Source organism: Longilinea arvoryzae, from assembly GCF_001050235.1.
Lineage (GTDB): Bacteria > Chloroflexota > Anaerolineae > Anaerolineales > Anaerolineaceae > Longilinea > Longilinea arvoryzae.
The window spans coordinates 57,370-115,040 of the sequence record NZ_DF967973.1; the positions used below are offsets into that span (position 1 = coordinate 57,370).

Annotated in this window: 41 protein-coding genes (1 of these 41 running past the window's edge); 24 read left to right on the plus strand and 17 right to left on the minus strand. The window is 60.3% G+C overall.

Annotated elements, in window-relative coordinates; all coding sequences use genetic code 11:
• Positions 1-710, plus strand: the 3' portion of a protein-coding gene (locus tag LARV_RS18810) for a Gfo/Idh/MocA family protein (protein ID WP_075075355.1). The gene continues 307 nt to the left of window position 1, outside the view; the window shows 710 of its 1,017 coding nt (coding positions 308-1,017); the start codon falls outside the window, past its left edge; it ends in the stop codon at positions 708-710.
• A gap of 222 nt (positions 711-932) precedes the next feature.
• Here the strand turns inward: LARV_RS18810 and LARV_RS18815 are convergent, their stop codons facing one another.
• A complete protein-coding gene (locus LARV_RS18815) occupies positions 933-2,549 on the minus strand; it encodes an FG-GAP-like repeat-containing protein (protein WP_075075356.1) in 1,617 nt (538 codons plus the stop codon).
• A 351-nt stretch (positions 2,550-2,900) separates the two neighbouring features.
• Here LARV_RS18815 and LARV_RS18820 point away from each other — a divergent pair, with 351 nt between their 5' ends.
• Positions 2,901-3,713: a TIGR02391 family protein gene (locus LARV_RS18820; protein ID WP_075075357.1), complete on the plus strand. Its 813-nt coding sequence runs from the start codon at positions 2,901-2,903 to the stop codon at positions 3,711-3,713.
• Positions 3,714-3,735: 22 nt separating this feature from the next.
• Here LARV_RS18820 and lhgO read toward each other — a convergent pair whose 3' ends face one another.
• The gene (gene lhgO / locus LARV_RS18825) at positions 3,736-4,947 is read right to left on the minus strand and encodes an L-2-hydroxyglutarate oxidase (RefSeq protein WP_075075358.1); all 1,212 of its coding nucleotides are present in this window, start codon (positions 4,945-4,947) and stop codon (positions 3,736-3,738) included.
• A 75-nt stretch (positions 4,948-5,022) separates the two neighbouring features.
• Here lhgO and LARV_RS18830 point away from each other — a divergent pair, with 75 nt between their 5' ends.
• Complete coding sequence (locus tag LARV_RS18830; RefSeq protein ID WP_075075359.1) at positions 5,023-5,298, plus strand: hypothetical protein; 276 nt, start codon at positions 5,023-5,025, stop codon at positions 5,296-5,298.
• On the plus strand, positions 5,279-5,677 hold the full coding sequence (locus tag LARV_RS18835) for a retropepsin-like aspartic protease (protein ID WP_075075360.1): 399 nt from the start codon (positions 5,279-5,281) through the stop codon (positions 5,675-5,677). Before LARV_RS18830 ends, LARV_RS18835 begins: the two co-directional genes overlap by 20 nt.
• A 128-nt stretch (positions 5,678-5,805) precedes the next feature.
• Here LARV_RS18835 and LARV_RS18840 read toward each other — a convergent pair whose 3' ends face one another.
• The 3 genes from LARV_RS18840 to LARV_RS18850 form a co-directional block, all read right to left on the minus strand.
• Positions 5,806-6,510 (minus strand): lysophospholipid acyltransferase family protein, encoded by a 705-nt coding sequence (locus LARV_RS18840; RefSeq protein WP_075075361.1) that lies wholly within the window; start codon positions 6,508-6,510, stop codon positions 5,806-5,808.
• A gap of 180 nt (positions 6,511-6,690) precedes the next feature.
• Positions 6,691-8,004, minus strand: coding sequence for a Ni/Fe hydrogenase subunit alpha (locus tag LARV_RS18845; RefSeq protein ID WP_075075362.1), 1,314 nt, complete (start codon positions 8,002-8,004; stop codon positions 6,691-6,693).
• Between the two features lie 66 nt (positions 8,005-8,070).
• Entirely contained in the window at positions 8,071-8,943 is an 873-nt protein-coding gene (locus tag LARV_RS18850; protein ID WP_172797941.1) for an NADH-quinone oxidoreductase subunit B family protein, read from the minus strand.
• A 201-nt stretch (positions 8,944-9,144) separates the two neighbouring features.
• Between LARV_RS18850 and LARV_RS18855 the strand changes: the two genes are divergently transcribed.
• Positions 9,145-10,230 carry a ketopantoate reductase family protein gene (locus LARV_RS18855; RefSeq protein WP_075075364.1) on the plus strand — a complete coding sequence of 362 codons (1,086 nt, stop codon included), beginning with the start codon at positions 9,145-9,147 and terminating at the stop codon, positions 10,228-10,230.
• 58 nt (positions 10,231-10,288) lie between these two features.
• Here LARV_RS18855 and LARV_RS18860 read toward each other — a convergent pair whose 3' ends face one another.
• The 4 genes from LARV_RS18860 to LARV_RS18875 all read right to left on the minus strand — a co-directional run bounded on the left by LARV_RS18860 (position 10,289) and on the right by LARV_RS18875 (position 17,367).
• A complete protein-coding gene (locus tag LARV_RS18860; RefSeq protein ID WP_075075365.1) occupies positions 10,289-12,004 on the minus strand; it encodes an LIC_10190 family membrane protein in 1,716 nt (571 codons plus the stop codon).
• A gap of 102 nt (positions 12,005-12,106) precedes the next feature.
• Positions 12,107-14,101, minus strand: coding sequence for a cation:proton antiporter domain-containing protein (locus LARV_RS18865; protein WP_075075366.1), 1,995 nt, complete (start codon positions 14,099-14,101; stop codon positions 12,107-12,109).
• 237 nt (positions 14,102-14,338) lie between these two features.
• Positions 14,339-16,474: a sulfatase-like hydrolase/transferase gene (locus LARV_RS18870; RefSeq protein WP_075075367.1), complete on the minus strand. Its 2,136-nt coding sequence runs from the start codon at positions 16,472-16,474 to the stop codon at positions 14,339-14,341.
• 242 nt (positions 16,475-16,716) lie between these two features.
• A complete protein-coding gene (locus LARV_RS18875; protein WP_075075368.1) occupies positions 16,717-17,367 on the minus strand; it encodes a cytidylate kinase-like family protein in 651 nt (216 codons plus the stop codon).
• A 256-nt stretch (positions 17,368-17,623) separates the two neighbouring features.
• Between LARV_RS18875 and LARV_RS18880 the strand changes: the two genes are divergently transcribed.
• From LARV_RS18880 to LARV_RS18905, 6 genes are all read left to right on the plus strand, one after another.
• Positions 17,624-20,632, plus strand: coding sequence for a response regulator (locus LARV_RS18880; protein ID WP_083522772.1), 3,009 nt, complete (start codon positions 17,624-17,626; stop codon positions 20,630-20,632).
• Positions 20,633-20,755: 123 nt separating this feature from the next.
• The gene (locus LARV_RS18885) at positions 20,756-21,970 is read left to right on the plus strand and encodes a response regulator (protein WP_075075370.1); all 1,215 of its coding nucleotides are present in this window, start codon (positions 20,756-20,758) and stop codon (positions 21,968-21,970) included.
• A gap of 30 nt (positions 21,971-22,000) precedes the next feature.
• On the plus strand, positions 22,001-23,974 hold the full coding sequence (locus tag LARV_RS18890; RefSeq protein ID WP_075075371.1) for a lysozyme family protein: 1,974 nt from the start codon (positions 22,001-22,003) through the stop codon (positions 23,972-23,974).
• A 17-nt stretch (positions 23,975-23,991) separates the two neighbouring features.
• Complete coding sequence (locus tag LARV_RS18895; protein WP_075075372.1) at positions 23,992-25,815, plus strand: hypothetical protein; 1,824 nt, start codon at positions 23,992-23,994, stop codon at positions 25,813-25,815.
• Positions 25,816-26,069: 254 nt separating this feature from the next.
• Positions 26,070-27,449, plus strand: coding sequence for a S8 family peptidase (locus LARV_RS18900; RefSeq protein WP_075075373.1), 1,380 nt, complete (start codon positions 26,070-26,072; stop codon positions 27,447-27,449).
• Between the two features lie 192 nt (positions 27,450-27,641).
• Entirely contained in the window at positions 27,642-29,699 is a 2,058-nt protein-coding gene (locus LARV_RS18905) for a chloride channel protein (protein WP_075075374.1), read from the plus strand.
• 322 nt (positions 29,700-30,021) lie between these two features.
• Here the strand turns inward: LARV_RS18905 and LARV_RS18910 are convergent, their stop codons facing one another.
• Positions 30,022-31,251 (minus strand): winged helix-turn-helix domain-containing protein, encoded by a 1,230-nt coding sequence (locus tag LARV_RS18910; protein WP_075075375.1) that lies wholly within the window; start codon positions 31,249-31,251, stop codon positions 30,022-30,024.
• 569 nt (positions 31,252-31,820) lie between these two features.
• Here LARV_RS18910 and LARV_RS18915 point away from each other — a divergent pair.
• From LARV_RS18915 to LARV_RS18940, 6 genes are all read left to right on the plus strand, one after another.
• Entirely contained in the window at positions 31,821-32,738 is a 918-nt protein-coding gene (locus LARV_RS18915; protein ID WP_075075376.1) for a pirin family protein, read from the plus strand.
• 117 nt (positions 32,739-32,855) lie between these two features.
• Positions 32,856-33,821: an NAD(P)-dependent alcohol dehydrogenase gene (locus LARV_RS18920; protein ID WP_075075377.1), complete on the plus strand. Its 966-nt coding sequence runs from the start codon at positions 32,856-32,858 to the stop codon at positions 33,819-33,821.
• Between the two features lie 174 nt (positions 33,822-33,995).
• Positions 33,996-36,890, plus strand: coding sequence for an ATP-binding protein (locus LARV_RS18925; protein WP_075075378.1), 2,895 nt, complete (start codon positions 33,996-33,998; stop codon positions 36,888-36,890).
• A 61-nt stretch (positions 36,891-36,951) separates the two neighbouring features.
• On the plus strand, positions 36,952-37,314 hold the full coding sequence (locus LARV_RS18930) for a YccF domain-containing protein (protein ID WP_075075379.1): 363 nt from the start codon (positions 36,952-36,954) through the stop codon (positions 37,312-37,314).
• A 411-nt stretch (positions 37,315-37,725) separates the two neighbouring features.
• Positions 37,726-38,955 (plus strand): TolB family protein, encoded by a 1,230-nt coding sequence (locus LARV_RS18935; RefSeq protein WP_075075380.1) that lies wholly within the window; start codon positions 37,726-37,728, stop codon positions 38,953-38,955.
• Between the two features lie 108 nt (positions 38,956-39,063).
• Positions 39,064-39,546: a GNAT family N-acetyltransferase gene (locus LARV_RS18940; RefSeq protein WP_075075381.1), complete on the plus strand. Its 483-nt coding sequence runs from the start codon at positions 39,064-39,066 to the stop codon at positions 39,544-39,546.
• A gap of 109 nt (positions 39,547-39,655) precedes the next feature.
• On the opposite strand, the gene LARV_RS18945 is transcribed toward LARV_RS18940, so the two are convergent.
• Positions 39,656-41,047, minus strand: coding sequence for a uracil-xanthine permease family protein (locus LARV_RS18945; RefSeq protein WP_075075382.1), 1,392 nt, complete (start codon positions 41,045-41,047; stop codon positions 39,656-39,658).
• A 335-nt stretch (positions 41,048-41,382) separates the two neighbouring features.
• Here LARV_RS18945 and LARV_RS18950 point away from each other — a divergent pair, with 335 nt between their 5' ends.
• The gene (locus LARV_RS18950; protein ID WP_075075383.1) at positions 41,383-41,754 is read left to right on the plus strand and encodes a PadR family transcriptional regulator; all 372 of its coding nucleotides are present in this window, start codon (positions 41,383-41,385) and stop codon (positions 41,752-41,754) included.
• Entirely contained in the window at positions 41,751-42,821 is a 1,071-nt protein-coding gene (locus LARV_RS18955; protein ID WP_075075384.1) for a hypothetical protein, read from the plus strand. Before LARV_RS18950 ends, LARV_RS18955 begins: the two co-directional genes overlap by 4 nt.
• A gap of 71 nt (positions 42,822-42,892) precedes the next feature.
• Here LARV_RS18955 and LARV_RS18960 read toward each other — a convergent pair whose 3' ends face one another.
• Positions 42,893-43,840: a hypothetical protein gene (locus LARV_RS18960; RefSeq protein WP_075075385.1), complete on the minus strand. Its 948-nt coding sequence runs from the start codon at positions 43,838-43,840 to the stop codon at positions 42,893-42,895.
• 123 nt (positions 43,841-43,963) lie between these two features.
• Complete coding sequence (locus LARV_RS18965; protein ID WP_075075386.1) at positions 43,964-44,512, minus strand: YcxB family protein; 549 nt, start codon at positions 44,510-44,512, stop codon at positions 43,964-43,966.
• A gap of 398 nt (positions 44,513-44,910) precedes the next feature.
• Between LARV_RS18965 and LARV_RS18970 the strand changes: the two genes are divergently transcribed.
• The gene (locus LARV_RS18970) at positions 44,911-45,771 is read left to right on the plus strand and encodes a hypothetical protein (RefSeq protein ID WP_075075387.1); all 861 of its coding nucleotides are present in this window, start codon (positions 44,911-44,913) and stop codon (positions 45,769-45,771) included.
• A gap of 499 nt (positions 45,772-46,270) precedes the next feature.
• Here the strand turns inward: LARV_RS18970 and LARV_RS18975 are convergent, their stop codons facing one another.
• Both LARV_RS18975 and LARV_RS18980 read right to left on the minus strand, forming a co-directional pair.
• A complete protein-coding gene (locus tag LARV_RS18975) occupies positions 46,271-46,891 on the minus strand; it encodes a histidine phosphatase family protein (RefSeq protein WP_075075388.1) in 621 nt (206 codons plus the stop codon).
• A gap of 112 nt (positions 46,892-47,003) precedes the next feature.
• Positions 47,004-48,050 carry a DUF6709 family protein gene (locus LARV_RS18980; protein WP_075075389.1) on the minus strand — a complete coding sequence of 349 codons (1,047 nt, stop codon included), beginning with the start codon at positions 48,048-48,050 and terminating at the stop codon, positions 47,004-47,006.
• Positions 48,051-48,442: 392 nt separating this feature from the next.
• On the opposite strand from LARV_RS18980, the gene LARV_RS18985 reads away from it, so the two are divergent.
• Both LARV_RS18985 and LARV_RS18990 read left to right on the plus strand, forming a co-directional pair.
• Positions 48,443-49,513, plus strand: a complete 1,071-nt coding sequence (locus LARV_RS18985) for an ABC transporter substrate-binding protein (RefSeq protein WP_075075390.1) — start codon at positions 48,443-48,445, stop codon at positions 49,511-49,513.
• A gap of 199 nt (positions 49,514-49,712) precedes the next feature.
• On the plus strand, positions 49,713-50,171 hold the full coding sequence (locus LARV_RS18990; RefSeq protein WP_075075391.1) for a c-type cytochrome: 459 nt from the start codon (positions 49,713-49,715) through the stop codon (positions 50,169-50,171).
• A 90-nt stretch (positions 50,172-50,261) separates the two neighbouring features.
• On the opposite strand, the gene LARV_RS18995 is transcribed toward LARV_RS18990, so the two are convergent.
• Positions 50,262-51,521: an MFS transporter gene (locus LARV_RS18995; RefSeq protein ID WP_083522773.1), complete on the minus strand. Its 1,260-nt coding sequence runs from the start codon at positions 51,519-51,521 to the stop codon at positions 50,262-50,264.
• A gap of 245 nt (positions 51,522-51,766) precedes the next feature.
• Here LARV_RS18995 and LARV_RS19000 point away from each other — a divergent pair, with 245 nt between their 5' ends.
• Positions 51,767-52,606 carry a hypothetical protein gene (locus LARV_RS19000; protein WP_075075393.1) on the plus strand — a complete coding sequence of 280 codons (840 nt, stop codon included), beginning with the start codon at positions 51,767-51,769 and terminating at the stop codon, positions 52,604-52,606.
• 52 nt (positions 52,607-52,658) lie between these two features.
• Here LARV_RS19000 and LARV_RS19005 read toward each other — a convergent pair whose 3' ends face one another.
• A complete protein-coding gene (locus tag LARV_RS19005) occupies positions 52,659-55,976 on the minus strand; it encodes an HD domain-containing phosphohydrolase (protein WP_075075394.1) in 3,318 nt (1,105 codons plus the stop codon).
• Positions 55,977-56,390: 414 nt separating this feature from the next.
• On the opposite strand from LARV_RS19005, the gene LARV_RS19010 reads away from it, so the two are divergent.
• Positions 56,391-57,404, plus strand: coding sequence for a tyrosine-type recombinase/integrase (locus LARV_RS19010; RefSeq protein ID WP_075075395.1), 1,014 nt, complete (start codon positions 56,391-56,393; stop codon positions 57,402-57,404).
• Positions 57,405-57,671 lie beyond the last annotated feature (267 nt).

Consider the following 57,671-nt stretch of genomic DNA (forward strand, 5'->3'; position numbering starts at 1 on the left):
AGGCGCACGCCATCGAGGAAGCCGCCTTGTTCAGCAATGGTTTCCTGATGGTCGGGCAGGTCTACCGCTTCGATGAGCAGGTCCTTTGGCTGCGCCAGCAGGTGTTGAGCGGGCGGCTCGGCAAGGTAATTCGCTCGCGCGCGCTGGGATTGCGCAGCGGCGGACCGCCGGGTGGGGTATGGTACACCGCAAAGCGCCACTCCGGTGGGGGCGTGCTGGCCGAGGCCGGATTGGATGCGCTGGACACATTGCGTTTCATTCTGGGCAGTCCCGATCCGGGTCTCATTTACGCGCACCTGGATTTCGGGGATGGCGGCGGCGAGGTCGAAGAATCGGCCGAGGTGATGATTCAATGGGAAGACGGCAGCAGCTCCACGCTGGAAGCCGCCTGGCGCCAGTCATACGTCGAAGCGCCTCTGGGTTTCACCCAGGTCTACGGCAGCGAGGGATACGGCCAGATCTTCCCGGCCTTTATTCAGACGCGGGCCGAAAATGGCACGGTTCGCGAAGACGCGGGTTTGGGGATGGGCGATCCGCAGCCTTCCCAGGAGCACTACAACCGCCAGATGGCCTATTTCGTAAGGTGCATCCTGCAGAACCGTCCACCCCAACCGGGCGGCTGCGACGGCGTGCTCAACCAGCAGATTCTCGAAGCAGCTTACCTCTCTGCGCGTACGAAACAGGTGGGCAAGGTGCGGGTGAAGACGTGATAAAAACCTTGCAAACTCCTCAGGGTGAGGAAGAATTGCTGAACGTCGGATCTGCGGGGTGGGTAAAGGCCGGTGGCGGCCCCTCCGATCCGACCTACGAAATGCGGACTCGGGGTATGGGAACGTCGGATCTGCGGGGCGGGTAAAGGCCGGTGGCGGCCCGGGTTGGCGACCCCTCCGATCCGACCTACGTAACATTTTTTGCAGCCGGATTGAAAAAATTCATCTCACGGCGTCGCGCCGATAACTGCCCCGGCCGGTGCCCCACAGGATTCTGGCGGCAGACGTGCCGGGCAGGTCGTAAACCACCACGCCCGATGTGGCGGTATTGATGACCACCTCCAGGTCGGCGTCGGCATCGACGTTGGCCAGCGTCGGCGCGGCCAGGCCGCCGTTCCAGGTGGCGCTGCTGGAGCGCGGAGCGGGCAGGTTGGTTTGGAACAGGCTGTTCCCATTCGAATCGAGGATATGCAGTCTGCCGTACTGGTTGGAGCCGATTTGCGTCCAGGAGGTGAAGATTACCTCGGCCGTGCCGTCGTTGTACAGGTCGGCCACGACCGGTTCGGAGGCAAAACGGTAGATGCCTTCGGAGGCGTTGTAGACGGAATACGGCCAATCGCCGTGCTCGGTCTTATCGAGCCAGAAGGCGTGCAGCCGGCCGTCGTAGGACGCGAAGAGAATCTCCTGCCTGCCGTCGCCGTCCAGATCGGCGATGACCGGGTTGGGCTGAGCCGTCTCGATCACGTTGTAATCTTCGCTGATGGGCGCGCCGGTGTCGACGGGGATGGTCGTCCAATCGTAGCCGCCGGTGTTGAAGCGCGAGCGGTCGGCGTTGAAGATGTAGAGCGCAATATACCGGCTGGGCGTGGATTCGAGGGAGCAGTCGTACATGTTGCCGGTCACGACGACTTCGCGGGTGCCGTTGCTGTCCAGGTCGGCGATGGCGGCCGGCCCATCGGCGAAATTGGAGCGATAGGATTCGGCGCGTGTCCCATCGCAGGCGCCCCAGCCGCGTTTTTCCGGGAGGATACTTTCCCAGACGCCGACCTGCCCCCAGTATTTACCAGGATCGATGGTCGCGTTGGCGGGCAGCGCCGAGCCGTTCGGTTCGAAGGCGTTGATGTAATGCATATCCGAAGGCACGATCAGCTCGAGACGCGAATCGCCGCTGATATCCCCGGCGGCCGCGTTGGCGTTGTAGACCCCCCAGGCATAGCCGTAGGTATCATTCGGCAACTGTGGCCAGCCGGCGCGGGTATTGCCGTTTGCGTCCAGCACCCAGGTATTGATGGCGCTGCCGTAGGCGCGGGTCACGATGACCTCCAGCGCACTGCCGTTGCCGTCCAGATCGGTGACCAGCAGGCCGCGGAACTCGCCCGTGCCGCCGGAGGGTTCTTTTTGCCATTTCACGCTGCCATTCGGGCGGTAAGCCGTTACCCTTCCACCGGCCTGGGCGACCACGATCTCGGATTGACCGTCCCGATCCAGGTCGGCGACGACCACGCCCGGCCAGGTGCGTTGGGACGTATCGCCGACCCGCCAGTCCAGCGCCCCGTTTTGACCTTCGAGCGCCCATACCGAATAGGCCGAGGCCAGGATCTCATTGATTCCATCGGCGTCGATATCCAGCACCGCGGGCGAAGAATACCAACCCGTTTCGCACCACGAGGCGTAGCAGCCGCCATAACTCCACTTCAGCACGGCGGCAGGGGCGGCTCCACCCCCACTCACCAACGGGAGGTAAACGGTGGTGGTTCCATCGGCAGCGCTGACTGAAATGGATCCGATGGCGAGGCTGAGGACCAGGATAAAGAAACCGATCGTGAGCTTTTTGCGCATGCTATTCTCCGCTGGTGGAAGTCCGTAAATGATTAACCACCTGCCCCGAAACCCATGAGGTTGGCCGGGGTAATGGATGAGACGGGTGTTTTCGGCCAAAAGGATGGTTATGGTTGTGTATCAATGATCTAAATGTTACCAAGTGATTCTAGCACCGGTTTGAAAAATCACCCGGGTTCGGAGGGGGTAAATCTCAGGGATGAGTGTTGTTTCTGCAGGGCGGAAAAATGCCGATGATGGCCTGGGGTAACCACCCTTCCGATCCAGAGTAACCTTCCTCATCACTCATTACTCATCGCCCATCCCTCATCCGTTGTATAATTAATTTACCATTTCCTCCAGGGGGAGCGCATGCCGATCTTACCATCTTTCAGCGCTGCACAACTCGAATCGATTTGCAACGTGCTGGCCGATCCCAACGATGGATTAACCGGCGCGGAAATTGGCGCGCTGCTGCGAGAAAAAAACATCACCGATCCCTACCCGGCGGTGCTCAAGCGCCACCGTTTATTCGAAGCCCTGCGTGAACAGCAGGAGCTGGACGGCTGCGGCAATAACATCGCCGCTTTCATCCTGGCCGCGCTGCAGCCGGCGCGCTACACGGATAAAGAGGAGCTGTTCAAACGCCGCCTGGAGCGCCTGAATGCTGTTCTGGGGCTGGACGGTTACCAGATCAGCCCGGACGGCCTGCTAAAGGTGGTAGCGCCCTCGCACCAGTCGACCGAAGCACAGGATCGCGCCCGCCGCCTGCGTAGCGAACTGGTGCGGCGGGGGGTGCATCCCAACGTGCTGCGCTGCTGCCTGCCCGAACTGCTGACCGAAAGCTGCTATCCGGCCGTCTACGAGGCGACTCGCGGGCTGGAAGAGCAGATTCGCGAAAAGACCGGCCTTAACCTGGAAGGCGTCGAATTGGTGGAGCAGGCCCTGGGACTGCGTATTGGACCGCTGCTGGCCTTCAACACTCTGCAAAGCGAGGCCGAGCACGCCGAACATCTGGCCATCAGCGCCTTGATCAAGAATCTGATCAGCGTTTTCAAGAGCACCTCCGCCGTCGAGATTCACAGCGCCTGGGCGCTGGGCGAAGCCGAAGCCATCGATTTACTGACCCTGGCCTCGATGCTGCACCGGCGCGTCGATCACGCGGTGCTGACAAGACAGGTGTAATCACCGATCCGTAAATAGAAAGTCAATCCATCATCGACTTTTCTGCCATCTCCGCAATCTGCCTCCCAATACTGATAGAAGCCGTGGCGGCCGGGGAGGGGGCGTTGAGCACGTGGATCATGTGATCGGCTTCTCGAATGACGAAATCGTCGATCAGGGCGCCGTCCGGGCCGAGAGCCTGCGCGCGCACGCCCGCGCCGCTGCGCCGCACATCCGCAACCTGAATTTCGGGCACCAGGCGCTGCAACGCGGCTACAAAGGCGCGTTTACTCCATGAACGGTAGATCTCTCCGAATCCCATACGCCAGTAGCGAAGGCCCATCCGCCAGAACCCGGAATAGGTGAGGTACTGCGCCACATCCCGAAGCGATAAATCGGTCCAGGCATAGCCTTCGCGTTTGAAGGCGATGACCGCGTTCGGCCCGGCTTCCACGCCGCCCCCCGCCATACGCGTGAAATGCGCTCCCAGGAATGGGTAGCGCGTATCCGGCACCGGATAGATCAGGTTCTTGACGAGATATTCCCGGTCGGGTTTGATTTCGTAGTATTCGCCGCGAAATGGCATGATTTGCAGTCCGGGTTCGACGCCGCACAGCCGCGCCACGCGGTCGGATTGCAATCCGGCGCAATTGATCAGGCCGCGGCAGGCAACCTCGCCGCATGGGGCGACCAAAATGAACTCATTTCCCAGCCTGTGGAAGGCCATAACCCGCGCGCCGGTGCGAATTTCGCCGCCGCCGGCCTGTACGATCTGGCCGAAGCGATCGGTCACCGCGCGGTAATCGACGATTCCGGTTTGCGGCACGAACAGTCCGGCGATGCCGGCCGCGTGAGGTTCGTGCTCGCGGATTTGTTCCGGCGCCAGGCGGCGGATTCCCTCCAGACCGTTGGCCAGCCCACGCCGTTCGAGCTCCTCCAGCGCGGGCAGTTCTTCAGGCCGGGTCGCGACAACCACCTTGCCGGTGTTCTCGGCGCGAATGTCCTGTTCGGCGCAGAACCGGTACATCGCCTGGCGGCCTTCGACGCAGTTGCGCGCTTTAAGCGAACCGGGCCGGTAATAAAGCCCGGAGTGAATCACCCCGCTGTTGTGACCGGTCTGGTGGGCGGCCAGATGATCCTCAGCTTCCAGCACGACCAGCTTCAACCCGGGATGAGATTGGATCAGGGCCATGGCGGTGGCGACGCCGACGATTCCGCCGCCGATAATGGTCACGTCGTAAGCGTTCGAGGTCATCGCTGGCGCTCCTGAGCGAAAAGATAACTTATTGTATAATGATGAAGAGTAAAGTCAATGATTCGAAGAGTTTCCATGGATTGGTCAGAAATTCAAGCCACATACCCGGATACCTGGCTGATTCTCGAGGCGCTCGAAGCGCACAGCGAGGGCGGCCTGCGCATACTGGATAAAGTCACGGTCATCACCACCTGCGAGGACGGTGAAAACGCGGCCCGGGCTTACCGCAAACTGCACAAAGAATTCCCGGAGCGCGAATTTTACTTCATTCATACCAGCCGCGAGACATTGAAGATCGAAGAACGCCTGTGGGTCGGTATCCGGAGCATCCATGCAGATCCAGATTGCTGACGGTTTGCCATTGGTCGAGTTGCGCCTTGGACATGCCGGGCGGGCGGTGCGGATCCAGCGCGTGCTGATCGACACCGGTTCGGGCAGCACGGTCATCTCGTCGCTGCGAGCGCGTGAAATCGGCGTCATCCCCGAACCGCAGGATCCCATCCGCACCCTGCGCGGGGTGGGCGGCATGGAGGTGGTTTTCGTCAAGCGCGTCGATTACATTCTGGTCGACCGGCGCAGGTTCAAGAATTTCGAGATCGAGCTTTCGCCGCTGGACTACGGTCTGGAAATCAACGGCATCCTGGGCCTGGATTTTCTGACCGCCACGCGGGCGATCGTGGACCTAAAACACCTCGAATTGCGCTTCGGCCGCGCGACAAAGGAGATATAGCGGTTAGCCATTAGCCATTAGCCGTTAGCTGTTAGCCGTTAGCAATTCGCGGTTAGCTCCAAAAGCTATATGCCAATTACTAAACGCTAAAAGCTAAGAGCTAAGAGCCAAAAGCTAAGAGCTAAGAGCTAAGAGCTAAGAGCCAACCCCTGATACCCCTCGCGCACCTCTTCTTCGATGTCCTGAATCCAACTCTCCTTCCCACCCGGGAGGGCAAAAGCAGCCGGAGTCAACTCCAGCGGGGGGTGGAACCAGATCAGGCGGTGGTCGGCGTGCACGCTGAAGGGGATGATCCGCAGCGGCAAGCCGGTTTTGAGATAATACAGTTCCACCAGCCACAACACGCCTTTGGAGAAACGATGGATGTGGGTCGCCGGATCTTCTTCCCACTCGGGCTTTTCGGGGAAGACCAGCAGGCACTGCCCTGCCAGCAGGTGTTCCAGGCTGGTTTGCAGCGTCACCTGCATCTGGCGCAGGCTTTCGGACGAATACACCGGAATACAGCCAACACTGTGCAGCAGCGGCACTGTCAAGCGCGCCAACCTTCCGGCAACCCGGGCGCTGGCCGGCGGCTTGAGGCGCAGATCTTTTTCGACAAAATCCGTTTGCAGGTAGGCCGGAGCGCGGTGTGGATCGAGCATCGCCGAATGGATCCAGGGATACATACGCCGGCCCGCAGCGCTGACACAGGCGATCGGCCCCAGCGAGCCGGAGTGGTTGCCAATAAAAATGGCCGGCCCGCGCCGGGGCAAATTTTCGCCACCCAGCGTCTGGCCGCGCCAGAGTAAGATTCTCAATAACCCGCAAATCGTACCAAATAACCGGTCGTTCATGGCCGCCTCCCAATGCGGAACCGATTGGATTCAAGCAGCCTCTTTCATTAATTATAACCCGCCCGCTTCGATCGGGTTACACCCTTATCCGTAGGGAAACAGGATCAGGAAGAAAATCAACAGGATATACAGGATTTACAGGATATTGGATGGCCGGAAACGCCGGGATCGGGCTAACCGCTACTGCGTGGCACAGGCGATGCACGGATCGAAGGCCCGCACCACCCGCCCGACGGCTTGTTCGAGTTCCAGGTTGATCGACGCGGAATCGATATAGCGCTCGCCGGCGACCTGGACGGCGCGTTCGATGGCGCGCATGTTGTGCACGGTGGGGATGATGAAGCGCGCATCCGCGATGCGGCCGTTCTCAATCACGTAACGGTGGATCAACGGACCGCGCGGCGCTTCCACCAGTCCGTAACCGATCCCATCCCTGGGCGTGTAATCGACGGCCGGATCCTTCGAATTCAGATCCTGCGAGAGCATTTCAATGGCGCGTTCCATGGCGTACACCAACTCGATGCCCCGGCACAGGTCGAACAGCAGGATGGCGTGGGCGGGTTTGCCGAAGGATTCGCTGAACCGGCGCAGGTATCGATCCGCGCGCGGCGTGCCCATCGACGCGCTCAGATTGATGCGCGCCAGGCTGTTGGCTCGCATCACCTGACCCTGGTAGCTGGTGCGACCGGCGTAGGAATAATCGGTCTCCTCGAATTCGAGAAAGCTGGCGTATCCAGACGCCAGGAAGGAGGCCATTTCGGCCCCGTCCGGTCCCATGACGCGCAGGTAGGAACTGTTGAAGCGCGGCCGGGTGGCCCCGGTGGAGGAGAGATAAAAAGTCGGCTGGTCGTCGCCCCAGGTGCCGATGCGTTCGCGCAGCGCCATCGACATCTCCCAGTATTCGTCGAAGAGCTCGCAGGCCGCCGGCAGCATCTCTTCGAGCTCCCGGATCATCCCGTCGGCGGTTTCGCGGCCGATTCCGGTGGTCATGCCGCCGATACGGGCCTTGATGGGGTGGATGAATTGTCCGCCGGCCAGGGTAATCAGATCGGTGCCGGCCTTGCGCACTTTCAGGGCTCTGCGGGCGATCGAAAACTGGCGGGCCTTGCTGGCCTCGGTCTCGTCCATCTGGAACAGGCTGTCCACATTGACCCGATCCGGCATGGTGAAGATGAAAAGCGAAGTGGCCTGGTTCTGGATGAGCTGTCCCAGCAGCAGCACTTCGCGCAGATCCTCCGCCAGCGGCGGCGGAACGACGCCGAAGGCGTCTTCGAGCGCCTTCACGGAGGCGACGTGATGGGCGGTGGAACACACCCCGCAAATGCGCGGCACGATGACCGGCATTTGCTCGGCGGGAATGCCCTGCACGAACTGGCGAAATCCGCGCAGTTCGATGGCCTGAAAACGGGCTGCCAGCACCTTGCCGGCTTCGGTCTCGATCACCACCCGGGCGTGTCCCTCGATGCGGCTGAGCGGAAAAACCAGGCTCGTCATGAATATCCTCCGTCGATTGCAGACCCTGTCCTCTACAGGACCCTGTCCTCTAGAGGACCCTGTCCTTTACAGGACCTTGTCCTTGCTGCGCGGCGGGCGGTCGCCGCCCGCGTAGTCCGAAAACTGGAACAGGAACATGGATAGCTGCGGCGAACGCAGGGCTTCATTGAGTTCGTCGGCCGGGATATCCGTCATGTGCTCGAAGACGCGCTGGATGTTCTCCAGCCAGACGGCGGAGCCTTTTTCGATGAGCAGATTGGAGGGTCCGCGGCAGCCCACGCAGGGATGGCCGGGGCGGGTGCAGATGGCGCGGCAGCCGCCGCGGGTGGAGGTGCCCACGCACAGGAAGCCCTGGTTGATCAGGCACACATCCGGCAGCACCGATCCATGCCGGAAGCCGGTCAGGTGTTTGGGACGCATATTCGCAAGTTTTTGGCGGCGGCATTCGGCGCACACGATGGCCGCGGCCTTGAAGCCCCGCGAGTCGGTGAGGGCCGCGGTGAAGAGTTCCGGGGTGGGCGGGCAGCCCGGCAGGTACAACTCCACGTCGACGAACGCGTCCACCGGGTGGGTTTTGGCCAGCAGACGCGGCAGGTTGATGCGGTCGTAGCGCGACAGGAACAGCTCGCGCACATCGTCGCGGTCGCCCAGGTTGGATACGCCGCCCGAGATAGCGCAGGTGCCGACGGCGATGACTTTTTTCACCTTGCGCGCGGCCTGGCGCAGGTTGTAGGCATCTTCGGCGTTGCTCACCCCGCCCGAGACCAGCAATACCTGGACATCGTCCGGGATGTGGTGGGTCGAGACGACCAGCGGCATGTAGACCAGTTGGAATTTGTCGACCCAATCGCTGGTGTTGAGCAAGGAGACTTCGCAACCGGCGCAGCCGGAGAGCTGAAGGACGGCAAACTTCGGTAAATCAGGAGTTCCATTTTCCACGGGCAGCTCCTTATTCGAATCGCGGGCCTGATAATTCATTTTACAACCGTTGCCAAGTCCCGAAAAAGAGAGGTCGACCCCGAAAAATACGACTATCCATTTGGCGGTTGAAAGCGAAGGTTGGGTGGCATAAGATATGGGATGATCGATGGCAAATCATTCATCGAGAATCTTTAGGATTATTATTTCAGGAGGTTACCCATGAAAATCCTGGTATTCGGGGCGGGGGTGTTGGGCAGCGTCTATGCCGCCAGACTGCAGCGGAGCGGGCAGGACGTGACCATTCTGGCTCGCGGCGAGCGCCTGGACCAGATTCGTGAAAACGGCATTCTGCTGCGCGAGCAGGGTCAGGATGAGGTTGCTGTCACTCCGGTGCGTGTGATCGATCATCTCGAGCCGGATGAACTCTACGATTGGATCCTGGTGATCCTCCGGCGCAACCAGTTGGAAGGCGCGCTGGCGACGCTGCGGGCCAACCCGGCCAGCCCGAACATTCTGTTCATGTTCAACAATGCCTCGGGTTGGACAGAGCTGGCGGACGCGGTCGGCAGCCGGCGGGTCGTCCTGGGTTTCCCGGGCGCGGGCGGCGGGCGCGAGGAGGGCGTGGTTTCCTATCTCATCGCGCCGCGTGAAGGCCAGCCGACCACGGTTGGCGAGCTGGACGGGCGCATCACCCCGCGCCTGCGCCAGATGTGTGCAATTTTCGAGCAGGCCGGGTTCCCGGCGGCCATCAGCCCGAATATGGACGCCTGGCTCAAGACGCACGCCGTGCTGGTCAGCCCAATTGCCAATGCGGTTTATATGGCCGGCGGCAGCACGCACCGGCTGGCGGAAACCCGGGACGGGCTGATCCTGCTGGTGCGGGCGATCAAGGAAGGCCTGGAGGCGCTGGTCGCGCAGGGTATTCCTGTCACGCCGCGGCGGTACGAACTCCTGCGCTGGCTGCCCGAACCGCTTCTGGTGGCCGTACTGCATAAATCGCTGGTCAGCGAACGGGCTGAGCTGGGGCTGGCGCGGCACGCCAATGCCGCGCGTGATGAAATGCACCTGCTGGCGGTCCAGGTGCGCGCCTTGATTGCCCAATCCGGGCTGCCGGCGCCCGCTTTCGAGATGCTGGCCGGCTACCTGGAGCCATCGGCCGAACCCGCCGAAGCGGGCAGCGCCGAACTGGCATTGGATTGGCAGCCGCTGATCAAGGCCGGGATCACGCTGGGCGTGGGGCTGCTGGTGTTGGGCCGCCTGTGCCGGCGCAGGAAGTGCTGCTGCTGCGGGAAAAAGAAGAAGTAACAGCGCATAGCCATGAAATAATCAGGCGCTTCAAACGGCGTGCAGAAATCCGGGCCGCTTATTGCTTCCGGCAGTCATCCCGGTTGCAGAAGCCGGCCTGAAGGCTCTGGCCGCGCAGATGCACTTCGGGATTGTGGTTCGGGGTGCAGGGTAGCGGCGCGTACCAGCACTGATTGCCGGCGGCGGGCATGTTCACGTCGAAACCGCCCAACCGGCGAACCTCCACTTGAGCTGCAGGATACCCCGCCGGCCGGATCCAATTGCCCGTGAATTGTGAAACATCCCGAGCCCTATACAGGCTGACAGCCTGGTAGGCGATCAACCCGAGCAGGATTGCCAGGACCGCCGGGCGAGTCAGCCGTTTCAGGCGCGGCAACAGCCAACCCAGGACGGCTCCAATGCACAGGGCGATGGAAATCGTCACGAATCCGTAGCCAAACCGGATATCCGGCGCGCTGAAGAACCAGTACGCCAGCCCGATCCAGGCATAGATGAAGAGCATGGACACCTGGGAAAAACGCCGCGCACGCAGCCCGCGTCCCAGAGCCGCCAGGCCGATCAGGCCGGCTCCGGCGACGGTCCCGCCCAGCAATTCACGGGTCAGGTCCGTTTGCGCGTTCCACCAGACCGGCAGCCAGGTTTTCAACGGCGCGGCCAGGACCTCGGCGGTCGGCCGGCCGGGCAGGCGCGCCCAGGCGGCAATGTCGGCCGCCGTCTGGCGGACGTAACGCGCCGGCACCTGCCAGTCGAAATTAAAGAGATCCAGCCCGGCCGCCGGATAGACGAGGTAGCCGGAAAGGATAACGTTGCGCGCCAGCCAGGGGATGAAAACGAAGGCAGCGCCGGCCAGGGGCCACATGGAACGTTTCCAGGCCGGCCGGGAGGAACTCAGCAGGCTGAAATGGAGGGGCACCAACACCACCGGCGCCGAGGACAACTTGATGGTTGTGGTGAACGCGGCCAGCAGCCAGAGCAGCGCCAGGCTGGCGTCGATTTCACGGCTGCGGCCGGCCTCGATCTTCTCGGTCGCGACCAGAAAAACGACCCAGGTCAGCAGCGCGGCCGGCAGGTCGTTCCCGGGTGACGAGAGCTCCAGGCTGAACAGGCGGCGCGAGAAGAAGATGAGCACCGGCGCCGCCAGGTTGGAGAGCGAGATATCGCCCCGCAGCAGGCGCGCGGTTTTGGCGATCAGCCAGGCATTGACGAGCAGGAAAAGCCCGCCGTTCAAGACATGCAGTGAGCCCGAACCGGCGAATGAAAAACTGAAGAGTGCTTCGGGCAGAAACCACAGCGAGTCGAAAGCCAGGCGCGTCTCCAGGTTGCCCAGGCCGGGCACGACCGCGTAGGTTTCGATCCAGCGAATGGTTTGGGCGTGGTAAAGGCCGGTATCGTAATTCGCCGGGAGCCCAATGGTCTTTGTCAGGGTCACCAATGCGATCGCCGCAAACAACACTCCGGCCAGTATTCCGCCAGCGGATCGATCCGGGTGAACGGCGCGGATCTGCCGCGCAAGATGCTTGCGCATGGCCAGCGCCAGGCCAATACCGCCGCCAGCCAGAATCAGGTTGGCGACGAGGGCGAGGGGCATCACGAATGCCAGCAGCGCGGCCAGAACGCTGATCAGGCTGAAGCCGGCCAGGATCACCAGCGGCAGCGCAAGGGAGGTCTTTTCGGCCCCGGCAGGCGGGAAACGATCCGTCCACGCGACAAAAAGACAGCCGTACAGCAGGCATAGCAGGGCCGCGTAACTCCAGAAGAACAGCGTGATCAGCATGGCAGGAATGAGTATACGGATGCAGATGATTTTCTGTCAAGGCGCGGGCCGGCGCTCTTTTTTCACATCCAGCCCGCGCCGCAAAAGGGCGGCTTTCGCAGGCTAACCGCTGCCCAGGATCCGCCCGACCAGTTCGATCTGATCCGGCTCGCCGATCACACCGATGCGGTCGCCGGCCTGGAACAGGCTGTGCGATTTTGGGTTCGAAATCAGTTGATCTTCGCGCAGAATGGCCACCACCGAGGCGCCGGTGCGGGCGCGGAGGTCGGCCTGCCGCAGCGATTGGCCGACCAGCGGCGAACCTTCGGCCAGATCGAGCCAGTAGATCTCGACATTGTCGGCGGCGCGAATCAGGCCGCGCAGCGAGCGGTATTCGTCCGGCGAATTCAAATCGACGTTGTAGCGGTCGCGGCGCACCGATTCGACATAATCGTACACCTTGCGCAGCGGGTAGCCCAACTGCAGCAGGGTGTGCAGCACCATTTCCAACCCGCCTTCCAGCTCGGGATGGACGATGTGGTTGGCGCCCAGTTTGGTCAGATGGTCGACCCCTTCCAGGCTGGCCGCGCGGGCCACGATGGGCAGGGCCGGGTTGATATCCCGCGCCGCGGCGACGACCATGGCGGCGGTGGCCTCTTCCGGCGCGGTGCTGACCAACGCGCGAGCCTTATTCAACCCGGCGTGGGTGATCACTTCCGAGTTGGCGGCGTCGCCGTACAGGCAGGCGATCTGGCGGGCGTTCAGTTCCTGGATGCGGTCCGGATCCGCTTCGATCACCAGCAGCGGCACCTCCAGCGAACTCAGTACATCCACCAGGTGCCGGCCAATCCGGCCGTAACCGACGATGACCACGTGATGGTTCAGCGATTTTACGTCCACGGGCGGCAGGGCGTGGTGGCGGTCCAGGCGGTTCCAGACCCAGGGCAGGCGCTGCAGCCCGCTTTCCAGCGCGGGCAGCAGCCGGTACATGAGCGGGTTGACCGTAATCGAAATCAACGCCGCGGCCAGGATGAGTGAATACTGTTCATTGTTCAGCAGGCCGAGCGAAAGGCCGCCCTGTCCCAGGATGAAGGAGAACTCGCCGATCTGGCTGAGACCGACGGCCACCACCAGAAAGGTACGCGCCCGGCGGGGGATGGCCAACCCGAGCAGCAGGGTGAGCACGGCTTTGCCAAAGACGACCAGCAGTGTCAATCCCAGCACCTGGCCCAGGTTGGTCCATAAAAAGATCGGATTGACCAGCATGCCGACCGAGACGAAGAACAGCACCGAAAAGGCTTCCCGGAAGGGCAAAATGTCCGCCCCGACCTGCAGGCTGAGCCTGGATTGGCTGACGATGGCGCCGGCGACGAACGCGCCCAGCGCCAGCGAGACGCCGAACAGTCCGGCCGCGCCCACCGCCACACCGAGCGTGATGGCCAGGATGGCCAGGATGAACAATTCGCGCGAGCGGGTGTGCGCGATGCGATCCAGCAGCCAGGGTACGGCGCGCGCGCCGACGAAGAACATGATCAAGCCGAAGGCGGCCGCCTTGAGCAGGGTAAACAGCAGTCCCAGGCCGTCGAAACCGCCTGCGCCGCCCGCGAGGGCCGGCATCAGCACCAGAATGAGGACCGAAAGGATATCCTCCATCACCAGCCAGCCCACCGCGGCCTGGCCGTGGGAGGTGTTCAGCAGGTTGTGGTCCATCAGGCCGCGCGTCAGCACCACCGTGGAGGCCACCGAGATGGATAGGCCCAGCACCAGGCTGGCGGGGATCGACCAACCCCAGGCGAAGTGGCTCAGGGTCGCGCCGGCCAGCGTGGCCAGGAGCGTTTGCAGGAGTGCGCCGGGGATCGCGATATCCCGCACGCGGAACAGGTCTTTGAAGGAAAAGTGCAGGCCGACGCCGAACATCAGGAAGATGATGCCCAGTTCGGCCAGTTGCTGGATGGTCTCCACGTCGCCGGTCAGGCCGGGGGTAAATGGACCGATGACGATGCCGGCCAGCAGGTAACCGACGATGGTGGGCAGGCCGATGCGGCGCGCCAGCACGCCGCCGAAGAACGCCGCGACCAGACCCAGCGTGATGTTGAGTAGCAAGGGTAAATCATGCATTGAAAGCTCCAAGCGTTGGGTGGTTTTCAATATTCTAACAGAAACGGGTTTCGATCTGGCGCGTTCCGGCTGAGAATTCCTTAAGAATATTGATTGCGCATAGCCATTATAGGGAGTAATGTAAATGAGTCGCCCGAAAAGAATCGGCAGAAAGGCCGGCCGGCTTCCTCCGCCCCGCAATGGGTCAGGGGAGCGGGTCGGCCGGATGGATGATTCGAATTCTATTCCGGCCGAAGCCTACCAGTTTTCAGGCAATTTGTAACCCGAACTGGTCAACATCGCGCCGATTTTTTCGCGGATCTCACTGCGTGAATCGAGTTCGTTGGCAGGGCAGGGGTTCACATAGTTGGCGACCGTGCCGATGGTCATGGTCAGATCATCCAGGTCGATTTTGTACCATTTCTGGCATTCCACCGCCATCAACTGGTTGAATTGATAGAAGGGTGGTTTGCGTTTTGTTTCATCCACCATGAACAACGTATCCGATGCCCAGACGGCCAGGTCCGTTTTTCCGGAGATGATCAAACGCCCGGGGTCCAATTCGCCCAGCAGCGAACTTCCGCTCATCCATTCCGGCTTGTCGATGCCGATGTAATCCAGCACGGTGGGGGCGATATCGAGATTCTGCGTGTCCTGGGTGATCTCGCCGGCGTTTTCTTCCCCGGGGAAGTGAATGAGAAGCGGCAGTCTGCGGTCGGTGGTCCAGCCCCAGCCGTGATCAGTGTAGATGACCAGGATCGTATTCTCGTACAGGTCATTTTCCTTCAGAAACGCGACCAGATCCTTGACCTGATCATCGAAGCTCAGGATCGAATCGTCGTAGAAGTCGTTCATCCACTTGGCGGATTGTTGCTGCCCCAGCGTGTATTTCTGGTGGGTGACGGTAAAATACGGGCCGTGCGTACCCATCAGGTGCACGTGCGCGAAGAGCGGCTGTCCGCTTTGCTGTCCTTCCGTTAAGTAATCCTTGAGGCAGGTCAGGCGATCCTCATCCGAAAGCTTGGATTGGCCGCTCTCGGTGACCAGGGAAAACGGATTGACCATGTCCTGGACATAGAAAATGTGCCCCAGGCGTTCCTTGATCCGGCTGGCGAGGGTATCGAACATGTAAACCGCGTTGTCGTAGCCGAAGCTCGCGATCCGGTCGAGCAGGCCGCGCTCGGAATTATCCTGGCAGTTGACAGTATCGAAGGCGTTTTGAAAATTGACCTGATTCACGTCCACGTAATATTTCACGCCCAGGGACACCGTGCGGTAACCGTTTTCCTTGAGAATGCCCGGCAGGTGCTGATATTTGTCAGCGCCGATGAGGATATCGGGCGGGTAGAGTACGCCGGTCTCGAAAGGCAGCTTGCCGGTCAGCAGGGAAGCATCCGAGCCCATCGAGTGGCCGGCGTTGGTAAACTGGTTCTCGGCCACCAGGGCGGTTTCGGCGAAATCGGTCAGGAAGGGGGTCGTTTCGCGGTAATAGCCGTAAAGCGACATGTGATTGGCGCTCAGGCCGTCCGTCCCGAACAGGATGATGTTGGGTTCGCGGTTGGCCGGGTCGGTCGGCAGCGACTGCACGCGCAGGGCCTGCTCGTTGTGCAGCGTCAGGCCGGCCAGGATCAGGGAGAGCACCAGCAAACCCGCCGTGGGATAGACCAGCCCCGGCCGGTTCCTGGCGTTTGCCAGTTCGCGCAGCGCATAAAGGATGCATAGCAGCCCGACCAGAACGTACAGGCTGCGCAGTGTGCTTTTCGCGTCCACGATGCCGAAACCCAGCACGATGTAGGTGAAATTATCGAGCATGATCAGGGCCAGGCAGGCCAGCAGCAGCGCCGCTGGCAGGTGGCGGCTGTAGCGGTTGAACCAGGGCAGGTACCTGCCGAGGATCAGGTTCAGGAGAAACACCGCCAGCAGGCCAGCCAGACCCACGACGGCCACCATGAAACCGGTCAGGGGCGGAACCATCAATTTATCCGCCAGTCCCAATCGATCCATAAAGGAGGACTTGGTGGCGTAGAAGAACCACTCCATCAGCGCGTAGAGGTAACCGGCCAGGATGGTTTCGAGGACGGCCTGCAGCCAACTCACCGGTTCCTTCCGGGCGGTCGAGGCGCCGGTAGGCTGACTTTCGAACAGTCCCAGCCACACCTGCACAAAACCGAGCGGAGCGCCGAGCATCACTTTCCGTTTTGCCGGGTTGGAGAGGCTGGTGTAGATGAAGGCAGCCAGGCCCAGCAGGAGCACCGGGGCAATGATCCCGGCTCTACGCAGCGTGATCGGCCCGCCCTTGAAGATCGAAGCCTTGGGCTCGATCAAGAAAATCAGGGTAATTACGAATAGGGCTAAATAAAGAATGCCGAGAAGAATGTGAAAATGGCGTTTCAATGGGATTTCCTGAACAATATTTTGGCCGATAGAGCCCGGCGAATGCCCGCAACTTATATCCGGCGAAGGTTCGATATTGAATTTTCAACCAGAGGGCCGAAAAAGGATTATATGCAATCCGGGATGGGCTGTCAATTATGCCAATCGTCACGCATCTTAACGAATGAAGTACCGCCGGAGAACGATCCGCGGCTGCCTGCGGATCGTTCTCCGGCGGTGGGTGGAACGCGCGCGGGAACCGCTTACAGGTGCATGACCTGCACGGCAAACTGGATCCACTGGGCGGCCATTTCCACGCTGCACTGGCCGGTGTTGATGATCATGTGGTACAGCAGCGGGTCGTCCCAGTCGATGTCGTAATAGTGCTTGAGGTAATCCTGTGAAGCGCGGTCGTGCTGTTTGACCATCTGAGTGGCGGTTTCATAGGAGGTAAACTGTTCGTCCACCAGACGGGCGATGCGCATTTCCAACGGGGCGACGATGCGCACGTGCAAAACGTCCTTGCGGCCGCGCAGGATGGCCTGCCCGCCGCGCCCCACGATGACCACATTACCGCGCCGGTAAGCGGCTTGAACGCTGGCCTGGGTGATGGCCACGCTGCTCTGGTCATCCAGGCGGATATCCTGGGCGGTGCGCACGCCGCCGGGCGACTCGACCCACACCCGCGAGCGGGAAACGGTGCGCGGCCCGCCGAACAGGCGCTCGAAGAAGTTGCGCGCCACGTGCGAATCCTCCGAGAAATCCACGATTTCGCTTTCGGATAGACCGACTTCCGCGGCCACCTGCAGGATCATATTCTTATCGAAAAGCCGGTAGTTGAGCAGCTCACTGACGCGGGATGCGATGGAGTCTCCACCGGAGCCAAGTTGACGGGAAAGGGTGATGGTCGTCATGTTGTGCTCCTTTCACGAATTGGATAGATTGAGTATAGGAAAAAGGAGGCCGGAATTCAAGGGGCAAAATATTGCGCATAGTCAACGAATCAACCCGTTCAGCTTCCTGACAAATCACCAACCTATCCAAACTGGAACTTGACTTGCAACCTGTTCTCGAGTAAAGTCAACTTAAGGCAGCCGAACCAACTGCCCATTCTCTCAGGGGGTCACCGCAGGTTAGCATTCCAGTTCCATTGTAAATTAGCGGTTTGTTATGTCTACCGAAAAAAATTCTCACCGAAACGGCGTATACAGGCGAGCCTTGCAGGGCATCCTGCTGGGCTGGCTGCTTGCATTCATCCTGCTGGCCATCACCTTTCCATTCCTGCCGCAATTGCTGGCGGATCTGCCGCCCGCGCAGCGTTTGCTGCTGCTGGTAATGGCCGTTTTTGTAACGCCGGCCGGATTGGGGTGGGTGGGCCAGCGCCTGGACCGCCAGGAACGGACCAGTCAAGCCCTGCAGGAAAGGATCAGCCACTTCGAGAACCAGGAACAGGAAAACCAGCTCCAGGAAGCCAGCCGCAGCCAGCTCGAAAAGATCCTCGAACGCGGCAAGCGCGAATGGGAGGGGATTTTCGACGCGGTCCAGAATGCCATCCTGGTCACCGACGCCAGCGGACAGATCATCCGCTGCAACCGCCCGGCCATCCAGTGGCTGAATAACAGCTTCGACCATGTCATCCACCAACCGATCGACTCGCTCGACCTGGGCCGGATGGACGGCCACGCCATCCGACTGCGCGATTGCGCCGGCGAGACTTTCCTGCCGGAAAAGGGCGGATGGTACGACATCTCGCGTTTCGATATCCTATTAGATGAAGACAATCAAGGCTTGATCTTCATCGTCAAAGATATCAACCAGCGAAAACGCGATGAAGCCATCATCCGCCAGCAAAAGGAATACCTCGAGACGCTGGTCGACCTGAGCCCGGTCGCCATCGTCACCCTGGATCTCGAAAAGCGCATCCAGTCTTCCAATCCATATTTCGAGACCCTGTTCGGTTATTCGCGCGAAGAAGTCACCGGCCGGCCCTTGGCCGAGCTGCTCAACCATAACGGTAACCATCCCGAGGGCAACCTGACGCCCGACATTCCGGCCAGCGGTGAGATGGTCAAATCGGCCGTCCGCCTGCAGCGCAAAGACGGCGCCATGGCCGATGTCGAATCGCTGGGAGTGCCCCTGGTCCAGGATAACCAGGTCAAAGGCGCGCTCTGGCTGTTCCACGATATCACCGAACTGGTGCAGGCTCGCCGGGCTGCCGAACAGGCCGACCGCGCCAAGAGTGAATTCCTGGCGAACATGAGCCACGAAATTCGCACGCCCATGAACGGCATCATCGGCATGATCGAACTGGCCATGGATACCGAACTGAGCGACGAGCAGTACGATTACCTGGAAGGGGCGCGTGAATCCGCGGATGCACTGTTGAGCGTATTGAACAGCGTGCTCGATTTCTCCAAAATCGAATCGGGCCAGCTGGCGCTCGACCCGGTGGATTTCGACCTGGTCGGGCTGGTGGAAGGCGTGGCCCAGATCATGGCCGGCCGCGCCGAATCCCGCGGCCTGGAATTGCTGGCTTATATCGATCCGCTGGTGCCTGCCAATGTGCGCGGCGATTCGGTCCGCCTGCGCCAGGTGCTGGTCAACCTGCTGGACAACGCGTTGAAATTCACCGAAAAAGGCGCCATCGTCATCCGCTGCACGCTGGAGAAGAAAAAGGGCAGCGACGCGCTGGTCAAATTCAGCGTCACCGATTCAGGCATCGGCATTCCCGAGGAGCGCCAGAAGGATATCTTCGAACGCTTTGTCCAGGTGGACGGCTCCACCACGCGCAAGTACGGCGGCACCGGCCTGGGACTGGCGATTTCGAAGCAACTGGCCGAACTGATGGGCGGCCAGATCGGGGTCGAGAGCAACAAAGGCAAGGGCAGCACCTTCTGGTTCACCGCCGGATTGGAGGAATTGCCCAAATCGGCCGCCGGTGAACCGCTGACCACCCGGGATTTGAAGCGCGTACGCGTCCTGATCGTCGATGACAGCGCCACCAACCGCCAGATCTTCTCCAAGATGATGGAAGGCCTGGGCTGCCAGGTGACCGCCGTCTCAAGCGGGCAGGATGTCATACCGGCCTTGTTCCGCGGCCTGCTCACCAACGCGCACTTCCACCTGGTGCTGCTGGATATGCAAATGCCCGGGATGGACGGCGAAGAAACGCTGCGCGCCATTCGCAACGAACCGCTCACCCGCGACACGCGCGTGGTGGTGATGACTTCGATGGGCCACCGCAATGAATTGAGCAAGTTGGACGCGTTGGGATATTCCGGCTTCCTGCAGAAGCCCATCAAGCAGTCCCAACTCCAGAGCACCGTGGAATACGCGCTGGGCCTGACGCCACACCTGGACAGCCGCCAGCGCGCGGACGGCCTTCAGCCGCGAACTGGCGAACAACAGCTTGAAATTCTGGTGGCGGAAGACAACGAGATCAACCAGAAGATGGTCTGCTCGCTGTTGGTCAAGCGCGGGCACCGGGTGGAGTTGGCCGCCAACGGACTGGAAGCCGTCAACGCCAGCCAGAAGAAGCATTACGATGTCATTCTCATGGACGTACAGATGCCGGACCTGGATGGATTCGCAGCCTCGCGCCAGATTCGCGCCGCCAGTGGGCCCAATCAGCAAACGCCCATCATTGCCATGACCGCGCACGCCATGCCGGGTGACCGCCAGCGCTGTCTGGACGCCGGCATGGTCGATTACGTCTCCAAACCCATCGATACGCGCAAGCTCTTCCAGATTTTGGAACGCTGGACGAGTGCGACCATGGGAAAGGACCCGGAGAATCCCGCGCAACGCGGCAAGAAAAACACGCCGGCCGTGGATACCATCCTGGATATGGATGGGGCATTGAAGCGCTTTAGCGACGACCGCAGCTTCTACCAGAGCCTGCTGGACGAATTTTTGCAGACGCTGCCTCAAAAAATCGCCGAGATGCAGGGCGCCTATTCGCAGGGCAATCTCAAACAACTGGCCTTCCTGGCGCACAATCTCAAAGGTGTGGCCGCCAATTTCGGCGCAGGACAACTCTACGGATTGACAGCCTCGTTGGACGACGCCAGCAAGAAACAGGATGCCGAGGCGGCCGGCCTGATATTGACGGAAATGGAAATTACTGCCGGAAAATTGAAAAATCGGGTAGCCGAAATCTTCATCAATTCTCAAAAATAATGTATCATTACTTATCGGAGGGGGAGTCTCATTAATGCGGTTTATTTATTCCTGTATCGATCGAATTAAGTAGTACGTTACGACAGACCCCTGAATCATGAACTCGCCCGAAAGGGGGAATCAATGGCACGAGTTTTATTGATCGATGATGAGCCTGTATTTTATAAGATGGTCGAACACGCCCTGAAACCTCAGGGCTATGAACTTGAATACGCCAGATCGGGCCTGGACGGCCTGCGCGCTGCCGGCGAATTCGAACCCGAAATCATCATTGTCGACGTCAAATTACCCGACCTGGACGGTTACGATGTCGTTCAGCGTCTGCGCAGCACCCCGCGATTTCGCAATACGCCCATCATCTTCCTCACCAGCCAGGCCGATCTACCCAACAAACTGAAGGGTTTCGAGGTCGGCGCGGACGATTTCCTGGCCAAGCCCTTCCAACCGGAGGAATTGCTGGCTCGCATCGGGATTTTGGTGCGGAAAAGCGAAACGCTACGTTCAGCCTTGCCGGCCGGACCAACCAGGGAACCCGCCACCGTTCTGGCTCTCCACAGCCTGCGCGGCGGCGTGGGCTGCACCAGCCTGGCCGTCAACCTGGCGATTGCCTGCCACCAACTGTGGGAAAAACCCACCCTGTTGATCGATGCGGACATGACCGCCGGGCAGGTGGCCCTGATGCTGAACACGTCGCCCGCCCGCACCTTCGATGATCTGACCAACCGCCATTCCAGCGAGATCGATGATGACATCATCCGCAAGATCACCAGCAAGCACAACTCAGGCATAAACTTTATCGCCTCTCCCAGTTCGCCGGTCGCGGACGACTCCTTCGCGGACGATCTGTGGGTCGAGTTGTTGAACCGGCTGCAGGAAACCTACGATTTCATCATCATCGATACCGGCCACAATTTCGGCAACATCGCCATTCACATGCTCAATCAGGCGACGACGATTCTCCAGGTCATCGCGCCGGAGATGGCCTCCATTCGCTCATCCATCAACGCGTTGGAGCTCTATCATCTGTTGGGATACCCCTCCGAAAAGATCAAACCGGTCTTGAACCAGACCCTGGCTGTGGCCGGCATCAAACAGGCGCAAATCGAAAAGGTGCTGAAGCTGCCGGTCAGTTTCTCCCTGCCGTACGCGCCCAACGAGTTCATTCGAGCCATCAACTTCGGCCAGCCGGTGATCCTCCAAAATCCTGAAATTGCCTCCACGGAGCTTCTGGAAGAAATGGCGTACGACCTCAGCGGCGAAAGCCTGAAAGCCATCCCGCCTTCTTCCCCTTCGGTTGTCTGGAAAAGAGTGACGCAGAAATTGGCCGCCAAGAAATAACCTTTCCACCGGAACGCCAGAAAAGGAAGCATGAAAGCAAACAAAAGCGTGGCAATCTTCTTGATGGTAATCCTCGGCATGATGAGCGCCGGGGTCGGCGCCGCTTTTGCCCAATCCAGCAGCGGCGGCCGCACGGAAGAAATCGAGATTACCGTCAACCAGTATGTGTGGGAATTGTACGCCAAGAACACACGCGCGCTGGTTTGCACCGCCACCATCGAGCACGATGGGTCACCCACATATTTTGAAACGCTATCGTTCTGCCCGTCGAGTAACTTTATCTGGGTGGTGAAGGTTTCTCCCACGGCCAGCGCCGGATCCGGTTCGCCAACCCCGGCCGCAGCGACGGAAACCAGGCTCATCGATGAAGCCACGCTGTTTAAAAATTACACCTGGCGCTACAAAGAAGCCTTCGAAGTCACGCGCAAAGTCAAGATGAACGTGCCAGACATCGTCGTCTACCTGGCCGCGCCGGTGGGCTACCTGGAAAAACCCTACGTCATCATCTCGGCTTACGAGCCGCTCACCCAGAACTCGATCACCCGCATCAGCGGAATCATCAACCAGACCTCTTACTTCACCTGCTCTGGCAGCCGCTGCGAGGTGCCGTTGAAAGCGGATTCGACCATCGAATACTGGGCCGAAAACAATACCGGAGAAAGCAGCAAGCATAACACCGGAACCGTGCGCTATTCTTTGAGCGAAGCGGGCTATTCGGTGGTGTTGGAAGCGACAACGCCGGTCGCCGATTGGACGGATGCCTGCGCAACGAAATTCGGAATCGACATGCCCTCTTCGGCCGAATGGGCGCGCATGCCCATCACTCCGGCCAAGTTGAACACCTTTAAAACCCTGCATTTTCTCACCGGCAAATTGATCCTCAACAGCCAGGTGGACGCGAGCAGTTGCCCGAGCGGTGGATTTCTGGACAACGGCGCGCCCAATAGCTGCGCCATCGAACTGGCCCGCAGCGCGGTCAACCAGTGGCAGAATCAATTCGACCCCGCCATCTGGAATACCTCGCTGCAAAACGGCGTGCCGGCGCAGTTATTGAAAACCATCATCGAGACTGAATCGCAATACTGGCCGGGCGGCGAACAAAACTACCTGTATGAATACGGACTGGCGCAGATCAACTACCTCGGCATCGACACGGCCTTGCGCTGGGATCCGGTGCTTTTCGATATGGTCTGCAACCCGGGCCAGTACGATTGCTCTCAAGGCTACCTGACCATGCCGCCCGCGCAAAAGGCTCAGTTGAAAGCCATGGTGTTGAGCATGCTCGACACCACCTGCATCGACTGCCTGAAAGGCGTCAACCTGGATAACGCCGCCCAGAGCATCAACATCCTCTCCCGGGTGTTGCTGGCCAATTGCGAACAGACCCGCTTTATTCAATCTTCGGTCACCTCAAAACCGCCCACATACGATGACATGTGGAAGCTGACCCTGGTATCGTACCATTCGGGTTTTGGCTGCCTGCTGAACGCCCTGCAGGACACGCATAAGGCCAACGAGCCCATGGATTGGCAGCATATCTCCGACCACCTGGCGTGCTCGGGCGCGAAAACATATGTTGAATCATTGTGGCAGCGCCTGACGACCTTTAAGTCCTACACCACCCCGCCGGACGATCCCAAACAGCCCACCTTCGTGCCGACCTTCGTGACGCCGACCCCGGTGCCCACCGCCATCCCGGTCTATTCGACCGGCCGGCTGCGCCTGCTGGTGTACGTCGACAGCGACGGCAACCGCACGCCAACGCCCGGCGAACTGGTGGATGGTGTGACCGTTACAGCCGAGTTTTCCGACGGCACCAGCGCAACCCAAACCATCCACAACGGCGAAGCAGTGTTCGATCTATCCACCAAGGGCGTCGGCATGACCATCGAATTGAGCGTGGGCTACCTGTTCCGTTCTTACCGGTTGGTGGTGCCTGAATCGGGTGAAATCCTGTACACCATCCGGCTCGAACAGCCCCTGGTTCCAACGGTCATCCCCTGATGAAAGCCTGAATTTCTATGTCTGACGAACCCCTCCCTTCACCGCTCGAGCCGGAAGAGATCCCGGAAACGCCCCGCTCCGATCAGGACCAGGACGACCTTGGAGATCTGCGCGCCAGCATGATGGAGGAGGAGCAGGCCCGCCTGAAGGCCAAACAAAATTCTGGATTCTTGAAGAAGGTCACCGGCATGCTGCGCCGGCGGACCGGAAGCCTGCCGGGCGCGACCGGGCCCTTAACGACGCAGGAAACGGACGAGCGGATCCCGGGTGAGATCCCGGCGGAACAGGTTGGAGAGGCGCTTCCGGCCTGGGAAGGACCCGCGCTGGTCGAGGAAACGCCAAACCCGGACGATCAGGTCAGCGATGACCTCCTGGCCGAACAAATCGAGAAGGCCCTGACCGATCTGGCAGACCGGGATGAGACCCCGCCGCCCGCGCCGGTTGAACGTGCTCCGCTGGAAACCAGGCCCTTATTCCTGGATGAGGATTTTGAAACCGAAGCTCCGGTTTCGGACGCGCAGGCTGCCTTTCTGCCCGAAGATGTCGAAACCGCTCAGCCCGAAGTTTCGCCGTTCAGCGCCGAAGAGATCATCGCCGAGGCCGAAAAGGAGACACCGGCGCCTGAAGCAGAAATAACAGATCAGGCGGGTGTGGCGGCCGGCGAATCGCTGGAAAACATCCCGGATGCAACCCAACCCGATTCCCTGCGGGCCGAACTGATCCCCGACATGACCCCCGCAGCGCTCGCAACGCCGCGCCCGAAAAGCCAGCCCAACCTCTGGCAGCGGTTTATGCGCTGGCTCAACGCAGACGAAGCGCCGACCGAGATGGAAGATGCTCACCCGGAAGTGGCGGATGAAATGATCACCGACCGCCTGCAGCGGGTGCAATCGAGCGATTCTGTGCCATCCATCCCCGGCCAGAATAGAATGAAGGACCTTTCCACCCCAGCGACCTTCATCGCGGACGAGGCGATGGATGAACAGGCCCCGGAAATCGATGACGCCTCCTTGCTAGAGGAGGAGTGGGCCGGCAAGAGCGGGCCGTCTTCGGATCGAACGCCGGATTCAAACCGCGAACGCGTGCTGCACATCGATTGGGGCGCCACAAAACAAATCCGTGAAGAGGAAGAGTTCGACAGCTCCGCCCAGCCGCAGGACGGAGCAGACCAGGACACCGGCAAGGCGCCGTCGCGGCTTTCCGAAATGGTTGCCCAGGGCATGGAGGAAACCGCTCCGGCCATCGAAGAGGTCCGGTCGGTGGTGTTGGAGGATTATGCAGAAACCGAAGCCGGGCATCCCGGGCTGGAGGTCGAGCCGCACCTGCCGTTCTGGCAGCGCGGCTTCCGTTGGGCGCGCCAGCACATGGCCCTGATCATGCCCCTGGCGGCCGGTCTGGTCATCCTGCTCGCGCTGGCTGCCTTCCAACCCTGGAATCAGGCTCCCATCGCCCAGCCCAATACACCGGTTCCATCCGATTTGCCCTACCCGGTTGGTCTGGAATTAACCGGCGGCTGGTTCTTCGATATCGGCCGCAGCACCATCATCAACGGGGCCTGGCAGCCCAAGGGCGCCGAGTGGCTGGATAACAGTCAGCTCCGGCGTGTGGTGGCTCTGCCGTGGAACAAGCAAAGCGCTGCCGTCATCCAGACTCTGGAGCGCGGGGACCCGATCAACCTGGTTTTCAGCAACAACGACCTGATGCCGTTCCTGGTGCGCAGCGTCGAGCGCCTGGACAAATCGGATACCGAAATCTTCACCGGAAACGATCCCGGATTGGTGATCTTCCTGTATGGCGAAGAGTCCGATCAGCGCTGGGTGGTGCTGGCGCTGCCGAAATAACCCGCAGCCCCGTTCGAATTCACCGGATTCTTTAATGATAGGGTTGCTTGACACCGGTGAGCGATAATATCTAAATATCTTTACAATTTCATACTCGATCCTACGGGAGCGATGAACCCTTCCAGTTTTATCTGGACGCCATGGAATGGGGGAGCGAGTGGCGTAACCGACCGTGGAAAAGCCTTGGCTTTTCGCGGTTTTTCGTTTAAAAGGCGTCCAGACCCAACTCAACATCCATGTAGGAGGAAAACCCAATGAAACGGCTCGTCTTCAGTCTTGCGTTGATCCTGTGTCTACTGGCGGCAGTCGCCGGCCCGGTCTCCGCCGCGTCGAACGGCAAGATGATCGGCATCAACGTTATGTTGAATCGGGATGTCAGCGATAGTATTCTCACCGACCTGGCCACGCACGGCAAAGTGCGCGATGTGGTGGCGGAGATCAATGTGGTTACCCTGCAGGCGGCCGAAGGGGAACTGTCAACCATCCGGTCGCTGCCCTATGTGGCCGCGGCCAACCCGGATGAGGAACGCAGCGGTGCGCCGATCGACACCGTGGGCGCGACAAACTTTACCAATGGCATCAACACCTGGGACCTGGATGCCATCAACGTCACCAATTTGCAGCCCGGACCGGCCCGCGTGGTTTCCTATGATGGAGCCGGTGTTTATGTCGCTGTGCTGGATACGGGCCTTCTGGATTCCTGGCGCCAGTACTTCCCACAGGAACGCATCACCACGCAGTATGCCATCGCTTTTGGCGGCGGCGGCGGTGAGGTGGGTGCGGTCTCCTCACAGCCCAACAAATGGGAACACGACCAAAACAGCCACGGCACGCATGTGACTTCCACCATCCTGGGCTACAACCGGACCGGAGTCTCTGTCAACGGCGTCGCCCCCATGGCCACCATCATCCCGGTTAAAGTGCTCAACCAGAACGGATCGGGCTGGTCTTCGGTGGTCGCGCGCGGCATCGTCTATGTCGCCGACCTGAAAGCCGGACCGCTGGCCAATTCTGCGGTGGTCATCAACATGTCGCTGGGCGGGCCATCCCTGGATGCGATGGAAAAAGCCGCCGTCGATTACGCCGTGAGCAAGGGCGTGATCATCGTCGCTTCGGCCGGTAACGAAGGCGACGCCGGGATGGGCTATCCCGGCGCGTATGCCCCGGTCATCTCGGTGGCGGCCTCCGGTTGGACGGGCGAGTGGTCACCGGCGGGAAATCGTACCTGGTGGTATGCCAGCGACGTTCCCGATCCGACCAATCCGGATGATTTCTACATCACCGATTTCTCCAGCCGCCAACTGGCCGGCCAGGACCTGGATGTGGCCGCGCCCGGTTCGTGGGTGGTCGGTCCCTATCAGGTGAACTCGGGCCAGATCTCGTTCTACTTCCTGGGCGGAACCTCGATGGCCTCGCCGCACGTGGCCGGCATCGTGGCCCTGATGGCCCAGAAAAATCCGGGCCTGACCGCAACTCAGGCGGAATCCATCCTGACCGGCGCCGCCATCCCGCTGGCGCCTGGCTGCCGCACCATCCTGGGCTCATCGGGTGCGAGTGAACAGGTCTGCTGGGGCGCGAACGCCACCGGCGCCGGCTTGATCACAGCCGACCTGGCGTTGACCGCCACACCCTGAAATCCGTTCGGACATTCAAACACCCGGCTGGCATTTTCATGCCAGCCGGGTGTTTATTCATACGGGATACCCACCCGATCTCGATACAATTGGTTTCAGTCGATCAGCCCGGATTATCATTGTAAGTTTCGTATAGTTATTCAATTTCACACTCTCTCACGGTGCGGCGGGGTGGGGGAGTATAATTTTGATATGCCATTTCTCCACTCCCTCCGGCGCAAACTGGAGACGCTGCTTCAATCCCCGGCGCTGTTCGACAGTCTGCTGGGCATTCTGATCGGCATTTTCACCGCCGCCGGGGTCTGGCTGTTCAAACGCCTGATCGACTTGTTCAACCTGTTTTTCTACGGCTGGGGCGCCTCGGTCCTGCCCCGGTTCATGGACATCCTGTTCCCGGTATTGGGCGGCCTGGCGGTGGGCTGGCTGGTGCAGCACTTCGTCGATCCGCGCGGGTTGCATGGCGTGGCCGGCGTGATGGAATCGACTGCCCTGGCCGGCGGACGCCTGCCGGTGCGTGCGCTGCCGGTCAAGACGCTGGCCGCGGCCCTCTCCATCGGCTCCGGGGCCTCGGTCGGCCCGGAGGACCCCTCGGTGCAGATCGGCGCCAACCTGGCCTCCGGACTGGGGCAGAGACTGCGCCTGACAGACGCGCGCATGCGCTCGCTGGTGGCGGCCGGCGCGGCCGCCGGCATCGCCGCGGCATTCAACGCGCCCATCGCGGGCGTGTTTTTTGCGGTCGAGATCATCCTGGGCGAAATCAGCGGCGGACTGCTCTCGACGGTCGTCCTGGCCAGCGTTTCTTCGGCCGTGCTGACCCAGGCGGTCAGCGGCAGCCAGCCGGCTTTCCGCGTGCCGGCCTATGCCTATCACTCGGCGCTCGAACTGCCGGCCTACCTGGCGCTGGGAATCGCGGCCGGGGTAATTTCGATCGTGTACATTCGCCTGCTGGATGGGGCGCGGGGCTGGTTCAAGCGCCTGCCGCTGCCGCGCTGGCTGCATCCGGCCGCCGCCGGCCTGGCCGTCGGGCTGGCCGGGCTGGTTTTACCCGGCATTCTGGGCGTGGGGTACGGCAGCATCGAGGCCATCCTGGGCGGCAAATCCCTGGGCGTGGGCCTGCTTTTGGCCCTGCTGATCGGCAAGCTGGTCCTCACGCCGATTTCCATCGGCGGCGGCTTTCAGGGCGGCGTGTTTGCCCCGGCGCTGTTTCTGGGCGCCTGCCTGGGCGCGCTGACCGGCGTGGTCGGCAACCGGCTGCTGCCAAGTTTGAACCTCGAACCGGCGGCCTTTGCCATGGTCGGCATGGCTGCCGTGCTGGGCGGTGCCGTGCGCGCACCCTTGACCGCCATCCTGCTGCTTTTCGAAATGACCAACGATTACCGCATCATCCTGCCCCTGATGGCCGCAGTGATCACCAGCCTGTTGATCGCTCACTGGGGCGTCGAAGGATCCGTCTACACCCTCGGGCTGCTGCGCAGGGGCCTGCGCCTGGATCGCGGGCGTGAGGTGGAGGTGCTGTCGGGCGTGCGCGTGGATGAGGTCATGGAACGCGAACCGCAGACGCTGCGCGCCAACATGACGCTCAGAGAGGCATCCGCTCAGTTGCTGGCTGCCCACGAGCACGGCCAGGCGGTGATCAATCAGGATGGCGAACTCTTTGGAATGCTGGCGCTCGAAGATCTGGAACGCATCAGACTTCAGGCGCCCAGAGAAGAACTCGACCTCAATGGCGACGCGCCCCATCCGGACAGCCCCCAGAGTTCAGGCGAGATGCTCACCGTCGGCGCCATCTGCACGCGCCGGCCGGTGCTGGCTTTCACCGATGAACCCCTTTCGCTGGCCGTGCAGCGCATGTCGAACGCCGACGTGGGCCGCCTGCCGGTGGTCGAACGCCAGCAGCCCTCGCACCTGGTGGGCATGCTGCGCCGCATGGACGTGGTGCGGGCCTACAATCTGGCGCTCACCCGCCACGCTGCCGAACGACATGCTGCCGGCAAACGCCGCCTGGACGTCTATACCGGCGCCGGTCTGACGGTCAGCGATTTCCTGGTGCAGCCCGGCTCGCACTGTGATGGGCGCACCCTGGCCGAGATCACCTGGCCGCAGAACGGGCTGGTGGCCTCCATTCGGCGCGGGCTGGAAGTCATCGTCCCGCACGGCGAGACCCGCCTGCAGGCCGGGGATGAGATCGTGGTGGTGCACGAAGAGGGGGCGCGCGCGGAGGTCGCGGCGCTGTGTTCGAGGGAGGAGTGAAGCGTGAGGAGTGATGAGGAATGGATATTGGTTAATCGGTATTCGGTATTCGTTAATTCGGTAATCGTTGATTCGGTATTCGCGGATTGGGTATCCTGGATCGATTCGATCGGCCGCGACAAATCCGGATGACACAGGCAACCTCATGGAAGCCGTGGTTAACACGTAGGTCGGATCGGAGGGGGTGGGCGAACGGAATTCGAATCGTGATCTTATCCCCCGGAGATCCGACGTTGATGTGAGATTCGGATCGGAAGGGGTGGGTGAACGGATTTCGAATCGTGATCTGATCCCCCGCAGATCCGGCATTATTTTTCCGGGTTTATTTTCGCAATGCCCCGGGCAGGACGGCCAGATCCAAATTCTTCGCGCCTAAAAAGGCGGCGAAGCGTTCCAGGCCGCGTTGGAACGCGCGCCGGAAGGCCGGGTCGGCGGCCAGGGCGGGATCGTCCAGCCAGAAGCCCATCAGGCGCAGCGTGCCGCTCGAGCGTTCCAACCGCGGATCCAGGCGCGCCACCAGCCGGTCGCCCCACAGCACGGGCAGATTGTAATAACCCCACCGCCGGGTGTCTGCCGGCTTGTAGACTTCCCATACATAATCGAACCCGAACAGCTTCTTGGCCCGGCCGCGCGCGGTGACCATGTCGAGCGGCGCCAGAAAGAGCATCTCCTCCTCGCCGCTGGCGCCCAGGGGCTGCCACGCGGCCGGGTATCCGCCCGCCCGGACGGCCTCCAACGCCGGCTGGTCCTCGCCCAGCGCGTACCAGGGTTCCGATTTGCCTTCCACCTGCACGGAAATGACTTCGCCGCGCGCCAGCATGCCGTCCAGCAAGGTCTGAGCCTCGGCCGGTTCCAGCTTGCGGTTGAGATATCCGGACAACCCGTTGACCCAATCCAGCCGGCGGATCAGCCCCATTTCGGCGATGCGCTTGCGCGCAAAATAATCCACGGCCTCGCTTTCAGTGACGGCGCGTTCGGCTGCGGGCGGAATGACGTGCTCGCGCAGGTGGTAGATGCGCTCGAAACGCTCGCGGTGATGGACCATCACTTCGCCCGTGATCCACAGGGCGTACAGCGCCAGGGCCGACTCCTTGCGCCCGCGGTAGGCGTGCACGCGCCCGCCGCCTTCGAAATCGCGGTTGCCCAGCGGGCCGCGTTCGCGCAGGTCGGCGCGAATGCGGTTCACCAGCTCGGATTTTTCGTCCATGAAGCGCGACCAACGGTTGCCGCTTTTCCAGCGGTCCATGTGCGGCTGCCAGTACGGCAGTTCCTGCATCGGGTAGAGGAAGAGCGCGCCGCCGTAATCGAAGAAAGCCCGTTGTGCGTAAGCGTGTTGTTCGAGATACTCCGGGCGGTAGTCCAGCACGCGGCAAAACAGGTTGATATCGTGGCTGCGGGCGACCACGTTCAACGGGTCGAGCTGCAGGGCTTCGATGGCGCGCACGGCTTCGCCGGTCCCGGCGAGTCCCTGCCAGCGGCGTCCCGGCCATAGTCCCTGGCGCCCCAGGATGAAACGACGGGTATCGATGAGGGTGAGGGGGAGCGGTTGCATGACGCGATTTTAGCACGTTTGTTCGATTGATACAAGGAGGGGGAGGAAGGAAGGGTGATGAGTGAAGAGTGAGGAGTAATGGGGAACAGATATTCGTCAATTCGGTATTGGGTATTCGGTATTTGCGGATTGGGTATCATGGATCGAGTAGATTGGCCGCAACCAATCCGAATGACACAGGCAACCTCACGGAAGCTTGCGCAAATCCACGCAACAGCATACAGCGTACAACGCTATCGAGCGAAATACCGATCCAGAGTTCGATGCAGGCGTGGCGAATATGCAATAACCGCATACCGAATACCGAATACCGAATACCCAATACCGAATCAACGAATACCGTATCCCAAATTCTATCGATCTCCTCTATTATACAATATAATATAGATTATCTTACATAACTCAATCTTTGCCATTGCAGGCCGCAAAAAGGCCCTGAAAGGCCCCCTGCTCGAGGGACGGGACCGGATTTTATGGAGGAAGAACCGGTCCCGTCCATGCTACAATGAAGATCGACATCGGGTGATTCCGCACAGGAAGATACGCGTGATTTTTACAGGAGGCAGCCTATGACCACCTACCGTAGTGTCCAACGCATCATCCACGCCAGTCCGACCCTCGAAGGCGCCGGCGTGCATCTCAAGCGCGCCTTCGGCTTTCACGAGCCGCATGTGTTCGATCCCTTTCTGCTGCTGGACGATTTCAGGGGCGAAAAACCCGAGGACTACATCGCCGGCTTTCCCTGGCACCCGCACCGCGGCATCGAAACCATCACCTACGTCATCGAAGGTTCGGTCGAGCACATGGACAGCGTAGGCAACTCGGGCGCCATCCGCCCCGGCGACGTGCAGTGGATGACCGCCGGCAACGGCATTTTGCACCAGGAAATGCCCAAACCCAATCCCGAAGGCCGCATGGGCGGCTTTCAACTGTGGGCCAACCTGCCTGCCAGCCACAAGATGATGGACCCGCGCTACCGTGAAGTCTTATCCCCGACCATCCCCGAGGTCAGCCTGGACGGCGGCGCGGTGGTGCGCGTGATCGCCGGCGTCTTCAACGGCGTGCGCGGCCCGGTGGCCGATATCGTGATCGACCCCTTCTACCTGGACGTGATGCTGCCGCCCGGGGCGGTCTTCACCTGCCCTACCCCCGGCGGGCACACCGTATTTTCCTATATCTACGCCGGCAGCGGCAATTTTGCCCCGACACCTTCCGCAGTCGAGGTCGAGCCTGGGAATTATTTCGATCTGCCGCTCGACCCCCTGCCCCACAACACCTCGCTCGTGCTGTTTGGCCCGGGCGAAGCCGTGCGCATCCGGGCCGCGGAACAGGAAACCCTGCGTTTCCTGTTGATCGCCGGCCGCCCGCTCCACGAACCGATCGCCTGGTACGGCCCGATCGTGATGAACACCCAGGCCGAGCTGACCCAGGCCTTCAAGGAGCTGCAGGCGGGCACTTTCATCAAAACCGGTAAGAAAAAGCAGTAGAATCACGTATATACGAAATTTCAAACCTGGATTAGGGATTTTTCAAGTCCTTTTCAGGCCCTTGGGTTGAAAAAACCGCCTGTTGTGTCATTCCTGCAAGCGAAAGCGAGCGCATGAATGAAAGCCGCCGTTTATCACCGTTATGGACCGCCGGAGGTTCTATCCATCGAGGAGATCGCCGCGCCTGAGATCCAGGCGGAAGGCCATGAAGACCGCGTGCTGATCGAGGTGCACGCCGCCGCAATGAACCCATTCGACGTGCTGCACCGCAGCGGGTTCCTGCCCGTGCGGCCTTCGGCGGGCTGGTTTGCGCCGAAATACCCGGTGCTGGGCATCGACGTGGCCGGGACGGTAGCCGCGGTGGGCAAAAACGTCACCCGGATGCAGGTCGGCGACGCGGTGTACGGCATCTGCCTGGGCACGCACGCCGGGTTCGTGCGTGCGCACGAACGGACCGTGGCAAAAATGCCGGCCAACCTGACCTTCACACAGGCCGCCGCCATCCCCACCGCGGCTTTGACCGCGCTGCAGGGGCTGCGCGATTTTGGGCAGGTCGTGGCCGGTCAAAACGTGCTGATCAACGGCGCCTCGGGCGGGGTCGGGCATTTTGCCGTGCAGATTGCCAAATCTTTCGGCGCGCAGGTCACCGCCGTGACCAGCACCCCCAACCTGGAATGGATGCCGGCGCTCGGTGCGGACCGCTGGATCGACTATACCCGTGAAGATTTCACCCGCAGCGGTCCTAAGTACGACCTGATCTACGATGCCGTGGCGAAGCGCAGGTATTTCGAGTGCAAGCCGGCGCTGACGCCCAGCGGATTGTACCTCACCGAGAATTCGCTGAAGCCCAAATTCCAGTTCTTTCAGGTGATTTTCAGCCTGCTACGCGGCGATCAGCGCGTGCGCACCCACATGGCGCGGCCGAACGCCGAGGACCTGGATTTCTTGCGCTCGCTGGTCGAGGATGGGAAGCTGAAGCCGGTGATCGGGAAGGTTTACCCGTTGGATGAGATCGTCGCGGCGCACCGCCACCTGGAGGGCGGCCACGCCAGGGGCAAAATTGTGATTCAGGTGGCAGACTAGCCGAAATCAGCGCTCGGTAGCCCACCCGGGCCGCGGAAAAGGAAGCCCGGTGGCTCCGGTCGATCACCGGCCGGATCGATATCCGAAATATTCCCGGGGGTCAACTTCCCCCCTGCGCGAGGTTTCATTGTACAATTCCTTTTCGTAACCAATCATCGCAGGGGATATCAAATTATGGACCTTGTATCTCGGGAAAAAGAGTTGGCTCTGTTGTCCGCCGCGCTGGATCGAGCGCAGGCGGGTTCGTTTCAAATCGTATTCGTGACCGGCGAACCCGGCGCGGGCAAGACGGCCCTGGTCGAAACCTTTATCGAACATGCCCGCAAGCAATACCCCGATTTGTTGACCGGCGAAGGCAAATGTTTCGAGATTTCCGGCGCCGGGCAGGAGCCCTATTCTCCCTTCCTGAGCCTCCTCGACGGCATATACACCTCGCCATCCGTCAACGCCGGCTGGATTCTGCTGACCCGGGCCATGGCCGACCTGGCCCCGGATTGGCTTCAGATTCTGCCGGCCGGCAACGTGGCCGCGGCGGTCATCCGCAGCATCCAGTGGGGGCAGCGCGAATTCGGCGACAAGGGCGAAGGCATCGACAAACAGCGTCACATGGTCCAATTCGCAAATATCCTGCGCCTGGCCAGCAAGGATCACCCCGTGCTGTTGTGGGTCGATGATTTGCAGTGGTCCGATAACGCCTCGCTCGACCTGATTTCCTTCCTGGCCGACCAGATTTCGACCGAGCACATTCTGCTCATCTGCGCCTTCCGCCCGACCGACGTGGCTTCCCCCACCCCGTTCGGCCCGCACCCGGTGCGTAAACTGGTCAGCCAGCTCAAGCAGCACGCCAGATGCAGCGAGATCAAGCTGTCGAATTTCACCCTGGCGAATACCGAACAATACCTCGAATTGCGCGAACACCACCTGCCCCGGGCATTCATCAAACGCCTGTGGCGCGAATCGGGCGGCAATCCGCTCTTCATCCGCGAATATCTGGCCCTCCTGCACGCCAAACATCTGACCCAGCGCGAGAAGGGTTACTTCATCCTTGCCCAACCCGAAGTGGAGGTGGAAATTCCCCCCTCGGTGGAAGCCGTCATCCACCAGCGCCTCGACCTGATCGCCCAGGACCTGAAACACCTGCTATCCTATGCCAGCGTGCAGGGCGAGCGCTTCACATCGCACGTGCTGACCGGCTCGCTGGGAACGACGGCCGAATTGCCGGTGCTCGACGCGCTCGACCGCCTCGAATCCGATTACAAATTGATCTCCGAACTCGAGGACAAGCAACTGGTGGTCAAATTCGGCGCGGGCTACAAGTTCGTCCACGCCCTGATCCAACAGGTGCTCTATAAGGAACTGTCCGGCAGCCAGCGCCGCCTGCTGCACCTGACCATCGCCCGCCTGCTCGAACAGTTGTATTCGACCGAGGCGCCCGCGTACGCCACCGAGCTGGCCCATCATTACGAACTGGGTGGCGATATTCCGCGCGCGTTGGATTACTACCATCAGGCGGTCCAGAATGCCCTGGCCGTGCAGTCGCTGGACGACGCCGGCGAAGCTATTGCCTCGATCCAGCGGCTGGCTGAACTCATTCGCGATCGGCTCTGGCTGGCGCGGGCCCTGCTGCTCCAGGCCGAGACGCTTTTCTGGAAGGGTGCTTACAGCAGCGCCGTGGATACCACCCGGGAGGGCGAGCGGCTTTGCGAGGAACTGCGCCAACCGGTGATGCACGCCTATTTCCATTACTGGCAGGCGCGCTCGCTGCGCTGCCTGGGGCGCATCAGCGAATCGGTCGAGACCGCCAAACTGGCGCTCGAACTCCTGACCGGCCAACCCGACACGGCCCGCCTGGCGGGGCTGCTGCATGCCTACCTGGGCAGCGTCAGCGATTCGCTTTCCCTCGACGACCAGCGCCAGCACCTCCTGACCGCCCTGGAAATCGCCGACCAACACGGCCTGCCGGACGTGCGGGCGCGCGCATTGATCGAACAGGCCTGGATTGCCATCAACCGCCTCGACCAACCCCAACAAGCAGTGAAATTTGCCCAACAGGCGGCCCGCGACGCGCGCGAACACAATCTTCTCAACGAACAGGTGAGCTGCCTGCGCCTGGAAGCCTTTGGCTACCTGCGCCTCGATCAGGGGCATGAAGCTTTTTCGAAGGATGAGGAAGCGGTCGCCCTGGCCCGCCAGCACGGCCTGCCGGTGGCGCTGCACCTGGCCCTCTATTCGCAGTCCTTTTCGGCGGCCTGCGGGTTGGGCGACCTGCAACGCGCCCTGCAGGCTCTGAGCGAATCGATCGCCATTGCCGGCCAATATCACTTCCCGGTCAGCCGCAACCTGTGGGGCCAGTGGTTCAACCTCAATTTCAGCCTGGGGCGTTGGGACGAAGCGCGCCGGGGACGCGACAATTTGTACGCTTCGCTCGGCTCCTCCTACCAGCGCGGCCTGGGGTACGATTACTGCCTGCAGGGCCACCTGGCCTTTGGCCAGGGTCAACTCGAACAGGCCATCGAGTTCTATCGAAAATCCATCGCCATGTACAACCGCTACAGCCCGGATGAGCGCGATACCCGCAGCGTGGAACCTTACCTGGGCGCCGCGCTGGTGAAAATGGGCCATTGCGACTCGGCCCGCGAGATCGTGCAGCGCGCGCTTACCTACTGGGATGGGCGTTACCCGGCCCGCCACGCCAACTGCCTGCGGATTCTGGCGGACATCGACCTGAGCGCCGGGAAAACAGAAGAAGCCATCCGTCAATTGCACGCCGCCGAGAGCGCTGCCGCGGGCGCGGCGGCCGAGTACCCCTGGCCGGTTCAGCCCCAGATTCAAACCAGTCTGGCGCGGGCCTGCATCGCGGCCGGGCGCGGCGGCGATGCCATCCAATCCGCCCTCGCGGCGTACCAGAGTTATTCCGCCACCGGGCACTTCCTGCGCGGCGAGGCGGCTTACCTCGCCGGGCAGGCCTACGCGACGGACGGCAAACCCGAACTGGCCATCGGTTACTTCAACGAAGCGCGCGATACCCTCGAAAAACTGGGGTTGAGCGACCCGGAGAAGGCCGGTTAGGGCGCGAGGCGTAAAACTTTTTATATGCTTTTTCGTATATGGTGTATAAAGAGGTGAAAAAATGAGCTTTCTCGGCAATCTTCTCTGGTTCCTGCTGGGCGGTTTCATCCCGTTCCTGCTCTATCTGGTGGCCGGCATCGTGCTGTGCGTTACCATCATCGGCATTCCCTTCGGCGTGCAGTGCTTCAAGCTGGCCGGTCTGTCTGCCTTTCCCTTCGGCAGGGATGTCGAAATCGGGCAGTTCGGCGCCTTCGGCCTGATCGGCAACATCCTGTGGATCATGCTGGCCGGCTGGGAACTGGCCATCACCCACATCGTGCTCGGCCTGATCTTCTACATCACCATCATCGGCATTCCCTTCGGCCGGCAGCACTTCAAACTGGCCCGGCTGGCCTTTGTGCCGTTTGGAGCGACGATCCGGTAGAAAAGTCTGATATTCGTTGATTCGTCAACTCGGTATTCGGGGATCCGTGAGAAGAAGGATGCAGATTTTCCATCCTTCTTCTTTTTTTCTCTTCTCCGGGATATATCGCGGACACAGCCTGGAAATGACCGATCGCCGCCAACGAATTCGTCGTTGGGCCCTTACGCCGCCCGGGAATCCCGGAGGTCCTCAATGTCTCCGTGGTGAAACCCTCTTCCGCCACTCAGCCTTCCACAAACATACACCTATTTATTCTTCTCTCATCCATAATTTTCTTCTCCGTGTCCTCCGTACCCTTACGGGCATAATGTCTCCGTGGTGATTACCTCCCATCCATGCTTTCAGGAACCATTCCAATACTTATTTCGTCTTATTTCTCATATTACATCCTCTTCAGGAGAGACTCACATCATGAAACGCTTCTTCTTTATCGTTATCCTGTTCAGCGCCTTCAGCCTGTTGATGGCCGGCTGCCTGCCGCTGGCAACCGTTCCGGTATCCTCTTCCACCAGCGCACCCGTCGAACCGACCGTCGAAGTCCTGCCCGTCGAACCGGACGGAGGCCCGGGCAACACCCCGGCCACCGGCCAGCCGGGCGATCCCACCCAACCCCTGACGGAGTCGATCGTCGCTTTCGTGGGGCAGGACGGCAACATCGCGCTGCTGAACGTCGCCAGCGGCCAGAAGACGCCGGTCACCAGCGACGCCGCCACGTACGGCCCCGACAATTCCACCCCGGTGGTGATCTATCAGAATCCGAAATGGTCCTCGGACGGGCGGTACCTGGCCTTCGAACGCCAGGTCGGCACGCCCAGCAAGGAAGGCTTCGACTTCGCCTACGCGCTGCTGGTCTATGATTTCGAGAGCGGCGAGACGCGCGTCGCGCAGGACGGCCTGCAGACCGCCGGCTTCGCCTGGAAACCGGGCACCCACCTGCTGGCCTTCGGCCTGGCAGTTCAGCCAGGCTACTTCGTCACGCGCGGCGGAGTGGACTCGAGCCTGGCTACCGGCATCTCAGCGGTGGACGTCGACACGCTGAGCGGTTCGCGCCTGGTGGCGCCGGAGAACGGCTTTGCGCTGGTCAATCCCAACTGGTCGCCGGACGGCCGGATCCTCAGCTTCGAAGAAGTGAATTATATGGAAGGTCGCGGCAACTTCGCCTTCTACGATTTCACCGCCGGCGCGTTTACGCACTGGGATAAAGCCATCGGCTCGGTGAGCTGGGCGCCGGACGGCAGCAAACTGCTGCACGACAACCTGAACTACGCCCCATCTTTCAGCGAGCGCATCTTCGAAATCAACCGCGACGGCTCGAACGAACGCCAACTCACCCCGGACGCCGAGAACGCCTACGCCTACAATCCGCTCTACTCCCCCGACGGCAGCCAGATCGCCTATATCGCCGCCCGGGGCCAGGATACCGACACGACCGCCGCGCTGATGGTCATGCCCGCTTCCGGCGGCGAGGCGCGCGAACTGGCCAGCCAGGCCCAAATCTATACTCTGGCCTGGACTCCGGACGGCCAGAACCTGCTCGCCTCCACCGGCAACTATCCGGACCTCAAGGTCACCCTGATCGCGCTGGCAGACGGTTCGCAGACCGCGCTGGCCGACGGCTGGCAGGCGGTGATGCGGCCGTAGGCAATTTGATGTTTTTTCGGATGTTTTCGATTTTGGGTTGAGGGCAGTCTCTTTCGTGTTACACTCGCTCCGCGATCGCAATCCGATGACAAGAGAGGGAAACACAGCATGATTACGTTCGAGAAATTCGAAGAAAGAGACATCGAAGTCCTGACCCCGATCCTGAAGCGGGCTTTCGATGAGGACACGCGAATCCATTTGAACCGGCCGGAAGGCGGTCCGGAGGGATACGCCAACGGCGAATTCCTGCGGAAATGGGCCTTTCACGAAGGCGTCACTTCCTTCAAGATCCTGGTGGATGGCAAGACCGCCGGCTCGACCTTCCTGTGGATCAACCCCCAGACCCACGTGAACTTCCTGGGCAACGTCTACCTGGATGTGGTCTATCAGAACCAGGGCCTCGGGCAGCAGGTCTGGGAGAAGATCGAGGCTCTATACCCGGATACCCGGGTCTGGCAGACCGAGACCCCCGGTTTTTCACGCCGCAACCATTACTTCTACGTCATGAAATGTGGCTTCAAGATCGTCCGGATCGAGAACCCCAGAGACTTGCTCGAAGCGAATTACATCTTCGAAAAAGTCATGCAGTAAACGGGTCATTCGATCCGGGGAAATTCAAAAGGACGGGCTTAACACCCGTCCTTTTTCTTTCCGAATACCGGATTACGAATCAACGAATACCGGTCTCACCCTTCACTCCCTACACATTCAGGTTTTCGCGTTCCTTCACCCCAAACAGGGAAGGCGGTAGCAGGACGAAGACCAGGTTGATCAGGATGCCGAGGATGGCCGAGAAAACAATGGCCGGGATGCCGTTCGGGAAAATGCCGGGGATGACGAAGGGGAACAGCCCATTGGGCAGCGCAATCGAACCGCCGATGCCGGACACCAGGATGATGGCGCCCACCGCCAGCTGGCGCGGTTCGAACAGGTTGACCTTCTCGGACTGGATCAGCGCCACGCCTTGCATGCCGATCACGCCGAACAGGTAGATCGACAGCCCACCCACGACCGCGGTCGGGATGGTCTGCACCAACGCCGCCAGCTTGCCGATGAAACCGAGCAGGATGGCCATGACGCCGGCGGTCATCAGCACCGGAACCGAGTAGTTGCGGGTGATGGCCATCAGCGAGTTGTTCTCGCCGTAGTTGGTGCCCGCGCAGCCGCCCAGCATGCCCACCACCAGGTCGTCGGCGCCGTCGGCCACCAGGTTCAGGCCGATCAGTTCCTTGATCTTGAGCGCCGGGCGCTTGAGTTCATTGGCCAGCGCGTCGATGTACAGGCTCATCTGATACAGGTGCGCCGTGCTCTCCGGGACCGTGGCGATGGCGATCAAGGCGATGCTGATCACCGCGCCCCAGGCGCGCGGATCTTCGAAGGCCGGCAACGTAATCCGGGGAGCCTGCACCCAGTGGGCTGTGGCAATGGCTGAATAATCGATGATACCGAAGGCCGCCGCGGCGCCGTAACCGACGATGGCCCCGAAGAGGATCGGCAGCATACCCAGCAGTCCCTTGCCATTCAGGTAGACCGAGAAGCCCACCGTGACCAGCAGGGTGATGAAGGCCACCGGCCAGTGCGTGCCGGCGTTGTTCAATGCCGTGCCCGCGAGCGCGATGCCGATCACGATCGCCAGACAGCCGGTGATGATGGGCGGCAGCACCTTATCCAGCGCGGCTTTGCCCACCCGCATGATCAACAGGCCGATCAGGATTTCGACAATGGCCGTGCCCAGGATACCCACCTGCACAATGCGCACCCCCGCCGGGCAGTAGGTCGTGGCCGGGTTGCTGAAACAGTCGTTGGCGTACAGGCTCATGACCGTGATGACCACGGCAATATAGCTGAAGCTGGAGCCGTAGTACATTGGAATTTTGCGTCTTGCCACCAAAAGGGCTATTATTGTGCCGACGCCGGAGGCCAATAAGGTCACTCCGACGTCGAATTTGGTGAGCAATGCAACGAGAATCGTTGCGGGGAACATGGTCAGGACTTGCTGGAAGCCCAGGCTGAGCATTGCGCCCAACGGGGGGGTGTCGGCTGGCATGTAGCCAACCACCTTGATCGGTTTCTCATCGCTGACAGTGGCCATTTTTGTGCTCCTCCCAAAGCATACTACTAGTTTACATCTTGTCCATACAGGGTCAAGCCGGCGCCGACCCAAATTCGCGTAATTATACAGATGAATGGCCGGAACGCAAGGCAGTTGTCAGACCAATTTTCTGAAAAAACCGGCGTAAAACCGGCACCTGTGGCAAAAATGCGGTAAATCTGCCCCTTGTCACCGGATATCGATCAAATGAGAATTCTTAAAATATGGTGAGGGAGATGAATTGGCCATCCAGCATTGATGCGGATCGGATTAGAAATTCTTGACTTTTTTGGGAAACCTGCTATTCTTGATTCAAATATATTTAGGATAAATATATGCCTGAACCGGTTTCTGACAACCTGCCCGCCCATTTTCCGCTTTCGCCAGCGGCGTTTTCGATCCTGCTGGCGCTCAAAGGCGGCGACAAGCACGGCTACGCCATCCTGCGCGAGGTCGCGGGACTCTCAGGCGGCGAAGTCCGCCTGCTGCCGGGCACGCTCTACAACCTGCTGAAACGCATGCTCGAGGACGGCTGGATCGTCGAAATGGACGAACGGCCCGATCCGGCGCTGGACGACCAACGCCGCCGTTATTACCGCCTGAGCGGGTTGGGCGAGCGGGTGCTGCGCCGCGAAACAGCCCGCATGGCAGGCTTGGTGCGCGCCGCGCGCCAGCATGGCCTGGCGCCCCGGGCGGATGAGCCATGAACGCCTCACGCTGGTTGGAGGGACTGGGATCCCTCTACCGCGGCCTGCTGCGCCTGTACCCGGCGCCCTTCCAACAACGCTTTGGCGCTGAAATGACGCAGGTCTTTGACACGCTGTGCCGGCAGGAATACACCGCTGCTGGCGCGGACGGAGCGCTGCAATTGGGACTGCTGGCCCTGGCCGACGGGTTGCATTCGGTCGTCCAGCAGTGGTGGATCAGGATATTCCAAAGGAGACCCGCCATGGAAATAACGTCTTCCGATCTCCACTCAGGCGTCTCGCCGCTATCCCCCTTCCAGGCGGGGCTGGCGGGGCTGCCGTTCGCGGCTTTTGGCCTGGCGAACATTGTCGAACGGTTGTTGCCCTTCCCGGTGATCGCCGCGCCGCCCGGGCTGCTTGGTCTGGCGCAGATCGTTTTACGATCCCCCTACCTCTGGTTTGGCATATTTTGCCTGATTGGCCTGGGGATCGGGCTGGCCAAAGGTTTCCCGCGCTGGACGGCATCCTACCTGGGCTGGTCGGTGCTCTTTTGCTGGTGGTGGTCGAATCTCGCCGCCAATGCGGAGCGTTGGGATGAGAAGGTCTGGCGCGCACTGCCGGGCGTGGTGCTGCTGGCCATGCTGCTGCTGGCGGTGCTGCTGCGCCGTTCCTGGCGGCCGTTGAGGGATATACTGCGCAGCCTGTGGCAGGACTGGACGCTGGCTTCTTTTGCCGTTTTTACCTTCTTTGCCTTCATCTTCGTGGTATACGACGAAAACCATCACCCCCTGCTGCTGCTCTTTATCGGCACCTCAGCGCTCATAGCATCGGCCGGAGTGTGGGCGTATTTCAGGTTGAAGTCCTCCATCCCGCGCGTGCTGGCGCTGGCCGCCAGTCTACTGGTGATGGCCGTTCTGTCGACCTGGAGTTACGCAACCTGGGATTACCGCGCCTATTACAACCTGCCGGCCGGCCCAACGGTCGAATGGCAGACGGTGTGGACCACGCTGGTTGTGGCGGCGGTGATGCTGGTTCCCGCGCTGGCCGCCTGGCTGCGCCGGCGCGCCCACAGAGCCGCTCCCGGATGATGGCCCGCGAGCATCAGAGCCGCCGAATTACAAGCGCCGGCAGCCATCGGATGAACGTATACTGCCAGGCGCTACTCAATTCCGGCGGTTTCCACGATCGCGGCGTGGCGTTCGTTCAGGCGCTGCAGCTCGGTGTGCGTTTTGGATTGTAATTGTCGCAGCGCCCCGCCAGCCGATTCGATCCGATCGTAGGCGAGGCGGGCCTGCTCGAGTGAATTCTCAATTTTCGACTGCACAATCCAATCCACGATCAACCCGTCGAAGAAATAATCGGCAAAGGACTCGAGACCGCCGATCTCGATGCTCAGCGGCGTACTCTGCTGCACGTCGGCCAGCTCGCGGGTAAAGCGGTTCATCTTCACCTGCACGGCCCGCATCGCCTCGCGAGCCTCGTCGATGCGCGAGTGCTTGACGGCGGTGCTGAGGAATCCGCCGCCCAGCATATCCCAGGTCCCCCAACCTTCGGCGCTTTCCAGGGCTTCGATCACCCGCTCCAGACTGAAATGCACTTCGCCGGCCGCCGAAATGGCCTCTTCGATCTCGCGCTTTTCGGCGTTCCGGTCGGCGATTTGCTGCGCCAGGTGGATCAACTCCCCGGCGACCTGCGGGTTTGACTGGCGGAGTTGATTTTCCTTCTCCGCCATCAACGCCGCATATTCACCTTCCACTCCCTGCAGCTCGCGTAGCTGCCCCTCCAGGCGCGCCTGATCCTCGAGCAGCCCATCGATCACCCGGCGGGCCTGCTGGTATTTCAATTGCGCCGCCAACAATTCCTGCCGCTCCCGTTCGACCTGCTGTTCCCGGCTGCCCAGCACCGAATAGAACAGGCCGCTCAGGCTGAAGCCTTCCAGCCGGTCGACATCCACCTGTTCCTTCTTGAGTTGCCCTTCCAGCCGCTCCAACAGTGAGCGTTTTTCTTCCAGGTTGGTATTCACCTGCCGGATATCCTGCTCGATTTTTGTCTTGAGTTTTTTCTTTTCGATGATCTGCGTCAGACGGTCAGTGATGTGGGATAGCATTCAGATCCTCCAGCGGAAAAATGGGCATAGTCATGATCTATATACGCAGGTGGGGGAAAATTCGTTGCCTGCGCTTTTGGGTTCGATTTTATTAAGTTCTTGCCTGGAATTTTGGAGGAGAAATCAGCCTTCCCTCTTGCGCCCTTCCGACTTTGCTTTGGCGGCCGTTTCGAGGTACTGGTCGAGCAGGGCTTCCCGGCCCGCCTGGCGGATGCTTTCGCGCGGCAAAATGAGGAAATCGCGGCTGTCGCGGCCGAAGATCAGGACGATGGCCTGCTCGTTGCGCAGCACGCGCTTGACCTTCGACCATTCCACGTCCAGTGTCGCGCCGCCCGGGCCGATCAGATGCACCGCCTCGGGCTGCAGCGCCAGTTGAAAATCGCGCTGCCACCAGCGGTTGATCCACGGGTCGATCATGGGCAGAAAGAGATAGATCGCCACCAGCACGACCAATGCCAGCCCCAGGCCATACAGCGTGGCGTACAACTCGGTCGGCGCAGGTGTCTTGCCCTGCAACCAGGGCAGCAGCTTATCCCAGATGCTGGAAATCGAAAAAAGCACCACGATGACGACGATGAACAGCGGCCGGCTGCTCTTGATCATGCGCAGGCGTTGGGCCGAGGTGATCGTCGCGCGGTCGAATTTGAGCGGGAAGGGGTCGGTGGAGGACATGGGAATGCTGAATGATGAATGCTGAATGCTGAATGATGAATGAAAGAGGGTTCAACATTCATTGTACCCGAGAATGCGATTTTGTAGCCGCGGGCCTGTGTGCCCGCACCCGAAGGGCGCCTGCACTTCCGGCCGAAGGTCGACACAGGCCGGTATTGAGGTTACCGAATCACCGGAAAGCCAACCACCCCCCTTCGACAGTCCGGAGCGTTTTCCCGAAGGGTCGCCCGATGGGGAATGGATTTTATCCGGCTGCGCCCGGATGGACGTCAACCGACTCAAGTGATCATCCGAATGCCCCGCACAATCGGTTGCTTATTTAGATCGAATGACCTACAATACTGCAATTGATTCACTCCACAATAACTGTAGTAATTCATTAAGCTTAGGAGAGCAAAATGGGATGGTTGGACGTTCTTGACCTTGGGTTGGATGTCGTGCAGACTGTTCAAATTCATAGCATAAAGAATCAACTCAACAATATGCAGTCTGGCCAGGTAAATGAGCAAATCCGCGCTGGAATCATCGAAACTTATAAGAACTTCGTTTTTTCAGTGAATCAAGACTTAAAAGAGATCCAAAAACGCGTCCAGGAATCTCCCAAGCAGGTTCATGTCGTATCCCTCATTCTCGAATGGCGATTGAAGGAATCCGGTATCTCACCAGAAGTGTTCAAAGATCTGTCGGATAAAGAGTACCTGGCAGAATTGATCTCCGGAATCAAAGAGGTAAAGAATCAATCTTTCCAATTGTTGAATGCAACTGACCGGAGTCAGGCGGAACGGGCAGCCCAGGATATTATCGATGTGCCCGCGCTGGATGCATGGATGAAATCACGCGGCACCCTTAAGGAATTGAAGTCGGCCACAGAAGATTTGGAACGGATCACCAAATCGAACCGGATGAAAAAGAAGTCGGCCTTCCTTTCACTCTTCGCAATTGTGTGTGCGTGTGTTCTCAGCACAATCAGCCCGGCTGCTATTGTGCAAACGATTTCCTGGATTTTATTGATTGGCGGGTTGGTGGTTGGGGTCTATTCTCTTATAACCAGGAAAAAAGGCAAGGAACGAACCTTAACGACCACGATTCGATTGCTGGAAGATGATTTACCTCCCAGTGAAGACTTAGATCGACTGCAGCGCTCCTTTGGGAAAATGTCGATATCAGAAGCTCAGGCTTTGCGGGAACGCAAAATTGCCGCCATCCAGGCCTTCATGGGGTCCTTTAAAGGCTACGAAAATATAAGTATGATCCCCTAACTTTTAAGACCTCGCTATTTCGGGGTGCTGGCCATTCCGTCGACCTGGGGTTACGCCACCTGGGATTACTGCGCCTGAAAAATGGGTGTACAACGTTCGTTGTTCCCGAGATTGAGATTTTGTAGGTGCGTGCCTGCACCCGAAGGGCGCCTGCTCTTCTGGCCGAAGGTCGACACGCAGGTCGACCGCTACGGAAAAGACCCACCGACCGTCATTCTTTGTAGCCGCGGGCCTGTGTGCCCGCATCTGGAAGACGCTTACACCCGAAGGGTGCCCGCTCTTCCGGCCGGAGGTCGACAAACAGGCCGGTATGGATCCGACGTTTTCTTGCGACGGCTGTAATGATGGGTTTCGGGGTGGAAAATTGTTCAATCCGGATGACGGGTGAATCCCCACCCCTCAACCCATCCTACGCGATACGCCGATTTCAATCTGAATTATGGATTGCTTTTTTCAGCCGCACTGTTTACGCTTAGCTAATTACTTTTCTTTACATTCATCACGCGCTGTTTCCCAGGTGGGTCACATCGTTCAGGCGCACGATCACGCGCGCGCCGTATGCATCCAGCCGCAGGTGCGTCAGCGAGCAGGGTTCGATGTCCAGGCTGGTGGCGTCGATGCGTTCGTCGTTGAGCCCCCACCACCACTGGACGATGATCGCCAGCACCACGTAATGGCTGACGATCACGGCGCGCTCGCCCTCCAGCGCCTCCATGAACGGTTCGACGCGCTGGCGCACCATGCGCCAGCTCTCCCCCTTCGGATACGGCACCCAATCCTGCCAGGGTTTCGATAAGGGCTTGCGCATGGCGCGGGCTTCGTCGCGCGTGCGGTAGGCCGCCAGGCCGTTGTTGATGTCGCGCAGCGGGTGGGCGGCCACAGCCGTCTGCCCGATCTGCGCGGCGATGATCTCGGCCGTCTGCCGGGCGCGCAGCAGGTCGGAACAGTAAAATTCGAACGGCCCCCCCTCCAGCAGCCCTGCCAGGCGCCGGCCGGTGCGCCGGGCCTGATCGTACCCGAGCTCGGTGAGGGGCACATCGGTCCACCCACCGGTCAGGTTGCGTACCAGGTGTTCCGCCTCGCCGTGGCGAATGAGAAATAGCTCTTTCAACGCCGTCATGCCCGCTATTGTAAACGAAATTGGTCCGAAATGGGAATCTTCAGGGCCGATTCAGCCTTCGGGATCTCCCAAGCGGGTCCGGAACCGATCCATGAAAATCAGGGGCGCGGGACTAGCGGTTCAACGCCGCGTCGGGGTTGGCCGCGGCCTTTCGGCGCTGCTCCACCGCGTCCAGGAAGGCCGTGCGGTCTTTCTTCCAGGCCTTTTCGAGATCGGGGGTAAAGCCGGCCAGCGCCCAGGGCGCGCGTTCATAGATCGCCCGCACCAGTTCATCCGCCTTACTCTCCTTGTTGCCGGCCTCGATCGTCATCTGCCCGCCGAAGCGGTCGAACACCTTGGCCACGAAGCGCTTGCTGACCGGGATACCGTAGGTGCGGTAGGTGGTGACATGTTTATAGATCCAGGCGATATCCTCGAAGCGCGCAGCCTGCAAATCGGAGCCGGGCGCAAACACCAACCAGTTGGCCGTAAGGTGGGCCTTGCCGAGCGTCAGGTGGTTGCTCGTCATCTCACCCTCGATGCGGCTGATGACGAAATCGACGGGTCCCAGGCGCGCCAGGCGTCGGGCGATCGGATGTTCGTTCGGGTCGCCGCTGCGCCGAATGCCCTTGACCAGCCCCACGACGCAGGCCGCCAGAACCCCCAGCCCGATGACGATGCCCAGAATCCCGTTCAGGCGGAAATTACCGGTCTCGAGCATGAAGGGCAGGAACACGCCGGTCAGCTCCGGTTGATCGGTCTCGATGCTCTGGACGATCTCGCGGTACTCGTCGTCCGACATTTCGGCCAGCCACCCGGTGAATGTGGTCTGCTCCACCGCTTCCCCCGGCACCTTCACCAGCAGCAGGCGGTCGTTCTGCACCAGGGCCAGGTAAGAATTCTCCACCGTCTCCTTGCCGGATTCCTGGTTCACGTACTGGATGCCGGTGTCATAGACCTCTTCACCGGTCACGGTCACCCAGTAGCGCTGCGGCTGGCCGGCGCCGGTGTAGCCGGTCACTTCGTCGGCGGTCACGGGGGCAGGACCCAGGATGAAATTATAGAAATAGCGCGTGTTCAGCGCTACCAGGGCGAGAACAGCCAGAATCCCAACGACGCTGAGCGCCAAAAGGGTACGGTTCGAACGGCGGATTGCTTTGGTGACGATTCCTTCGAGCATGGAACATCCTCTGTTTTCGATGGTGATGAGGGTATGGACTGCTCCGAACCGGTCGGAACATTAAGGGATGATTAAAACAAGCCATTTTATCATGAAAAACAGCCCAAATGGCAACCCGGCAATCCCAGGATGGGACCGCGCCACACATAGCCCGGACTGCTGGAGGGATCGATTGGATAGCAGTTCACTCCTGCTGCCATCCTTTCCAGCGCATTCGAATCCTTACAATTTTGTAATTTCACCAGCCCTCCCATTGGAAAAACGGTTTTTCCGAACCCGGCTATAATCGAAATATCCCTCGAATAGGAATTTTCGGGCTAATCAGCCTGCGCACATCTTATCGTCTGCGACCCTGAATTTCACTACCCCTCACATCATAAAGGAACGCATCCATGAAACATGCTTTGCAACTGCAGAGATTATTCTGCGGCGCATTGGTCCTGGTATTGTTAACGGCCTGCGGCCTTGCGCCGCAATCGAAAAATTCAGATCCCCTGATCGTTTACGACTGGGTGGACGACCTTCCCCAGAGCCTGCTGGATGAATTCACCCGCCAGACCGGAATCAAGGTTCAAACGGAGGGCTACCAATCCCAGGAAGAAGCCGTCGAAAATGTGGCCGGGGGCTTCAAAGCCGACGTTCTGGTGCTGGACGCGGAGCAGATTGGCCCGGCCATCGAAAGCGGCGTGATCCAGCGCTTCGACAAGAGCGGCGTGCCCAACCTGGACGGCGTGATGCAGATGTTCCGCGGGTTGAGTTTCGATCCGCAGACCGAATATGCCATCCCGTTCACCTGGGGCACCAGCGGGATCATCACCACCCCCGATGCCGCACCGGTCAGCTCCTGGGCGGACCTGTTCGACACGCCCAACCGCGTGGGCGTGTGGAACGATTTTCACTATACCACCGGCGCGCTGTTGAAAGGGTTGGGTTATTCGGCCAATACCGAATCCGCCGATGAATTGAGCCAGGCCGAAGCGGCTTTCAGCATGCTCAGCCCGCGCATCGTAGTGCAGGAAGGCATCGACACCACCACCCTAACCGATCTTTTTGTCGACGACAAGATCGATGTGGCCATCGGGTATGCCCTGGATTATCAGGATGCCCGATCCTACGGCCTGGATGTGCAGTATATTCTGCCGTCTGACGGCCCCATCCTGTGGATGGACTTCTTCACCCTGCCGGCTTCCAGCCAGCGCCAGGCGGATGCCCTGAAATTCATCAATTTCATGCTCGACGCCAAAAACGCGGCCGCGTATACCCAGTCCAGTTATTACGCCACCGGAGTGGAGAAGGCAGCGGATTATCTGCCCCAGGAAATCCTGAACGATCCCTCGATCTATCCTTCCATTGAAACCCTGAACGAATCCGAGCTGTTGATGTCGCTCTCGGATGAAACCCAGAAGGAATATTTCCACCTCTGGGAACTCCTGTCCGCGTCGTCGAAAAGCACAACGAATTAAACCCGGGGACGGAGTCGATCAGGCGAATAATCTGAGTTTTCTAAAGGGGGGTCCATGATGGACCCCCCTTTAATATTAAAATTTCTTCATAAAAAAGCCCGTTCTCTTAGCTGCCTGAAGTCGTATAATCAGTTTACATCGATCAAATTAATAAATAATCACACCCTGCTTCCTGTTCATTTCCGGCGTGGAGGATGTTATGAAACGATCGAAAGGATTGCTACTGGTTCTGTTGGCCGTCTTCGCGATCCTGCTCCTGGCGGCCTGCGGCAGCACGGCGGTCACGCCTGACCCGAACGCTCCCAAACCGTCCAATTCCGGGGGAACCGGTAAGGCGCTCACCCTCACCGGCGACCCGGTCGCGGGTAAGGAAATTTTCGACCGCACCTGCGCGACCTGTCACGGTTCCGAAGGCACAGGCGGCGTGGAAAATTCCGGCGCGGCCGAGGAAGTTCCCGAACTCAAACCGGCGGACGAATTCTACAACGCCGACCCGGCTGTCTTTGCCGCCAACCTGGATCTTTTCATCGAACATGGTTCGAAACCTGAGGGCGATAACCCGACCCTGTCCATGCCGGCTTTTGGCGACGACGGCACCCTCACCGCGCAGCAAATCGCGGATGTCATCGCCTACGTCATCAGTCTGAACAAGAAATAACCGGTCACGCGGTGCAAAATAGCGAAGATAGAGCGGAAAAGAACCTTTTCTGCTCTATCTTCGCGTTTTTTATGGAGCCAGCACCCCGGCTTATGAGTCGATTCCCTCGGCCGCCGCCTGTAATTCCTCGCGTGGCGTCTGTTTGGGCAGCACGAACTTGAACCACACCACCGGTGAGAGCAGCAGGATCCCGATCACCGGCACCATGAAAGGCGCCCGCGGGCCGATTTGATCCCACAGGATGCCGCCGATCCAGGGCGCCGGGAGGGAAATCACCCCGATGCTGCTGCTGAACAACCCAAAGGCCGTGCCGCGCAGCCGGATGGGGATCGCCTTGGAAATCAGTGAGTCGTAAGCCGGCCCGAGCAGTCCGCCGCCCATGCCGAACAGGCCGAAGGAGATGACGAACCCGAGATAATCGCGCGTCAGCAGGAACAACACCATGCCGGCGGCCACCAGCAGACCACCGCCCACGATGCACACCCGCTCGCCCAGCTTATCCGACAGTCCGCCCCCCAGCAGCATGACCGCCATCGTCACTGCCGAACTGATCGAGATCAAAACGCCGATCTGTGAGTTGCTGAAATGCGCCAGGTCCTGCAGGTAGATCGGTTGGAACTGGTTGGAAACGCTGAACGAGACGTCGATCACGCCGTCCGCGACCAACATCCAGGTGACGATTCCGCCCGCCGTGACCAGCGCGATCATTTCACCCATGTTGACCTTCAACCCGCTCCAGGATAGCTTGCGGCGTTCGCCTCCTGCCCGGACGGAGCGGTCGTTGCGCGCCATCACCACCCGAATGATCGTGGCGATGGCATAGGTAATGCCGGCCACCCAGAACAGCCATTTGAATCCAAAGCGCTCCGAGAAGAACCCGCCCAGCAGCGGCCCGATGATGCCGACCACCGAGAACAGGCCTTCGGTCAGCCCGTACACCTTGCCCAATCTCTTGGGATCGGCCTGTTCGGCCACATAGGCCTGAAAGCTGGGCGCGACGAAGGAACCCGCCAGGGATGAAAAAGCCATCCCGGCCAGCACCCACCCCCAACCGTCCGCGAAGATGAAAAAGACATAACCCACTGAGGCCGCCAGGCTGCCGATGACAATGGCCTGCAGCCGGCCGATGGTATCGGAGACCCAGCCGCCCAGAATCTGGAAGGCCAGCGGCGCCAGCATGGTGACGGTGAAGGCCAACCCCACCTGCGACACGCTGGCTCCCAGGGATTTCAGGTAAAGCGGCAGGTATGGATTGAACATCCGGCTCGAAATATTGGCCAGGATCATGGTGAACAGGAACACGATCAGGGTACGCGACATCAGGGGGCGAGGAGTTGCAGAATTTTCCATGCTCTGGTTATACACAAATCACATTCGGCATCCTCCGGTAACTCGTCCGAATTTTGCCCTGGCCAGATGGGGGATTTGGGGAAACGAGAGGCGTGAAGAGTGAACCGTGATCCGAGCCGGTCTCTGACCGGCGATCCAGGTCCCCCTTCTTCTCATCCTGAACATCCTGCCCAGCCTGTTTTCCTCCGTTCCCTCGAACACGGCACACTTCCTGCTACCCCCTCCTTACTTTCGGAGGACTCACGATGAAATTGCCCACTCTGATTCGAATCTGCACCCTGGCCGCCCTAGCCGTTTCGTTGACCGCCTGCGATGTCGCCCGCTCCTTTGTCGAACAGCAGGTGCTCCCGCGCGCCAAAGAGGAGCTCAAGACAGCCGCCAACCAGGTTGTTGCAAACGTCAAGGACGAAGTCGCCGCGAAGATCGAGGAACTCGAGCCCGAGACCTTCTCCTGCGCCGCCGACCCCGCCCTGTGCCCTGAAATCAGCGATCCCGGCATGGGCAGCGCCTGGCTGCAGGTCGTTGCGCCCATCCAGAACACACCCGACCGCCGCCACCTGCTCTACTATCTGGGCGCGATCAACCAGTTCAACGTCGAAAAAAAATACGAATGCCGCTACCGGCCTTATCCCGGTAACAATTGCGCCCTGGGCACCGGCCCGGAGGAGACGCGCTGCAATATCTTCGCCGGCGATGTGATGCGCAGCCTGGGCGCGGCGCTGCCCACCAAGGGCGAGCTCGGCCTGGGTGCGGCCGGCCACGAGAACGACGACCCGATGACCGCCAACGCCGCCAGCCTGAACACCTGGTTGCTGGCCGGCAACGGCGGCTGGCGGCGCATCGATCCGGCGCTGCCGTCCGACCTGGATTTGCTGCTGGCCCACGTCCGCGCCGGCAAACCGGCCCTGGCTTCACGCAGCGATCACATCGCCGTCATCCGCCCCGACCAGTTCCTGGATAGCCTCAGCGCCGATCAAATCGGCCAGTTGCGCATCGCCCAGGCCGGCGCCATAAATGACAACAACACCTCGCTGGAAAACGGCTTCGGAACCGTCGACAGCGTGCAGATCTACATTCACGATTGATCCGGCCGCCGGAGCATTCACATTTCGCCGCCGGAACCTGCTCATCAGCTCCTCAGGCCGCCTCGTCGTACTGCTGCATATACAGCATGAACATCTCCACGACCCTGGGATCGAAATGCGTGCCGCTTTGCGAGAGAATATACGGCAGCACCGCGTCCCGCGGCCAGGCCACCCGGTAGATGCGGTCCGTGCTGAGCGCGTCCCACACGTCGATGACGGCAAAAATCCGCGCCGCCAGGGGAATCTCCTCGCCGGATAATCTGCGCGGGTAGCCTTCTCCATTCCACCACTCATGGTGGTAAAGCGGGATGTCCATGGCGTTATGTAAGAATCCAATGTCCTTGAGGAATTCACCTGCCAGGTCCGGGTGCAGGCGCATGGTTTCCCATTCCTGTTCGTCCAGTGAACCCGGCTTGAGCAGAATGGAATCGGGAATGCCCATTTTACCGATATCGTGCAGCAGTGCGCCGCGGTGGATGTGTTCCATTTCTTCTTCCGGCACGCCCATGAAACGCGCCAGTTCGACCGTCATATCCGCCACCCGCAGGCTGTGGCCGCGGGTCTCGTGATCGCGCATGTCCAGCGCCCTGGCCCAGCCTTCGATGGTGGCGTTATAGGCCTCCACCAGATCGCGATTCTTCCTTTGCAGGTTCTTGAACATGCTCAAGGTCGAAAGCGCCACCGCTCCCTGGCGCGCCAGTGTCTCGAACATGCGCGCCCAATCCGTGTCCGGCGCGATTTCCTGGCGGTTGAACACTTCCACCGCGCCCAACGGCTCGCCCTGGGCGATCAGGGGCGCCGAATAACCGCACTGGTAGGCGCATTTCTCCATCCAGGCCGCCTCGACATCCCCCGGAACGACGGGTTGAGCCTGGAAGGTCTTCACCTTTTTCCTCAGGGAATCGTCGATATCGATGCCCCAGGTGATCGCGTTTTCGGATGGAAGACCGTTGGCCTGCGCCACTTCGAGGTGGTGGTTGTTGGCGGCCGGCAGCCAGATGACCGCCGCGTCCACATTGAGTTGCTTGCGGAATTGCTCGAGCAGCACGTTCAACACATCGCCTTCGTTGAAGGTCGAAACGATGGCGGTGTCGATTTCGCGCAGGGATTGGAGTTGCGAGAGGCGTTTCTCAACCTCAGCGTACAGCAGCGCGTTTTCATAGGCGATCGCGGCCGAACTGGCCACCAGCCCCATCATATCGATTCTTTCCGCGGTAAAGCATTGCCCGTCCAGGCTGTGAATTTCGAGCACGGCCATGACTGTGTCATTGCGCTGCGCCGGAAGGATCAAAGTCGACCCCCTGCGCGCGGCCTCGAAAGAGTCGCTCGCGGCCGGTAGAGGTTCTTCGATCAATTGAATTTCCTGCGTCTCCAGCCCTTTTAGAATCGCGGGCGGAACCACGCCTGGATCCTCTGGCGACAGGGAGAAACCGTCGTAACGCAGCCCCAGGACGTGCTCGATTTTGCCCGTGGGCAGGCGCCGCTGCCAGATGGAAACGCTTTCCAATCCATCGAAGGTGGCCAGCAGCGATTCGACCAGCCGCAGGTGGATTTCATTCAGGTCGAGGGTTTCGGCCAGGGTCCGGCCGATGGCTTCCACTGCTTCGATCTGGCGGGCATATTCGCGGGTTTGTTCGAAGAGGCTGACCCTCCGCATGGTATTGGAGGTCAAATCCGCCAATGATTCCAGCAGCAGATCGTCCGAATGCGAAAAGGGCGTCTTGCGGCCTACCAGCAACGCGCCGATCAGCCTGTTTTCATGCAGGATGCGTACTCCGCCAAACTCGTGCACCTCGAAGGTGGGTTGAATCTGCTGGATATCCAGGATGGCTGTAATCACATCCGTCGTGACGATCTTGTGATCCCTGAAATAATCCTCCAGCCGGATGCCCATCTTGGCGAAAGTTCGCCCGTGGTCGGGAATCCAGTCGCCGGTTGCCTGATAGAGGTAGACCCGTTCCGACCTTGGATCCTTGAGCATCAGCGCCGTGGCGTCCGCCTGAAACATCTGGTGGACCCATTCGAGCAGAATGGGCACGCTTTCCTGAACCGAAATCGTGGTTCGCAGTGAGTTGCTGATCTGGTTCAGGCCTTCGATCACGCGTTCGCGTTCCGCGCGGTCGGAGATATCCCGCATCAGGAACGTGTAAATCGGATTGCCTTCATTCTGGACGGCTTCGACATATACGGCCACCGGCAGCCGGCTGCCGTCATCCCGCAGCAGCATGGTATTGAACGTGGCCCCATTCTGCTGGAGACGTTGCCAGGTCTCGGCATCCCGCAGATCGAGGGATAATTCGAGCAGGTCGTTGATATGGTGATTTTCCATCAGGTGTTCACGCGAAAAGCCGAACGTTTTTACGGCGGCCTGATTGGCTTCGATAATTGTCAACCCCGGATAATTGGTGAAGACGATGATTTCGCGTGAATTCTTGGCCAGCAGGCTGAAATACTGGTCGCTGGAGCGCTGGCGCCTGATGGCCCGCGCCAGGCGTTGGATCAACAGGCAGACGATGATCGCGGCCATCGAACCGCACACGGCAAAGACCGCCAGGAACATGGTCGTGGCCTGCATGCCGTCGGCATAGATGGTGCGCAGGCGGGTGAAACCGACCACGAAGTTTTCGGAATTGTCGAGGTCGGCGATGCGCACCGTCCCCGCGATTTGATTCTCGGGCAGATCGGTTACCGCGAACGTCCTGACGACGTTATTCAGGACGGCCTCGGATTCCGGCAATCCGGCCGGGACCAGGTGAATGTTGAAGAGCAGGTCGTCCGACAATTCCGCCAGGTGATCCTCGTTCAGGGGGCGTCCCATGATCATGGTGCCGCGAATGGGTCCCTGCAAGTTCGAATCGACCACCGCGCGCGCGGCCAGGGCGACCGGCCCATCCGGCAAAATCACGTAGCCGGCGCGAACGCTGGTGATATCTCCCGCGACCAGGTAGGCCTTATGGCTCAGGATCACGGACAGCGTATCCTCCGGGATCGCAGTAAGCTTCGAATCGCCCGACCGATGGTAGATGCTCTTGACGACGTCCCCATTCCGATCGAGGATCAGCAGGTAATTGATCCCCAGGTTATCCAGGCTGACCGGAATGTAATTGACATCGATGTATGCGTTGTTCCTGGTTTCCAGATATTCGCAGGTATCGTCCCAGGCGGCGTAATCCCCCACCGTGATACTCAATCGGTTCAGCTCTTCATGGATCGCTTTTTCGACGCGAACCGTGTCCTGCGCAACGGCATGATTTTCGAGGAAGCGGAAGTCATCCAATAGTCGGTGGGCGTTCAATCCGACCGCTGCGAAGATCAGTATCAGCAGTAGGAAGATCAGAATGAGTGAACGTCGTTCGAAAGATAATTTCATCTGCAGCGATAATCCCCTCTGCCTTGGGACGACTCCGATTAACAAAGGGCCGCCGTCAGGTGGAAACCTGCCGGCGGAATAACCAACCGCCAGTGAATGTCATGGGGCCTCGGTGGGGCAGCTGTTGCAAACCGAACTATTCAGTTACGAACTCGCTTTGGAAATTATCTTCCCCCAATTTTCCACAAATACAGGTTTATTTTAATTGATTTGCAAGGCCTGTCACCTTACAATCTACTGATAAATTTCAAACAGAAGTAAGCACAATAGGAACAGGCCGGCCGGGCGGCCCGGCCTTTTCGGATATTTCCCGGAAAAATTCATTTGACTATAATGGCTATGCGCAGTTATCGACACCCCCCGGTAACCGCTCCTGGCCGCACCTCGAATCTCGTTCCCCTTTATAATAGAGATATGCCTTCCATCCATGAAGCCATCGAGGCCTTCAAAACCAACGTCCAGTTTCGCAATCCAAACACCCGCCGCCTCTACCACCGCGGCATCGACGCTTTTGGCGAATTTATTGCCGCCAACGGCTCGCTGGACGCGCCCATCCAGTCCCTCGCCAGAGACGCCACCGCCGCCTTCAACGGCTGGATGGCCAGGGACAAGGGCTACGCCGCGCCCACCCAGCGCCTGTACGCCGCCGTGCTGCGCGCCGCGCTGCGCTACTGGCGCGCCAACTTCGACGGCTGGATCCGTTTCACCCGCGAGCAGGAGCAGGAGGCCGCGCGCACCTCGCTCATCGGCGAACTCGACGACGCCGAACCGCGCCACGCCCGCCTGCCCGAGGACTTTGGCAACCGCATGCTGAAGGCCGCGCTCGAAATCCCTGTCCCGGCCGAGCCGCACGCCCGCCTGGACGTTCTGCGCCTGCGCGCGCTGATCGCCGTGCTGCGCGCTTCGGCGTTGCGCATCGGCGATGCGCTGCGCCTGACCCGCGCTGACCTGGCCGACGCCGCGGCCCAAAACGGCCGCCTGGAAGTCAAAATGGAAAAGACCGGCCTGACCGCCCACATCCGCCTGGGCGAAGCGACCCTCGAATTCGTTCAAACCTACCTGGCCGCGCGGGATGACAACTCGCCCTGGCTGTTCATCCAGCACGGCAAGAGCAACCGGCGCCGCAAGAACAGCCCGGCCTTCTTCCGCTCGGCGCGCCGGGGCTACGGCGCGCGCCTTTCCACCACCTCGGGCTGGCGGCTGGTGCAGGGGCTGGCCGCCGGCGCCGGCCTGGACCGCAGCGCGCAGTTCACCTCGCCGCACGCCTTCCGCCACTGGCACGCCCAGCGCCTGATCGACCAGGGCGTCGCCCTGGAGAACGTCCAGGCCGTGCTGGGTCACTCCACCCCGGCCACCACCCGTGCCGTCTACGCCCCCGAGCCCGACCGCCGCGCTATCGACGACGCGGAGAAGAAGTTGCAGGAATAGTGGTTAGCTGTTAGCGGCTAGCCATTAGCGGCCTGCCTTGAAAGGGTTAGCTGTTGGCGGCCCGCGCAGTGAATGGTGGATTTCGGGATGCGGACGCCGTTGACAATCCACGATTTCTGATCAGGAGACATTTGAGAAAAACCTGCCCTGAAAGCCCCTTTTTCATGGCTCAACCCGCTATTTCGATTTACGTCAGACCGAAAAAATAATTTCCAATGTGCGGATGATGCAAAATGGAGGAAATTATGCTAAGGTTAGGTGAATACA

Excerpts from the sequence above, each read along its gene's own strand:
- LARV_RS18815 (WP_075075356.1), bottom strand. The coding sequence starts at position 2,549 with ATGCGCAAAAAGCTCACGATCGGTTTCTTTATCCTGGTCCTCAGCCTC.
- LARV_RS18820 (WP_075075357.1), top strand. The coding sequence starts at position 2,901 with ATGCCGATCTTACCATCTTTCAGCGCTGCACAACTCGAATCGATTTGC.
- lhgO (WP_075075358.1), bottom strand. The coding sequence starts at position 4,947 with ATGACCTCGAACGCTTACGACGTGACCATTATCGGCGGCGGAATCGTC.
- LARV_RS18830 (WP_075075359.1), top strand. The coding sequence starts at position 5,023 with ATGGATTGGTCAGAAATTCAAGCCACATACCCGGATACCTGGCTGATT.
- LARV_RS18835 (WP_075075360.1), top strand. The coding sequence starts at position 5,279 with ATGCAGATCCAGATTGCTGACGGTTTGCCATTGGTCGAGTTGCGCCTT.
- LARV_RS18840 (WP_075075361.1), bottom strand. The coding sequence starts at position 6,510 with ATGAACGACCGGTTATTTGGTACGATTTGCGGGTTATTGAGAATCTTA.
- LARV_RS18845 (WP_075075362.1), bottom strand. The coding sequence starts at position 8,004 with ATGACGAGCCTGGTTTTTCCGCTCAGCCGCATCGAGGGACACGCCCGG.
- LARV_RS18855 (WP_075075364.1), top strand. The coding sequence starts at position 9,145 with ATGAAAATCCTGGTATTCGGGGCGGGGGTGTTGGGCAGCGTCTATGCC.
- LARV_RS18860 (WP_075075365.1), bottom strand. The coding sequence starts at position 12,004 with ATGCTGATCACGCTGTTCTTCTGGAGTTACGCGGCCCTGCTATGCCTG.
- LARV_RS18865 (WP_075075366.1), bottom strand. The coding sequence starts at position 14,101 with ATGCATGATTTACCCTTGCTACTCAACATCACGCTGGGTCTGGTCGCG.
- LARV_RS18875 (WP_075075368.1), bottom strand. The coding sequence starts at position 17,367 with ATGACGACCATCACCCTTTCCCGTCAACTTGGCTCCGGTGGAGACTCC.
- LARV_RS18880 (WP_083522772.1), top strand. The coding sequence starts at position 17,624 with ATGTCTACCGAAAAAAATTCTCACCGAAACGGCGTATACAGGCGAGCC.
- LARV_RS18885 (WP_075075370.1), top strand. The coding sequence starts at position 20,756 with ATGGCACGAGTTTTATTGATCGATGATGAGCCTGTATTTTATAAGATG.
- LARV_RS18890 (WP_075075371.1), top strand. The coding sequence starts at position 22,001 with ATGAAAGCAAACAAAAGCGTGGCAATCTTCTTGATGGTAATCCTCGGC.
- LARV_RS18895 (WP_075075372.1), top strand. The coding sequence starts at position 23,992 with ATGTCTGACGAACCCCTCCCTTCACCGCTCGAGCCGGAAGAGATCCCG.
- LARV_RS18900 (WP_075075373.1), top strand. The coding sequence starts at position 26,070 with ATGAAACGGCTCGTCTTCAGTCTTGCGTTGATCCTGTGTCTACTGGCG.
- LARV_RS18905 (WP_075075374.1), top strand. The coding sequence starts at position 27,642 with ATGCCATTTCTCCACTCCCTCCGGCGCAAACTGGAGACGCTGCTTCAA.
- LARV_RS18910 (WP_075075375.1), bottom strand. The coding sequence starts at position 31,251 with ATGCAACCGCTCCCCCTCACCCTCATCGATACCCGTCGTTTCATCCTG.
- LARV_RS18915 (WP_075075376.1), top strand. The coding sequence starts at position 31,821 with ATGACCACCTACCGTAGTGTCCAACGCATCATCCACGCCAGTCCGACC.
- LARV_RS18920 (WP_075075377.1), top strand. The coding sequence starts at position 32,856 with ATGAAAGCCGCCGTTTATCACCGTTATGGACCGCCGGAGGTTCTATCC.
- LARV_RS18925 (WP_075075378.1), top strand. The coding sequence starts at position 33,996 with ATGGACCTTGTATCTCGGGAAAAAGAGTTGGCTCTGTTGTCCGCCGCG.
- LARV_RS18930 (WP_075075379.1), top strand. The coding sequence starts at position 36,952 with ATGAGCTTTCTCGGCAATCTTCTCTGGTTCCTGCTGGGCGGTTTCATC.
- LARV_RS18935 (WP_075075380.1), top strand. The coding sequence starts at position 37,726 with ATGAAACGCTTCTTCTTTATCGTTATCCTGTTCAGCGCCTTCAGCCTG.
- LARV_RS18940 (WP_075075381.1), top strand. The coding sequence starts at position 39,064 with ATGATTACGTTCGAGAAATTCGAAGAAAGAGACATCGAAGTCCTGACC.
- LARV_RS18945 (WP_075075382.1), bottom strand. The coding sequence starts at position 41,047 with ATGGCCACTGTCAGCGATGAGAAACCGATCAAGGTGGTTGGCTACATG.
- LARV_RS18950 (WP_075075383.1), top strand. The coding sequence starts at position 41,383 with ATGCCTGAACCGGTTTCTGACAACCTGCCCGCCCATTTTCCGCTTTCG.
- LARV_RS18955 (WP_075075384.1), top strand. The coding sequence starts at position 41,751 with ATGAACGCCTCACGCTGGTTGGAGGGACTGGGATCCCTCTACCGCGGC.
- LARV_RS18960 (WP_075075385.1), bottom strand. The coding sequence starts at position 43,840 with ATGCTATCCCACATCACTGACCGTCTGACGCAGATCATCGAAAAGAAA.
- LARV_RS18965 (WP_075075386.1), bottom strand. The coding sequence starts at position 44,512 with ATGTCCTCCACCGACCCCTTCCCGCTCAAATTCGACCGCGCGACGATC.
- LARV_RS18970 (WP_075075387.1), top strand. The coding sequence starts at position 44,911 with ATGGGATGGTTGGACGTTCTTGACCTTGGGTTGGATGTCGTGCAGACT.
- LARV_RS18975 (WP_075075388.1), bottom strand. The coding sequence starts at position 46,891 with ATGACGGCGTTGAAAGAGCTATTTCTCATTCGCCACGGCGAGGCGGAA.
- LARV_RS18980 (WP_075075389.1), bottom strand. The coding sequence starts at position 48,050 with ATGCTCGAAGGAATCGTCACCAAAGCAATCCGCCGTTCGAACCGTACC.
- LARV_RS18985 (WP_075075390.1), top strand. The coding sequence starts at position 48,443 with ATGAAACATGCTTTGCAACTGCAGAGATTATTCTGCGGCGCATTGGTC.
- LARV_RS18990 (WP_075075391.1), top strand. The coding sequence starts at position 49,713 with ATGAAACGATCGAAAGGATTGCTACTGGTTCTGTTGGCCGTCTTCGCG.
- LARV_RS18995 (WP_083522773.1), bottom strand. The coding sequence starts at position 51,521 with ATGGAAAATTCTGCAACTCCTCGCCCCCTGATGTCGCGTACCCTGATC.
- LARV_RS19000 (WP_075075393.1), top strand. The coding sequence starts at position 51,767 with ATGAAATTGCCCACTCTGATTCGAATCTGCACCCTGGCCGCCCTAGCC.
- LARV_RS19005 (WP_075075394.1), bottom strand. The coding sequence starts at position 55,976 with ATGAAATTATCTTTCGAACGACGTTCACTCATTCTGATCTTCCTACTG.
- LARV_RS19010 (WP_075075395.1), top strand. The coding sequence starts at position 56,391 with ATGCCTTCCATCCATGAAGCCATCGAGGCCTTCAAAACCAACGTCCAG.